The sequence below is a fragment of the Chryseobacterium sp. KLBC 52 genome, from assembly GCF_003347605.1.
Classification (GTDB): Bacteria; Bacteroidota; Bacteroidia; order Flavobacteriales; family Weeksellaceae; genus Chryseobacterium.
This window is the reverse complement of record NZ_QDFZ01000019.1, coordinates 1-57,671: the sequence shown is the minus strand read 5'-3', so window position 1 is coordinate 57,671 and position 57,671 is coordinate 1. Positions and strand designations below refer to the sequence as shown.

Genomic DNA, 57,671 nt, shown 5'->3' with positions numbered 1-57,671 from the left:
ATAAGACATCATTTTCTCTTTGGAACCGAAGTAATAAGAGATCATGGCGACGTTGATATTTGCTTTAGAACAAATATCTCTTACAGAAGTTCCCTCATATCCTTTCTTCGCGATAAGCTCTTCTGCAATATCCAGTATGTGAATCTGTTTTTCTGTAAATTTTTTTTTCATGAAGTGTACTTTGAGTAAAGTTAAGAAATTTTTAACACATTTATAAACGATCGTTTAATAATTTTAAATTAATTCTGAAAATACTTACTTTTGAATATGGAATTTTTTGATTTTCATCATCATAAGAACTATATAAGAAACGGGATTTACAATCTGAACAAAGAAGAAAATCCGCCCGGCATCCCTTATTCTATTGGAATTCATCCGCAGGATATTGATGTTAACAATCTTGAACAGCAATTTTCATGGATGAAAAATATGATGTTTCAAAACTGCTTTGCTATTGGTGAATGCGGCTTGGATTCTCTGGTTTCTGTTGATCAGAAAATTCAGGAAGAAGTTTTTTTAAGACAGATTAAAATAGCAAATGAGGTAAAAAAACCTATGATCATTCATTGTGTGAGAAAATTTTATGAGGTGATTTCATTTAAAAAGAAGGCCGAACAGCCTATGATTATTCATGGTTTTAATAAAAAACGTCAAATTGCTGAAGACCTTCTTGCCAATAATTTTTACCTGAGTTTTGGAAAAGCTGTTTTGTATAATTTATCTTTGCAGGATATTTTGAAAAACACTCCACTCAATAAAATCTTTTTGGAAACTGACAATGAAGACTTTAACATCGAAGAATTGTACCTTAAAGTTTCCGAAATAAAAGAAATGTCTCTGGAGCAACTTAATGAACAAATTTTAGAAAATTTACACAGAATAAAAAATGGATAAATACTGGCTGGAAAGAACTGAACTTTTGATAAAAGAAGATGGATTGGATAAGCTGATCAAAGCCAATGTGCTTGTAGTAGGCTTAGGCGGAGTAGGTTCTTTTGCCGCAGAATTTCTTGCAAGAGCCGGCGTAGGAAATATGACTATTGTAGATGGTGATACGGTAGATATTACGAACATCAACAGACAGCTTCCTGCTTTGCATTCTACTGTTGGAAAACATAAAGTAGAGGTTGTCGCTGAAAGGCTTCTTGATATCAATCCTGAACTTCAATTAATCAAAATAAACGAGTTTCTGAATCCGGAAAGAATGGATGAAGTCCTTGATTCAGGAAAGTTTGACTATGTCCTTGACTGTATCGACAGTGTTACGCCAAAAATCTGTTTAATAAAAGCTGCCAGAAGAAGAAAAATCAAGATTGTAAGTTCAATGGGTGCAGGAGGAAAAATAGATCCGAGTATGGTGATGGTAAGGGATATCAGCAAAACCCACAATTGTTTCCTAGCCAAACAGGTGAGAAAAAGGCTGAAGAAAGAAAAAATCAATAAAGGGATCAGGTGTGTATTCTCCAATGAAATTCAAAAGGAAGAAAGTCTTAAAATGACCGATGGAAGTAACTTCAAAAAGTCTTTCTATGGCACCATTAGTTTTATTCCAGCTATTTTTGGTCTGTACGCTGCTGCTGAAGTAATTAATCATTTAGTGAAAAAGACAAAAGATTAATGCAGAACTTTACTTATCCAAGAGCAGAAAAGCTCAAAAAAAACACAGAGATCAGTTTGCTTTTTGAAAAAGGCAAATGGAGAACGAGTGGAAATCTTAGAATCATTATTCTGAAAGACAAACCCAACCTTCCGATAGAAGCTCCAAGGTTTGGAGTTTCTGTTTCCAAAAGATATTTCAAAAGAGCCGTCCACAGAAATCGCATCAAAAGATTACTGAGAGAATGCTATCGTCTGAATAAAGATCTTTTCAGGCAAGCCTTTGGAGAAAAAACGATGGCGATGCTGTTTTGGGTTTCTCCTGAGATGCCTCCGAAATTTCAGGATGTAGAGGCTCAGTTTATAAAGCTTTGTGAAGCTCAGAAAAAGTAATTTTTTTCCTTAAAATAAAAAGATCTGTGAGGCATTTTCTTAAAGATCTTTTCATTTTCCATAGATCGCAAGATTGTCACAGATAAGTAGATATAAAATATTTTTTACTCCACAACAAATCACGCATTGTAAAGCTCAAAACCTCGTACCCGCATCGCGTATCTGGAGCTTCGAAATCAACAACACTTCAAATATCATATAGTTTTTGTATTTTTAGGGAAAACAATAAATCTGAAAATTAATATGTTAGACAATATTCCCTACTTTTCTTATATAATCAGTGCATTTATTGGTATCGGATTGGCAGCGGCTACAGGCTTCCGGGTATTTCTTCCCATGTTTATGGTAAGTCTTGCGTCTTACTTCAACTGGATTCCTATGAATGAGCATTTTGAATGGCTTGCGGGACTTCCTACGCTTATTACCACGGGAATAGCAACTATTATTGAGATCCTCGCTTATTATATCCCTTTCGTTGATCATTTACTGGATACGGTTTCCATCCCTATGGCAACTGTTGCCGGTTCCCTATTATTTGCCAGTCAGTTTGCTGATCTTGGAACTTTCCCGCAATGGGCTTTGGCATTAATTGCCGGTGGGGGTACAGCAGCTACGATCAGCTCTGGATTTGCAGGAATAAGGGCCGCTTCTACTGCGACTACCGGAGGCCTGGGAAATTCAATGGTTGGAACAACCGAGACAGCAGGGGCAGGTATTATGTCTGTTCTCGCAATGGCTGCACCGGTTATTGCAGCAATATTTACCATCATCACATTAATTGTGGTTATTGTATTTGGGCGAAAAGCCTGGAAAAAATTAAGAAGTAACAAAGGTACTTCTCAGAAATTATAAAATAAAAAAGGTACTGATTTTTGAACAGTACCTTTTTTATTTTTAATTTTTACTTCTGAAGTCCTTAATATCCTGAATTTTGGATTCAAAATATTCTTTTTTCTCCGGACTCTTTTTGATAAGTATTTCAAACGCTTTTATGGCCTTTGTATAAAGTTTCTGTTCAAAATAAAGATTAGCCAATGTCTCTGTCATCAGATGCGAGATATCATCATTCTTTTCTTTTACTACATAGGTACTTTCTTCTTTTAACTGACTGATTCTAGGATTATTTTCAATAAAGGTTTCTATAGCCTTTTCTTTAATTTCTGATTTTTCCTTTTCAACCTCCTCTGTTCTGTCAATCTTAAGCCAGCTCTGCCATGTATTGATAAAACCCGGAACATTGCTGTCTATGGTCGATTGAGTCGTATTTTTCATAGGAACCTCCTGTACTTTTTCCACAGGTTCTTCTTTCTTTTCTTCCTGCTTTTCTTCAACCTTAAGGGTAGAAATATCTGTTCCAAAGAAGGAAACATTCATGACAGGAACATCTTCTTTTATAGTTTCAGTAACAGCCTTTCCTTCTTCAACAGATTCAGAAAGATTTTTTTCAGCTTCAGAAGTTTCTTTCTCCAGCGGCTGAATATCTTCCTGAGCAGCTTCCGCAATAATTTCAGGGGCCTCAACTGAATTTGGCTCTTCAGTGATCACTTCCGGTTCTTTAACAAGAGCTGACTCTACTGCCGGAGATTGTATTTCAGGAGATAATGACTGTTCAGATTTACTGATTAAAGAATCGGGCATATTGGATTCCACACTCATTGGTTTCCATACAGCCTGGACTTCAGGAGCTTTTTCTTCTGTTTTTTCTGCAGCTTCCGCATTAGCTTCTTCTACCGGAGATTGGTCTTCAACAACTTCTTTCTGTACTGGCTCTTCTTTTACTTCTTCAGGTTTATCTTCACTTGTCGACCAGAAATGGAAGCTTTGAGTATCAGCGAAGCTGATTTCATGATCTTCAACGTTTTCGGGTTCTATTTCTTCCTCTTGCGGAACAAGTTTAGTTTCCTTCATTTTTTTCTCAACCTCTTCAATCAGGCGTCTCATTTCCTCCTCGTGCTTATTGACATTCGGTTGGGAAATTTCAGCAGGCTCCGCTATCTCCTCGCTGTTAGTCTGGATTTTAACGTCCGGCATAAACGATTCTGTTCCATGGAAGCTGACTTCCGCATCAGATAATTCTACAGAAGACAACTCTTGATCACCATTTCCATCTTCTTTTTGGATAGAAATCTGATCTTCATTGATGATCGTTTCTGGAGTAAAGCTTTCTCCGGCCTCCTCTTCTGCTTCAGCTTTTATTTCTTCGTGGTGAACAGATTCTTCCCCGGAAACCAATTTTTCTTCATGAGCTGCTTCTGCAGGATCTTCTGCTGTTGCCTCATTATTTATTTCCGGTACTAAAGGTGCTACTTCATGGAAGCTTGTATTTTGTTCTTCTTCAATCTTTTCTTCCTCATTTTCTGAAGAAATCTGATCTTCGTGAATGATAGTTTCCGGTGTAAAGTTCTCTCCGTCATTCTTCTCAGCTTCAACTTGTCCGGATTCTACTTTCTCCTGAACCGGTTCTTCAGCTATAGGCTCAGTCTTCTGGGTTACCAGAGTTCCGGATTCAAGGGTAGATTCAATATCTATGGTCTCGGAATTTTCTTCATCCAGGAAGTTTTCTTCTCCTTCAAATAAAATTCTGTTTCGTTCACCGTTTACATAAATGTGCTTCACATCCTGTAAAGTGGGTAAAATACAGGTATTCTCTTTTTCCTCTGATGGTCTTTCCAAAGAAATCTCTTCTTCTCTTTTGATAGGGAAAGATTTGGCTTTCGGGATTAATTGAGCTGGTTTTTCAATTGTTTTAGAGATTTTTTTCTCTTCAACAACCTCTGATTTGAGCTCTTGTTTGATCTTTCCATTGATCAGCTGATATAAAATCTTTTTATCAGTAGTATATGCTGCTGTAGTAGAAAGCTCTTTCTGATAGTTTTCTTTTTCGTACAGGTGCACACCATACAAGTGAAGTGCCCTGATATTCTGAATATAAGGAAAAGTGTGAATCTCTTCTTTCAAAAGACCAAGGTCTTCTAACTGAATATTTTTCGGATTTTTTATTAATTCTAAAACTCTCGGATTCATCTTACCAATTCGCTACAATGTCGTTAAATATCTTATTAATAATTCTATCTGTTACCAGTTTTACCTGCTGGTCTTCGATCTGACTTAGGGATACATCACTGTTGAAAGCTGCTTCGTCAGAATACGTTCTGTCAAAGCTTGCATCCGGGTGGATTTTATTTTCATAATGTACCTTTACTGTAATCGTAAGTTTATTCTGCGCCTGCTGAATCACTCCACCGGAAGGGTTGGTCTGGGTATTGGAACTGATTGTGGTAGGGGTAATGGAATAGTCTGTAATTTCTCCTTCTATCAGGATATCCGGATTTTCTTTTGTTCCTTTCAAAGTGGTTCTCTGAAGGAATCTGTTTTGTATTGCAGTAGAAAACTGTTGTGATAACGCCGGGTTTACAAGAGGTGCATTATTGGGAAATTCATTTATCTGAACTGTTTTCTCGTCTGTAAGGGACGATCCCGTAAAGCTGTAGCATGAATTTAAAACTCCCAGCAATGCAAAAAGCATTCCCGTGAACAGTAATTGTTTCAAGCTGATATTGTTAATTTTAAAGTTCATTTTTAGATCCGATTTCAATAATTTCATCATACTCAATCTGTTGAATAGCATCTTCATAAGCAAAATAGTTTGCCGTGTATAAGAACGGTAAGGTAAGAAAAATTCCTATCCCGCAGGCAATAATACCAATCTGAGCCAATATACTTACTACCAATGAGAAAAGAAAAATTGACAACAAATTTCCTTTAGTCATTACCTTTGAAATATTCCAGGCTTCTTTTATTTCTTTGATTCCTTTAAGACTGATTAACGGAATGATGTAAAAGCCTTTTAGTACAAAATAATATATAGCTGCTACTATTAAAAATACATAGGGAAACACAAATAATGCAACCATTGGATTAGGTTCATCCCTTCCCGAAATTGAACCTGATATACCCAGGACAGCAAATAAAGGAATGTAAAGCAGTAAAACACCACCAAAAACAATTAACTGCAGCATAAAATAAGGCATGAAGTCTTTAAAATCAAAAATATCTCCGGGACTTGCAGGCTGGTTTCTGTTCAGCCTTTGAAGGTATTTGTATAAATTACCCATTGCTAATAATCCGCAGAATGGAATAATAGACATAATAAAGCATACTAAAAATGCTATAAAAATATTCCCGAAATCTTTCTTTAAAAGTTCGAAACCTTTGTTTATATATTCTCCGAGTTTAAAATTGATCGGCTTAGGTGTTAAATTGACTTTCATTATTTATGTTGTGTTAATCTTCCAGGTTATATTGTTTTATTTTTCTGTATAAAGTTCTTTGTGAAATTCCCAGCTCATCTGCAGCTCTGTTTCTACGTCCTTTATGCTTCTCCAAAGCCTTGATAATCAAATCTTTTTCATTGTTCTGAAGAGAAAGAGATTCTGGCCTGTTTTCCTCAATTTCGATATCTTCAATATCTTCATAGCTGTCCTCAGGTGTCGAAATAATTGTAGGAGTCTGAACTGCCGGCGTATCATTATTATTTTCAAAATATAACATTGATCCGGAATTCACCTGCGGCTGACTATCGGAAGTATAAATCCTGTTGATCAGGTTTTTCTCATGGTTGCTCAGATCTGCTGTTCCTCTGTTCTTGATCAGTTCCGAAGTTAAGGATTTTAAATCATTAATATCATTCCTCATATCGAACAGAATTTTATACATGATTTCCCTTTCACTTCCGAAATCGTTCTGCTTAGGCGTGCTTTGTGTATTGACCACCATTGGAAGATGGGTTTCCATCGGAATATACTCGGCAAGTTTTTCTGCAGTGATATTTCTGTTCCTTTCCACAACGGTCATCTGCTCTACTAAATTTCTTAGCTGGCGGACATTCCCCGGGAAAGAATAACTTTCAATGTAATGAACAGCACTCTGCTCCAGTTCCAGTTCCGGCATTCTGTATTTTTCTGCAAAGTCTATCGCAAATTTTCTGAATAGCAAATGGATATCTCCTTTTCTTTCTCTCAAAGGCGGCATATCAATCTGAACGGTATTCAAACGGTAATACAAATCCTCACGGAATCTTCCATCATGGATGGCTTTCATCATATTAACGTTGGTAGCGGCCACAATTCTCACATTGGTTTTCTGCACCTGCGAAGAACCTACTTTCATAAATTCACCACTTTCCAGCACTCTTAAAAGACGAACCTGAGTCTGCAGAGGAAGTTCTCCCACCTCATCCAAAAAGATGGTTCCGCCGTCTGCTACTTCAAAATATCCTTTTCTTGTCGCTGTAGCTCCTGTAAAAGCTCCTTTTTCGTGTCCGAACAATTCAGAGTCTATAGTTCCTTCCGGAATCGCTCCACAGTTTACGACGATATAAGGCTGATGTTTTCTTCTGGATTCTGAATGAATGATTTTCGGAATAAATTCTTTTCCTACCCCACTTTCTCCAATCACAAGTACAGAGATATCTGTAGGTGCCACCTGGATAGATTTTTCGAGGGCACGATTGAGTGCAGGAAAGTTTCCGATAATTCCGAAACGGTTTTTTATGTTTTGTAGCTCGTTGCTCATAAGTAAATTTTTGATTATTGACTGAATGTTAATCTTCTACAGCGCTTCAATTTCTTTTCTGTAGACTTTGTTAAAGTGATGAGTGTAGACATCTTTCATAGTCTTTCCTTCATCATACGTTTGCAGGGCTAACATTTTTAAATCCAAATAATCTTTGTTTCTGATCTTAGAAACTTTACTTTTAAAGTATATATTCTCGGCAAAGTCGTACTCTTTGCTTTGTTTTTCAAAATTTTCCAGGGCTCTGTCATATCTTCCCAGCTCGAAATAGGTAACTCCCAGCTGATAATGATCGAACATTCCCTTCACATAACCTCTGGTAGCCAAAAGTCTTTCTATAATCCCAGCCGCTTTTTCTTTCTGTCCCAAAGCACTGTAGGACATAGCTCTTACTACGTCCAGATTATAGTCTCCGTCCTGAGATCTTCCTAAGTCTCCGGGCTCATATTTTTTTAATCCTTCTAAATTCTGATTGCTTCCTCTGTAGTCTCTCAGAAACTGAAACTTTGTCCTGCCTCTGTAACCAAGATATATTTGAGAATCTAAAGCAACGGCTTTATCAATTAAAATCTTCCAGGTTACAAAATCTCCTTTTTTAAGAAATGGAATGGCTTTTTCCATGTAACCATGGGAAAAATCGGGACGTAGCTCTAAGGCATTAGCAAAGCCTTCCTGAGATTCTGCAAAACCTTGTAAATCTGAAGCCCAGTTGTATAACCCACACGCTTTTTTACAGTTCTCACCCTCTACTGCATTACAGCTGACCTGCGCAATAGTATTGGTGTAAACGATAAGTAATAAAAAGCTAAGGTAATACCTCTGAAACTTTTCCATTTTTAATTTTATAGGTTAAATACTGATAGTAAACTACTTGTAAACCTTCTATCTCTTTCAGACCTGGGCTTATATACCATAATCTGAACAGTACTGTCTTTCCTTCACAATTTACTAAAAATCTTACGGTAATATACCCGTTGATCTTTTTTTAAGAATATATATTTTCTTTTTTTAAGTTTTTCAGTGATGGTAACTTAATTTTATTCCGCTGTTCTCCCTAAAAGTGTGCCTTGTGTATTGTCATACACAAAAACGTTCACAATGTCACCTATTTTCTGTCCTTCCAGTTTATCAAAGACACATACCGCATTCTGAGAGTTTCTTCCTTTCCATTGATTTTTGTTCTTCTTGGAAATACCTTCAATCAGAATCTGATGCTCTCTTCCTACATAGGATTTCATTCTTTGTTTTGAAAGCTCACCCTGAAGCGCGATAACTTCAGCAAGACGTCTCTGCTTCACATCAGCCGGAATATTGTCTTCCATTTTCTTGTGAGCCGGAGTTCCCGGTCTTTCAGAGTAGGCAAACATATAACCGTAGTCATATTCTACTTCTCTCATCAGGCTTAAAGTATCCTGGTGATCTTCTTCAGATTCATTACAGAATCCAACAATCATATCCTGAGAGAATGCTACTTCCGGAACAATTTCTTTTGCTTTTCTGATCAGATCAAGATATTCTTCGCGGGTATGCTGTCTGTTCATCGCTTCAAGCATATTATTGCTTCCGCTTTGTACAGGAAGGTGAACATATTTACAGATATTGTCATGCTTTGCCATCATTTTGAATACATCCAGACTCATATCCTGCGGATTTGAGGTAGAGAATCGGATTCTCAGTTCCGGAACGGCTTTAGCCACTAAATCAAGAAGCTGAGCAAAATTAATGGCTGTTGCTTTCTGCATTTCAGAAGCTTTGGCAAAGTCTTTTTTGGGTCCACCTCCATACCAAAGGTAGGAGTCTACGTTTTGCCCTAAAAGGGTAATTTCTTTATATCCGTTGTTGGCAAGATCTTTACATTCTTCAATAATAGAGTGTGGATCACGGCTTCTTTCTCTTCCTCTGGTAAAAGGAACCACACAGAATGTACACATATTATCGCAACCTCTGGTAATGGTAACAAATGCGGTAACACCGTTTCCTCCTAAACGAACAGGGTTGATATCTGCATACGTTTCTTCTTTGGAAAGAATTACGTTGATCGCATCTCTTCCATCATCGGTTTCTTTTAAAAGGTTCGGCAAGTCTCTGTAGGCATCCGGACCCACAACAAGATCAACCAATTGTTCTTCTTCTAAGAACTTGGTTTTCAATCTTTCTGCCATACATCCCAGAACTCCTACCGTCATATTCGGTCTTTCTTTTTTCAGATTTTTGAACTGAGAAAGACGCATTCTTACAGTCTGCTCTGCTTTTTCACGGATGGAACAGGTATTTAAAAGAATCAGGTCAGCTTCTTCAACTTTCATTGTTGTATTATAGCCCTGTTCATTAAGAATGGATGCAACAATCTCAGAGTCAGAGAAGTTCATCTGACAACCATAGCTTTCTAAAAAGAGTTTTTTAGAGTTCTCCGGTCTTTCTGCAATAGCAAAAGCTTCGCCCTGTTTTGTTTCGTCTATATATTTTTCCTGCACGATAATCGATTTAAGGTCCGCAATTTTAAATTACGAACGAATAAGTTTGCAAAGATACAAAATATTGTGACAGAATGTCAGGATTATCTTTCAGTAAATGTTATTGAAAACTGTACCGGAAATGAAATCCTTTCCACAATCGGAATATCTTTATAAAAAGCTGGTATCCAGGTCTTTTTCATCCTTGCAAGAGTCCGCATAAAATCAGTATTAAAATTTTGATTGTAAACTTCAGGATAAACTCTGGGATTAATAATATGACCGTCTTTGCTGATATAAAATTCCAGATTTACCTTTCCGTTAAGCTGATAATCTGAAAAAATCGTCATAAAATTATCATGAAATAAAGTATGAAAAGCTTTCGATCCTTCAGGGTATTTGGTATGCGCTACAAATTTATTGGCATCATAACCCGGCTGGTAATTACTCATTACATCTTTTGGATATAAAATAAACTCGGTAATAGCCCCAATTTTCCAGCCTTTGGCTTCAGCAGGCTTCCATTTCTTAAGGTTTTTAAGAAGCTCCCTTGACATATTGTATGCACATTTGTTCCTTGCAATATTAGCCGTATCAGAATCTTTGATGAATTTAACTTCAGCTTTTTCTGTTACAATAATTCTTGGCTGATAAATCTCTTTTTCATCACACTCCTTAAATTTATTATTAACAAGATATTCATGAACATCTTTGTAAAAATTAACCATTCCTCCTTCATAAAAGCTTTGTTTCTCCGGATATTCATCAAGTATCTGCGCTTTATACAGAGAGACAAAAGCCAGAAAAAATAAAAAAAAAGTATTTTTCATTATTGTGTTTATATTATTTAATCAATATCCACGGACATTGAAGAGAAGTTCATTTTAACTTTAATCTGTGAAGCTACAGGCTGTCCGCCACAAGATGCCGGAGTCCAGTTTTTCTTTATTCTTCTTACCACATATTGCATATCATCAAAAAAAACTTCACTGTTCTGTACTTTAGGCATTCCTTTCACATCTACTACTTTTCCTTTAGCATCAAGCACTAAGGTAAATGTAAAATCTCCGGTCAAAGCATAGAAATCTGAATTCAGGTAGGCATACATATATTTGTTGAGAATTTCTTTATAGGCCACGACACCTCCTTCGAAAGCAGCAGGTTTAAAATCATTACATTTTACAGCCACCTGCATAAAAGGTTCTTTGATGTCTATTTTCAGAACATTTTTATTGCTCTCCCTGATGAAAGAATCATCGCGGTCTTCCTGATCCTGCGCCAATGAAAAATTCATTACACATAAGGCTAAAAATAAAAGTACCGTTCTCATAATCTTGTTTACTAATAATAAACAAAGGTAAATATTTAGCTTATTTATAAAAAACAAAACTTCACGCAAAGCATGAAGTTTTATAATTTAAATATTGTGAATTCAAGGCAGGTTTTAAAAATATTGCCCCTTAATCCTATAGCAGACCCTTAATGTGTTTATAATTGCTTTTTACGGTTTCAAAAACCTCATCCATTTTCCCTCCCAGCATCAGCTGTGCCATAGATTTGCTCATTCCCATGATCTGGTCAAATTCAATCTTGGGAGGAAGAGCCAGCGCATTGGGATTGGTGAAAATATTCAGAAGATAAGGCCCGTCATGATCCAGACATTCTTTGATAGCACTTTCTACTTCTTCGGGAAGATGAACGTTTTTTCCCGGATAGCCCATTGCATGTGCTACCATAGCAAAATCCGGATTGATCATATCTGTTTCATTGTCGGGCATTCCGCCAACTTCCATTTCCAGTTTTACCATTCCTAACGTTCTGTTGTTGAAAACAATCAGTTTCACAGGGAGTTTATACTGAAAAATAGTAGCCATATCCCCTAAAAGCATAGACAATCCTCCGTCACCACATAGAGCAATTACCTGTTTCTCAGGATGCGCTAAAGCTGCCCCGATAGCCATTGGCATCGCATTCGCCATTGATCCGTGGTTAAACGATCCCAGCATTTTCCTTTCGCCTGTTCCTGTAATAAATCTTGCTCCCCAAACGCAGCACATTCCGGTATCTACGGTAAAAATAGCATCATGTTTAGCAAGTTTGTCTAAAGTGTGGGCCACATATTCCGGCTGAATAGCATTTTCTTTTCCAGAATCTTTTACATACTCCAACTGGCTTTCTTTCACTTTATCATAAAATGCCAGCTGCTCGTTCAGGAAATGAACATCAGTTTTTTCGTCAAGTAAAGGCAATAATGCTTTAATGGTTTCTTTGACATCTCCGGCAAGTCCTAGCTCGAGTTTTGCTCTTCTTCCTAATCTTTCAGGACTTTCATCAATCTGGACGATTTTATTTTTTACAGGCATGAATTTCTGATAAGGAAAATCCGTTCCCAGGAGAATAACAAGATCAGCTTCATGCATGGCGTGATAGGCTGAAGGAAATCCTAACAGACCTGTAAGTCCCACTTCATTTGGGTTATTGGGCTGAATAGCCATTTTTCCCCTAAATGAATATCCTACAGGTGCTTTTAACAGATTGGACAAAGCAATCACTTCATCGCGTGCTTCAGCGGCACCTATTCCGCAATAGATTGTTACTTTTTTACTGTTATTTATTAATGTTGACAAGCTTTTCAACTCGTCATCCGAAGGTCTTATGACAGGATTGGTTTTAAAAATCTGGGTGGAGGTAGAGCCTTCTTCGGCATCTAATTCTGAAACATCTCCCGGTAGGCCTATCACCGCAACTCCTTTTTTGGAGATCGCATGTTGGATAGCAGTTTGCACAGTTCTCTGCACCTGCTCCGGCCGGGTAATCATTTGATTATAGTAACTACAGTCGTCAAACAGTTTTATTGTATTGGTTTCCTGAAAGTAGTCCATTCCCATTTCGTCACTGGGAATCGTTGAAGCAATTACCAGCATTGGAACATGAGAGCGATGTGCTTCATACACTCCATTGATGAGATGAACATGTCCGGGGCCGCAGCTTCCGGCACATACTGCCAACCCATCAAGCTCAGCCTCCGCAGCGGCAGCATAAGCTCCTACTTCTTCGTGTCTTACATGAATCCATTGAATATTGCTTTTTTTGACCGCAATATTCAGATGGTTAAGACTGTCTCCGGTTACTGCATAAATTCTTTTCACATTGGCATTTTCGAGCATTTCAACAATCTGCTCTGCTATGTTTTTCGCCATAATTAGTCTGTTTTGGTGGTTATTTTTTGGTGAAAATAGTATTTGAGAAGAAGAAAATCTTCCTATCTCTATCAAATTTAGCTAATAAAGTTGAGACTCTATCCCTAACTCGATGTTAAAAAATTGTAATTTAATTTTGAATTCTTTTTCTATTAAAACCTCACGGGTTTTGAAAACCCGTGAGGTTTAATTCCCCTGTAAAACAAAACAGCCACCCAAAAGGCGGCTGTTTATATCGTATGTTTCAGATTTTACATCACTATTTCAATCTGATTTCTCAACAGATCTTCAAATTCATCTCTTTTACGGATCAAATGAGCTTTTCCATCTAAGAATAATACTTCAGCAGGTTTTAATCTTGAGTTGAAGTTTGAACTCATTTCAAAACCGTAAGCTCCTGCATTATGGAAAGCAAGGATATCTCCTTCTCTTACTTCATTCAGCTTTCTGTCCCATGCGAATGTATCGGTTTCACAGATGTTTCCTACTACCGTATAAATTCTTTCTGCTCCTTTGGGATTGGAAAGGTTTTCAATCAGATGGTAAGAGTCGTAGAACATAGGACGGATAAGGTGGTTAAATCCGGAATTCACCCCAACAAAAACAGTGGCCGTCGTCTGCTTGATCACATTAGCTTTTACCAATAAATAGCCGCTTTTTCCAACCAAGAATTTCCCTGGTTCAAACCATAGTTCAAATTTTTTACCAGTAGATTTTGAAAATTCAGAAATTACTTTTTCCACTTTTTTACCTAATGTTCTTACATCAGTTTCTTCTTCACTGTCCTGGTAAGGGATTTTGAAACCGCTTCCCATATCAAGATATTTCAGGTTCGGGAAATGTTCAGAAAGTTCCAGCATAATCTCCAAAGCCTGAAGAAATACATCAGGATCTTTAATTTCGCTTCCAGTATGCATGTGAAGACCTTCAACATTAAGGTTGGTACTCTTCATCACTCTTTCGATGTGACGAACCTGGTGAATGGAAATACCGAATTTACTGTCGATATGCCCTGTTGAAATCTTATAGTTACCGCCAGCAAAAATATGGGGGTTGATTCTTACTAAAATCGGATACGTATTTCCGTATTTATTCCCGAATTGTTCAAGAATAGAAATGTTATCAATGTTAATATGAACTCCAAAAGTCATTGCTTCTTCTATTTCCGCCAGGTCAACACAATTGGGAGTAAACAATATCTTTTCTTTCGAAAATCCTGCCTTCAATCCAAGTTTAACTTCGTTAATAGATACACAATCCAAAGATGCACCCAGGTTCTTGACATACTTAAGAATATTGATATTCGTTAAAGCCTTCGCCGCATAGAAGAACTTCGTATGTTTTAAAAATGAAGAGGTAAGTTTTTCGTATTGAATTTTGATAGACTCAGCATCATAAACGTACACTGGTGTGCCAAACTCATTGGCAATTTTTAATAATTCTTTTGAATTCATAATTTCATTTTAACATAAAAAAAGGCAGATTCTTCAGAAAAGAGCCTGCCACATTGATTATTTTTTATGCAAGACAACTCTTTTAAATATTCCAAACCTTAGAGAACTTTACAGTTCCCTTTTTTCCAGTTTTATTTTGTTTAAAATTTTGCATTGCTTATATTTATTTTTTGCAAAAATACTACTTATTTTTTACTTTTTAAAAATTGATTTTACGAGTATTGCCTTCAAGACAACTTGTAACGTATAGACACTCTTTTACTTCGGCAGCGGTAATGTCTCAAAATCCCCGCGGAGCAGGGCCAATTGCAATTCGTTATTCAGATCTGTGGAAGATAACGGAAGATCAATTTTCAACTTCGCCAGTTTACTCAGTGTCTGAATCTGCGTAAACAACTCATAGAATCCAAACGAAACCACTTTCCCGTTTTCTATGATTAAAAATAACTTTTCTCCTAATTTTCTTCCTGGTCCCAGCCAGAGTTCATTTCTTTTTCTGAATTCAATTTTTTGTTTCAAGACAGCAAAATCCTTAAATTCTTCCTGAGATCCAATAAACTGAACAGCTTTTGTTCCCTGGGTAAATGACCTGAATTTCAAGACCGGTTTCTCGGTTTTATTGAGTTTATTTTTCTCAACCACATATTTATTATTCCTGAAATATAATCCGAAAGGCAAAACTTCTTTCTTTTTAATATTCTTCGAATTCAGGATCAGTTTGGCAATAATATCTGTTCCGGTAAGCTCAAAATTAATCTGTTCAACATCTTTCTGAATCTGTTCCCATTTTTTTGATTTGGAATTGAAAACCTTTTTGGAAAACTTGTTGATATCCTGAACATAATCTGAAAACATAATACGCCCGGCCTCATCCTGAAAGTATACAAAACCTTTATCATTAGGAAGATCCTGAGTCAGTTCTTTGATCTTATTGATATACGTTTTGGCATTAGACTCATCGTGCTGCTTCTGAATAATCTCATTTTCAGTATCCTTTGAAATCAGAAGCTTGAAAAGTTCTAATGTAGCTCTTGCATCACCTTCCGCCCTGTGATGGTTAGTCAATGGAATACCTAATGATTTCACCAGTTTTCCCAAGGAATAACTTACCTCATCAGGAATCAGTTTTTTTGCTAACGGAATTGTATCTAAAGTATTGATTTTAAAATCATAACCAAGCCTTTTGAATGACTGGCGAAGCATCCTGTAATCAAAATCAATATTATGACCTACCAAAGTTGTATTCTGAGTAATTTCTATCACTCTTTTGGCAATTTCATGAAATTTCGGAGCAGTTTTGACCATTTTCGGGGTAATACTGGTCAGTTTCTGTACAAAAGGAGTGATATCGCCTTCAGGGTTTACCAGCGATATAAACTGGTCTATAATTTTCTGACCGTCATATCTGTAAATGGCGATATCTATAATGCATTCATTTCTATAACCTGCACCATTACTTTCTATATCTATAATTGAATACATGAATGTGTGTTAACTGCTGTTTTTCTAGTTTAATATTCAAAACCGGCCTCCTATTCCCCAATAAAATGCGGCTCTATTTTTTACTGTTAAGTAAAGATAACCTGCTAAAATAACAAAAAATATATCAAAACACAGCAGGTTAACTTTCAAAATTATCTTCTTCTGCCTCCCAGACCAAACATTCCAAGAATCGCTTTTGCCCCTTCTCTCATTAATGTAGAGGTAAAAGTACGGCCAGCTTTACTCTGCAATACCTGTTCAAACATTCCCGGTTCTTCTTTTACAGGTTTTGTTTTTTGGGTGGGTGAAGGATTTTGTGCTGCCTGTTCCATCCTGTTGGTAAGCATTTCGTAAGCAGATTCTCTGTCAATGGCCTGCTCATATTTTGCAACAAGTGCTGATCTTGAAGTCAGATCAGAAATTTCCGCGTCATTCAAAACATCCATTCTTGATTCCGGAGAAATCAGGTACGTATGCACTAATGGTGTCGGAATCCCTTTTTCATCAAGAGCCGTAACAAATGCTTCTCCAATTCCCAGATTCTGGATCAGACTGGAAGCATTATAGTATTCTGTCGTAGGATAGTTTTCAACGGCTTTGGTAATTTCTTTTTTATCTTTTGCGGTAAATCCTCTTAAGGCATGCTGTATTTTTAACCCTAATTGGGAAAGAACATTTTCAGGGACATCACCTGGAATCTGTGTAATGAAATAGATCCCTACTCCTTTGGAACGGATCAGCTTTACCATCGTTTCAATTTGTGAAAGAAGGGCTTTGGAAGCTTCATCAAAAATCAGGTGGGCTTCATCAATAAATAATACCAGCTTCGGCTTTCCGCTATCTCCTTCCTCCGGAAATGTCATATAAATTTCAGCAAAAAGCGAAAGCATGAATGTGGAGAAAAGCTGTGGCTTATTCTGGATATCTGCCACTCTTAAAATATTAACCACTCCTTTTCCGTCTCTTGTTTCCAGTAAATCATGAACATCAAAGCTCAGTTCACCGAAAAAGCCTGCTGCTCCCTGTTGTTCCAGGGCCACAATAGATCTTAAGATAGCGCCAAGAGATGCTGGTGCAATAGATCCGTAATTGGCTGCAAGTTCAGCTTTTCCCTGTGCGTTATCCGTCACATATTGAAGTACTTTCTTCAAATCGTTAAGATCAATCAAAGGAAGTCCTTTATCATCACAGTATTTGAAGACAATAGACATGATACTTTGCTGTGTATCATTTAATTCAAGGATCTTGCTTAATAAAACAGGTCCGAATTCTGTAACTGTAGCTCTCAGCTTCACTCCTTTTCCTCCGGAAATACTCATGAGTTCTACCGGAAAACCTTGTGGATTATAAGGAAGCTGTGTTTTGGCATACCTTTCTTCAATAACAGAATTCATCTGGCCCGCTTCTGCAATCCCGGAGAAATCTCCTTTAATATCGAGAACCAAAGAAGGAATCCCTGCATGAGAAAGCTGTTCTGCAAAGACCTGTAATGTTTTTGTTTTACCGGTTCCGGTAGCTCCGGCAATAAGGCCGTGGCGGTTAATCGTTTTCAAGGGAATGGTTACGTTCACTTCTGTGACTACTTCTCCGTCCAGCATTCCTTTTCCTAATATTATATGCTCACCCTTAGGAGTGTATCTAGCGTTAAGTTCTTCAATAAATTGTGTTTTATCTGCCATTTGCTCGCTTTTTTAACTTATAAATATAAAATTTTTTGTAAAATATGTAAAGATATTTTCTGAAGAACTTCTCTCTGCTTCTTTAGAAAATAAATTTGTCCTTCAATAATCAAATTTTAAACCACGATAATTATTTTTTTTTGTGCCAGGAAGGATATAGGAACTAAACATGATATAAAACAGCATTTACCATTATCTTTATGTAAGGCATTCTTTTTGCTGAAAAAAACAACATATACTAAACGTACGTTTAACAAAGTATTGAAAGAAACTATCAATGGAATTTAACATTTCATTTAGAATTGATCTAATACTTCGTATCTTTAACTCATTAAAAAAAGACCCAATGAAAATTGAACAAATATATACGGGCTGTCTGGCTCAGGGTGCCTATTATATTGTATCAGAGAATGAAGCTGTCATTATTGATCCGCTAAGAGAAGTAAAACCTTATCTGGATCGTCTGGAAAAAGACAATGTCACTTTAAAATATATTTTTGAAACTCACTTCCATGCAGATTTTGTATCAGGACATTTGGATTTAAGCAAAAAAACAGGCGCTCCAATTGTTTACGGACCTACTGCTGTTCCGGAATTTGATGCTATTATTGCTGAAGACAATCAGATTTTTGAGATTGGAAAAGTGAAAATAAAGGTCATGCACACTCCCGGACATACGATGGAAAGCAGCACTTACCTTTTAATCGATGAAAATGGTGTTGAAACTGCAATTTTTACAGGTGATACCCTATTTTTAGGAGATGTGGGAAGACCGGATCTTGCACAGAAAGCCACTAACCTTACACAGGAAGATCTTGCAGGAATTCTTTACGACAGTCTTCAGAACAAAATTATGCCGTTGGATGACAGCATCACAGTTTATCCAGCTCACGGAGCCGGATCTGCGTGCGGAAAAAATATGCAGAAGGAAACGGTAGACATTTTAGGAAATCAAAAGAAGACCAACTATGCACTTAATCAACCGGATAAAGAGTCTTTCATCAGAGAAGTTCTGGACGGCTTAACAGCTCCACCGAAATACTTTGGGATGAATGTCGCTTTAAATAAAGGCGGCTATGAAAGTCTGGACGTTGTGATGAACAAAGGATTACAGCCTGTTGAGCCTGAAGATTTCGAAGCACTGGCAGAGGAAACAGGAGCATTAATTTTAGATACAAGAGGAGCTGCGGACTTCCATAAAGGATTTGTTCCGAACTCTATCAATATAGGACTGAAAGGAGATTTTGCCCCATGGGTAGGAACGCTTATTGTAGATGTAAAACATCCTTTATTATTAGTTACTGATGAAGGAACTGAAGAGGAAGTGATCACGCGACTAAGCCGAGTAGGATTTGACAATGTGATTGGATACCTGAAAGGAAGTTTTGAAGCATGGAAAAATGCAGGAAAAGAAACAGATGAGATCAAAAGAATTACTCCTGCCGAATTTGCAGAACAATTCACAGAAGATGCTACCGTAATTGATGTAAGAAAACTTACTGAGTATTCGGCAGAACACATTGATAACGCTTACAATAAGCCATTGGATACGATCAGCGACTGGGCACGTACCATTGATGACTCTGAACACTTCTTCATTCACTGTGCTGGCGGATACAGAAGCATGATTGCAGCAAGCATCCTTAATTCACACGGAATCAGAAACTTTACCGAAATCGAAGGAGGCTTTAACGGAATCAAAAAAACGGAAAAACTTCCAACCACAGATTTTGTATGCCAATCTAAGACCCTGTAAGACATGAAAATTAAGCTTTTCGGATTATTTTTAGCATTGACATTTACGCTAAGTGCCTGCAAGACAAACTCTACAGCAACCGTTTCTAGAGCTAACATCAAAGAAGTGGTTAACAGCTCTGATGTAACATTGGTAGATGTCAGAATTCCAGAGCAATATGCTGCAGGAACAGCAAAGAATGCCATCAACATTCCTTTGGCAGATATTCAAAACAATATAGAAACTCTAAAAGGTAAAAAAGTTGTAGTGTTTTGCAATAAAGGAATCCAGGCAGATCAGGCCATGGAAATTCTGAAGAAAAATGGTGTGGAAGCTTATGATGGGACGAGCTGGAAGAATGTAAAGGCGATCCAGGACGAAACAAACAAAAAAGCAAACTAATAAACGCTAAATTATGTCACAAAAATTTCAGGAAATCATTGATTCCGAAAAACCTGTACTTATCGATTTTTTTGCAACATGGTGTCAGCCTTGTAAAGTACAATCTTCGGTTTTAAATACTGTAAAGGAAAATATTGGCGAAGGAGCCAGAATTATAAAAGTAGATGTAGATCAATATCCTGCACTGGCAGCTCAGTATGGAGTGCGCGGAGTCCCTACACTGGCCATTTTCAAAAAAGGAGAAATGCTGTGGAAGGAAAGCGGTGTTCATGATGTGAATACCCTCACCCAACTTTTACAACAATACGCTTAAAACTGTGATTTTTCACAGTTTTTTTTAATTCCCACAGATTGCACGGATTTTCACAGATGATTATACTTATTTTATTTATATAGAAATTAAAAATCTGTGAAGATCTGCGAAATCAGTGGGAAAATCTAAAATTCAATAGAAAAGGAATCTCTGTCATTCAAAAACTGGAAATGTTTTCTAAAATCGTTCAATTCTTCCATATATAATTCTGCAGATACAAGATTTCCCTGTTTCTGAGAAATTTCTTTTCCATCCCCAAAGAAGCAATGAGAGCTCTCCTGATACAACAGATCATTTCCATCGGTCCCGATTCTGTTTAAACCAAATACAAAAGATAAGTTTTCAATAGCTCTGGCTTTCAACAGATGTTCCCATGCCCCTACCCGTTTCTCGGGCCAGTTGGCAACATATAAAATGGCATCATAATCATCATTATTCCTTGCAAAGACAGGAAAACGAAGATCATAACATATCTGAAGCAGGAAACGTATTCCTTTATATTCAACGATTACTCTTTCCTTTCCTGGTGTGTATACTTTATCTTCTCCGGAAAAAGAAAACAAATGCCTCTTATCATAAAAAGAGATTTCGCCATCCGGCTTTACAAAGAACATTCTGTTGTAAAAATTGCCGTCCTGTTCAACCGGAGCACTTCCGCAAAATGCAGCATTTTTCTCTTTTGAGATTTTTTTCAAAAACTCCAGTGATTCATTATTTCTGTCCGAAACTTCAGAAGCATCCATACAGAAGCCTGTTGAAAACATTTCGGGAAGCAGAAACAGATCTGCCTCCGCATTCAGCAGTTCGCTTTCTATACGAGCAAAATTCCCAGTTTTATTTTTCCAGATGATATCTAAATTAAGCCCTACAACTTTCATCTTTTATTCTTTTAAATTATTTCATATATAAAGTATAAAAATACAGCTTTTACCTTTACGAAAGTAGAATTAAATAGTTGAATAGATGCTTTAGTAACAAAAACAGGATTTATTTCTTAATAATTTATTAAAGTCAACCATTTTTATAATATTGTCGTTCTTTCGGTTTCATTTTTGATAGAAATATTTTTTATTATTATCCTTAAAATTAAAAATTTATGAAGAAATTGTTTTTTATGGTGACGATCTTATTTTTTGGCGCTATGGCTAACGCTCAGGCCTGGACAGGAAAGGGAGATCAGAAAATACAACTGGGGCTGAGTGCCTGGGGATATGGAACCGGGATCACGGGAACTTACGACTATGGTCTCAATAAACTTATTTCAGTAGGAGCCGGGATTAATGGCTACTTTGATAATTATAAAAACAACGATAAGGATAATCGTGTTTTTGTTTTCGGGAGACTAAACTTTCACTTGCAGGAAGCATTAAATCTTCCTTCCAAATGGGATATCTACCCTGGTGTAGACCTTGGAGTTGTAGGGAGAGACTTTGGAGTAGGAGCTCACATCGGAGCCCGCTATTTCTTCACAGAGAAAATTGGAGTCTTTGCAGAGGTCGGTAATAATGGCAGCCTTGGTGTTTCTTTCAATTTATAATCAAATCGTCTTTAAATATGACAAAGCTTCTTGTTTCGGGAAGCTTTTTTATTTGGCATAGTTTTGATAATTGTTACCTTTGCAAATTAAAATCTAAAATTTATTAATGGAAATAGCAATCAAACTTTTTCAGTTCATTCTGAGCATCTCTATACTTGTGCTTCTTCATGAGCTTGGGCACTTTTTACCGGCCATATGGTTTAAGACCAGAGCAGAGAAGTTTTTCCTGTTTTTTGATCCGTACTTCTCCATATTCTCTATGAAGAAAATCAACGGAAAATGGCAGTATAAATTCTTATCAAAGAACTTACCGGATTCTGAAGTAATAGAGGTAAACGGAAAGAAGGAAGAGGTTCCTATCGATATATCAAAACTTCCGGACAACGACTGGAGAAAACACCCTGAACAAACCAAATACGGTATCGGGTGGCTTCCTTTCGGAGGATACGTGAAGATTGCGGGAATGGTGGACGAGAGTATGGATACTGCCCAAATGAAAAAACCGGCAGAACCATGGGAATTCAGATCTAAACCGGCCTGGCAGAGACTGATCATTATGTTGGGAGGAGTTACCGTTAACTTTTTCCTTGCATGGTTAATCTACAGCTGTTTATCATTCTTTAACGGAGAAACGTATACAGATATCACAAAATTCGACAACGGTATTGAAGCTACTTCCGCAGGAAAGAAAATGGGATTCCAGAATGGTGACAAAATCATCAGTGTAGATGGAAAACCAGCGGAAAGACTTGAAAATACTTCAATCAATATTCTTTTAGGAGATCATGTAACGGTAAACAGAAACGGGCAGGAAGTTACTTTCCCGGTGAATGCTGACGGTGTTGCAGATGTTCTTAAGCAGAGAGAAGCAAAATTATATATCACTCCGAGAGTTCCTATGGTTGTTGATTCACTAGCTACTCCTTCTTCTCAGGCATCTGGTCTTGCAAAAGGAGATAAAATTGTTGGGATCAACGGTAAGAAAGCAGCATTCTTTGATGAAGTAAGTGCTCTTTTAAGTGAAAATAAAGGTAAAACAATTTCTGTAGATGTTGAAAGAAACGGTGCTTTACAGACATTACCTGCAGTTTCCGTAGATAAAAACGGAAAACTGGGGATCGCAATTGACACAAAAAGTATTGCAAAAGATATTGTAACGAATAAGAAATATTCTTTCGGTGAGGCTATTCCAAGAGGATTTACCAGAACTATTGAAGCATTAACTACTCAGGTTAAGCAGTTCAAAATTATGTTCAACTCTAAAGTTCAGGGGTATAAAAACGTTGGAGGTCCTATTGCTATTGTAAAGAATATGCCTGTAGATAAAGATGCGGATGGAAGCGTTAAGATCAACTGGGTGGCGTTCTGGAGCTTTACAGCAATGTTCTCCGTATGGTTGGCATTCCTGAACCTTATTCCTATTCCGGGACTTGATGGTGGACACGTTTTATTTACTTTATATGAAATGATTGTAGGGAAACCTGTCCCGCAGAAAGTTTTGGAAAACGCACAGATGATTGGAGTTATCTTCCTGTTAGGATTGATGTTACTGATCTTCGGAAGCGACATCTTCAAAGTATTTATGGGTAAATTATAAAATTTTTTAAATTTTTCTTAAAAATATTTGTAGGGTATAAATATTCGTCCTATATTTGCACCACTTAAAACAAAGGACATTCCTCCTTAGCTCAGTTGGTTAGAGCATCTGACTGTTAATCAGAGGGTCGCTGGTTCGAGCCCAGCAGGAGGAGCAGAAAGACTTACAGAAATGTAAGTCTTTTTTTGTGCCTTAAACTGGATCAATTCTTAACTACACCTAATCCTGCTTTTCTTCAACTTAGATTTAACGCAAAGGCTTTGTATCTGAAAGTTTACTTTTAAGAAAGCAAAGACAGGAATCAACAAAGTTGATTCTTTCGATGCGTACGCATAACCGCTTAGCTTCATCAGCGACATTGTCGGCATCTTAGCTTTCTTAACAATAAGATAAATGAATATAATCTTTGCGTTTTTACCATAATTAAGATTAATACCTAAAAAAGATCGATATTTTAAAATTACCTTCCGTTTTCATGAAATATTGATCTATTTCATTGAATTTTATAAGCATTTAAAGCATTTTACCTGTAACTATTTCGCCAATACTCCGACTATTCTTTTTTAGAGTAATTTATATTGAGAAAATTCTCAGAATACAACTACTTCTCTACAATAACAAAGAATAATAAATTCAATATATCGTATTGTATAAATACCTAATTGTACCATGAAGAAAACTATTATTTCGCTATTCACAGCATTTTCTATTATAGGGATTTCAGCACAGGAAAAGTCTTATTTTTTATCAAGTCCCTCGTTAAGCCCTGATGGAAAGACAGCTTACTTCGCTTTTGATGGTGATATATGGAAAGCAGATTCCAATGGAGGAAATGCTTCAAGAATTACCGCACTGGATGGGGAAGAAATCAATCCCCGCCTTTCTCCGGATGGGAAATGGCTTGCATTCAGTTCTAACCAATATGGCAATTATGATGTGTATGTAATGCCCGCAGGAGGCGGAACCATCAAGCAGCTGACTTTCCATACCGGAAGAGACGAAATGGAAAGCTGGGCATGGGACAGTAAAACGATTTATTTTACTTCTACCAGAAATAATAATTTCGGAAGTTTTAAAACGACAATTGAAGGAAAAACTCCAGAAAAACTTTTCAATAATTACTTTAATTATACCAATGGACTTGTGGAAACTCCTGCAGGAGAATATCTTTTCACAAGCTCATCTGAAAGTGCCCACCAGGTACAACGTAAACGTTATAAAGGAGAAAACAATCCTGACATTCTTGGATATAATCCAAAAAGTAATTCTTTCAAACAATACACGAACTACGAAGGAAAAGACTTCAACCCAAGTGTAGATAAAAATGGTATTATCTATTTTATTTCTGATGAGAACAATGGAGAATACAATCTTTATAAAATCGAAAATGGTAAAAAAACTGCTTTAACGCAATTTGATACTTCTATTAAAAAACCTTTTGTCTCAGCAGACGGATCCAAAGTTATTTTTGAGAAGGATTATCAGCTTTATACTTATGATGTAGCCTCAAAAAAAACTAGCCCGATCAACATCAGTCTGAATACCAATAAAACCCTGGAAAAAGCTCAGAATTTTAATGTGGAAAATAATATTTCCTATTATGATGTATCTCCGGACGGTAAAAAAATGGCGTTCATAAGCCGTGGTATTATATTCGTTTCTGATATTGAAGGAAAGTTTGCCCAGCAGGTTTCTGACGGTAAAGAGCGTGCTATGGAAGTAAAATGGCTGAAAGACAACCGTACTTTACTTTACAACCAGACTTATAACGGCTATCAAAACTGGTTTACGATTCAGGCAGACGGAAAAGGACAGCCAAAGCAATTAACCGAAGATTTACGAAATAACCGCAGCATCACCCTGAACAGCGACCTTTCAAAAGCCGTTTACTTAAGCGGGAGAGATGAAGTAAGATTATTGGATTTAAAAAGTTTCAAATCCACTACCATTGTAAAAGATGAAATCTGGGCATTCCAAAACTCAAGACCTTCTTTCTCGCCAAACAATGAATATGTTTTGTTCTCTGCCAAAAGGAACTTTGAGCTGGATATTTTCATCTATAATATCAAAAAAGCACAGACTTTAAACCTTACCAACACTGGAGTTTCAGAGGAAGATCCTGTATGGTCTTCCAATGGAAAATATATTTATTTTGCCAGCGACAGAACCAATCCGTCTTACCCTTTAGGCATGCAGAAATCTAACATTTACCGCATGGCTCTGGATTGGTTTGATGAGCCTTATAAATCTGAAAAATTTGACAGTCTTTTCATTGAAGAAAAGAAGGAAGCAAAGTCTTCGGATAAAGAGAAGGATAAAGATAAGAAGGACAAAAAAGGAGAAGACAAGAACAAAGAGGACAAAGAGAAAAAAGAAGAAAAAGAACCGGTAATCAAAGAGCTGAAAGTAAATCCTGAAGATACTCTGGACAGAATTGAGCTGGTTACCGACCGATATGGATATCAGGATGATCCGGCCGTTTTCGCTGATGATAAAAAAGAGATTCTATTATTTAATTCTAATCAGGATAACGGAAAAAGACAACTGTACAAAAAGGTGTTTACCGATTTTGAGCCTGCCAAATCTGAAAAAGTGTTTGATAAAGCAGCTTATTATTTAACCAAAAATGAGAAAAACCTATTTGCTCTGATTGAAGGTAATATCTACAAAACAACCGTTGCCGCATTAAAGCCCGAAAAAATCAATATCCAGTATAGTTTCGATAAAGATCTGGCCTCAGAATTTACGCAGATGTATGCTGAAGCATGGACGGGTGTGGAGGAAAACTTCTACGACGAAAAATTCCATGGGATCGACTGGAAAGCTAAAAAGGAACAGTATGCAAAGTACCTTCCATATGTAAATAACAGAAATGATCTGCGGATTTTATTGAATGATCTTCTGGGTGAGCTTAATTCTTCACACACCGGATTTTCTTCTACCGGAAAGGAGGAAACCGTATTTCTGAATTATTTCACTAACGAAACAGGAATTATCTTCAAAAAAGATCAGCCTTATACGGTAGAAAGCATTCTGAGAAAATCTCCTGCTTACCGTTCAGGAGTTGACATCAAACCTGGTGATCAACTGACTACTGTAAACGGAAAGAAGATTGATCTAAACGAAAATATCGAAACGTATTTCACAAGCCCTAAAAAACAGGATGAACTTATTCTTACCTTCAACCGTGATGGTAAAACTGTAACCACCAAAGTACATCCGATTTCTAACGGGGAATTAAAAGGATTACTTTACGATGATTGGATCTATAACAATCATCAGCGTGTAGACAAGCTTAGCAACAACCGTATTGCCTACTCTTGTATGAAAAACATGTCTACGGATGAGCTGGACCGATTCCTTCTGGATATGGTAGAACAGGAGAACAGAAAAGACGCTGTTATTCTTGATTTACGCTACAACACCGGTGGAAACGTTCATGACAAAGTATTGAATTTCCTTTCTCAGAGACCTTATCTGCAATGGAAATACCGTGAAGGAAAAATAACAACACAACCAAATTTTGCACCTTCCGGAAAACCTATTGTTCTTCTGATTAATGAAGCTTCATTAAGTGATGCCGAAATGACAGCAGCCGGGTTCAAAGCTCTAAAGCTGGGTAAAATTATCGGTCAGGATACTTATCGATGGATTATTTTCACTTCAGCAAAAGGGTTGGTAGACGGCTCTTCTTACAGACTTCCTTCATGGGGAACTTACACATTAGACGGACAGAACCTTGAAAAAACAGGTGTAAAACCTGATATTTATGTAAAAAACACCTTTATGGACCGTCTTCAGAACAATGATCCACAACTGGAAAGAGCTGTTCAGGAAATTCTTAAAGATTTAAAGAAATAAAAATTTCAGAACCATAAAAAATAAGAAGACTTACATTGCTGTAGGTCTTTTTTGTTTCTTTTTATAAAACCAGGCCTAAAAATCTATTGCTTACAGCGTAAAATCTATAACATTCTGAATAACCTCTTCCATCACAGAAAAATATTTAAAATTTAATTTATTGAAAAATAAACCAATAGCTTTTTTCGTTCAATATTCAGGAACAAAAACTTGCTTGGTACGGATATTCCTATTATATTTGCACCACTTAAAACAAAGGAAATTCCTCCTTAGCTCAGTTGGTTAGAGCATCTGACTGTTAATCAGAGGGTCGCTGGTTCGAGCCCAGCAGGAGGAGCAAAAAGACTTACAGAAATGTAAGTCTTTTTTTCATTTTATTCGTTCCTCAAAAAAATACCAAAATCACTCTTAAAACGGATCAGTTTCATCTTCTTTTAATCCCCTGATTATTATATTTTAAGCATTAAAACTTCCCGAGTAATTTTTAACCCATACATATATAATTTTCGCTACTTTTGTCGTTTTATAGGATAGAATAAAAATATTTTATTTTTTTACCTATTTTTTAAATAAACTGCATGCTTTTTGTTTATGCTAAATGCCTGAAGAAACGAATGATGTTAAACAATAACTCCCAAAAACACTATCTTTTATTTTTCTTTCTGATTCTCGCCGGTTCCGTATGTGCTCAAAACAAAGCCAGCGGTAAGGTGGTTGACGAAAAGAACAGTAAAGAACTCAATAAAGTTGATATCTTTATCAACGACAGTAAAACACCTTCCCTGACGACAACTTCAGGCAGCTTCATCATTGAGTCTGATAGCATCATCCATCAGTTAAGATTTTCCAGAAAAAATTATACTACAGAAACCTTCGATATCACTCCCGAAAATGCTGACAATATTTTCGTACAGCTTTCGCAGGCTAAAGTGAGCGACATTCAGGAAATTGTTCTTCAAAGCGGAAAAACAAAATACAAAAGCAAGAAAGAAAATCCGGCCTATGCAATTATGCAGAAGGTATGGGCACAAAAAAGAAATAACGGACTGGAAAAATTCGACACCTATTCTTATAAAGAGTATGAAAAAACGCAGTTTGACCTGAACAATCTTGACAGTGCATTCATGAAGAAAAAGATTTTCAACAAACTGGATTTCATTTTCGACTATGCAGATTCCACAGCAAGCGGAAGACTTGGACTTCCTATTTTTCTGAATGAAGCCGTTTACGAAAATTATGGTAAAAACAAACCGGAAAAGGACAGCAAAAGAACATTAGTAGCACAGAAGACTTCAGGTTTTCAGGACAATCAGGTGATTACAGTTTCTGCTAAAAACTTATACCGTGATATCAATATCTACGACAATACTCTGAATTATTTCGATATCGGATTCCAGAGCCCTGTCGGAAGTGATGGTTTCAGTACGTATGATTATAGCCTTATGGACACCATTACGATTCGTGGGGAGAAAGCCTTCCAGATAAGATACCAGCCGAAGAGAAAAGATGTCCTTGCATTTCAGGGAAACCTTTATATTGATACCGATACTTATGCTGTTTTAGGAGCAACATTGAAGTCAACACAGAAGATCAACGTCAACTTTGTCAACAGTGTGTATACTCAGGTAGAATACGACAATCCTGATGACGCTACGTTTCTTCCTAAAAAACTGGTCACCGAATTTGAAATGAGTCCTTTCTCAAAAAAGAAAGGTGCTAAAAGTATCATCGCCAAAAGATCTGTAGATTATTCCGATTATCAGTTCAACAAGCCTCTTGACCCTAAAGTATTCAAACGTACTGAAGAAGAATACGAAGACAAATTCACCAATAAGGATGAGGCATACTGGACTAAAGCGAGACCTGACACTTTATCAAAAGCAGAACAGGGCGTTTATAACATGCTTGATCAGCTTCAGCAGACTCCGAAATTCAACCGAATGGTAAAGCTGTTTGAAACGCTTGGTTCACGTTATTATAATGCCTTCAAAGGGATTGATATTGGTCCTATTTTCTCAATTTACGGAAGAAATGAAGTAGAAGGAGACAGAATAAGATTAGGAGCAAGAACCTATTTCGGATTGAATGATACCTGGAGAGCGCAGTTTTACACAGCATATGGGTTCAAAGATCAACAGTTTAAATATGGCGTAGAAGCAAGATATATGTTCAATAAGCTTAACCGCTTTATGATTGGAGCCGGAACCAGCAGAGATATTGTACAGCTTGGCGGGCAGCTTACATCAGGTGATGGTGTTACGCCGCAATCTTCGTCTACCAGTACCTTTTTCGCAAGAGGAGAAAACATTTCCTTAAGCTCTGTAAATAAAACAAGTTTTTTTGCTGCTATTGAACCCTGGAAGAACTTCCAGATCAGAGTAGATGGAGTAATGCAGAGTATTAAATCAGCTATTCCTGAGAAATTCAATCTGATGTATTATAAAGACGGGCATTTGAGACAAACCGTTAATGACTCGCACGTTACCATCAGTTTAATAGCAAAACCTGGCGCCAAGTTCTCTCAAACCGGTATTGACCGTTACCAGGCCAGAAACTTAGCTCCAACTATTGTTTTAAGATATACACGAGGTATTGAAGGTTTATTCAATGCTGATTTTAATTATGACAAACTCCAGTTTATGCTGTACAAGCCATTTTTAATTGGAAGTATGGGAAAATTAGTGGTTAATTTCGAAGCCGGAAAGAACTTTAATACAGTTCCTTTGGCATTACAGAATATTATTCCGGCCAACCTTTCCTATGGTCTGGTTCCGAATACATTCTCTCAGCTTAACTATTATGAGTTTGTGACGGATGCGTATACCACTCTTCAATTAGAACATCATTTTAACGGTAAGATCCTTTCTTATATCCCTTTGATTAAAAAGCTGAAATTAAGAGAAGTTGCATTTATCAGAGGGGCATATGGAACACTTAGCGATGCTTCCAAAGCAATCAATGTAGAAGGTTTTAAATATTCTGCACCAAGCGAACACATCTATTATGAGTATGGATTCGGGATTGAAAATATAGGAATCGGAAATCTTAGAATTTTCAGAGTAGACTTCAACTGGAGAGGAAATTATCTGGACAGACCGGATATCTCAAAATTCGGTGTTAAAGCAGGATTCCAGGTAGGATTTTAGATAGCACATTAAATAAAACATTTTCGGCGGCTTCTTTGAAGCCGCCGAAAATGTTTTTATTCTAATAGTATCAGGTATTAAAACAAAAGTTTAAAAGCACTCACAGCCTTCTACATCAAGCAGGCAGCGCATTTTCTGTTCCTTTGTAAGTCCGCACCATACACTGCATGATGTAATAGGTTTTGCCGGACACCATACTTCTCCTCCGTTAATAGTTCTCAGCCTGCTTTTGGTTAATTTTCGTAAATTATTCATGATTGTTTAGTTTTATTTGTCGCCTACTCTCTTTGCTTTTCGGCTTCTGCAATATTTTTTTATTGATTACACACAAATATATCAATATTTCACATTAAAGAGATATGATTTAACGTTTTTTAATAATTACAAAAGCTGAACACTATTAAGTGTTCAGCCCTATTGTTACCTTAAAGAAAATACGGTTTATACTTTCTGATATTATTCAAAACATTCTGTACATGGCTGGGAAAGCATGCAATGTGCTTTCTGCCATGGAGACCATCTGCACCATTCATCACACGATTGAAACATGGAAGGACATTCTGCCGCCACACCGCCAGTTATTTCTCTTAAATTCTTTCTCGTTAATTTTCTAACATTTTTCATAGATATTTTGTTTTAATATTGCCTACTCTTTATGCTTTTCGGCTTTCGCAACTGACTCAGAACTGGACCGTTAACAAATATAAAATATTTCACGAATAAATGAATATACTGACAGCTAGTAAATAAAAAAACCTCAGTAAAAACTGAGGTTTTAATTTTTATAAAACGCTTAAATTATGCGTTTGGCTCTACAGATACGAAAGATCTGTTGTTTGCTTTCTTTCTGAAAACTACTTTACCATCTACTAATGCAAACAAAGTGTGATCTTTACCGATTCCCACGTTATCACCTGGGTGGTGCTGAGTACCTCTTTGTCTAACAATAATATTTCCGGCAATAGCTTCTTGTCCTCCGAAAATCTTCACACCTAATCTTTTAGAGTGAGACTCTCTACCGTTCTTGGAACTACCGACTCCTTTCTTGTGTGCCATTTTATTACTGGATTATTTATTAAGTGCTTTAAATTGATCGATATTCTTGATGATAGCAGCATCTACTTCTTCATGAGTAAGAATATTCTTTTCTAATTCAACTTTAACTGCTTTACCTAAAGTAATTAAAGTTTCTCTGTTCTCTTTAGACTGAGACAAGTTGTTTTTCTTTAGGTGGTAGTTCAACTCGTGATCTTCACCAAAGTTAACAGTTGCGTTGTCTGAAAGAACTTCACCTTTCACAGTTTCTTTTTTAGCAGCAGCTTTTTTAGCTCCACCTTCAAAACCAGTAATACCAGTGATTACGATTTGAGTTAAAGATTGTCTGTGACCGTTTTTCACTTTGTAACCTTTTCTTCTTTTCTTTTTGAAAACGATTACTTTATCAGCTTTAACGTGGTCAAGGATCTCTGCTTCTACAGTGATTCCGTTTACAGCTGGGGCGCCTACAGTGATTGCACCGTTTACAGTAAGAAGAACTTTATCGAAAGAAACTTTTCCTCCTTTGTCTCCTTTTAAACGGTTTACAAACAACTTCTGGTCTTGCTCAACTTTGTATTGAAGCCCTGCTATTTCTACAATTGCAAACATTGTTTATAAATTTTTAGTTATTTCGAGGTGCAAATATACATATAAATTTCTAAATAGCTTACAATCAAAGTAATGTTTTTTTAGTTATTATTCTACTCACACTATTTTGAATAATTTTTTTCATTAAAATACTCACAATTAAGAGATAATTTCATAAATTCGCCTTACCAAATTGATATTATATATGAAAAGAAACTTTAATCTCTGCTTTCTAGCAGGTGCCATTGCTGTTACTTCATTAACAGCATGTAGTGATGACCAAATGGACAACAATGTTCAACCTCAGCAAGAAGCACTAAGTGCAAAAATTGATCAGCCTGGGGATCTTGAAAAAATCTGTTCTTATGTAGACAACAACTGGAGTACTAACTCAGTTTTACTGACAGGACTTCAAAACTCCACAGACACCAATTTTATGAATGCGCAAATGACTAAAATTGCAAGCATGTGGGGTAGAAGCAATCCTCTTTTACGATTTGTAAATGACCCTACTAATTTTAATTCTACCTACAACGCCATATCTTATGGTAATGGAAGAATTTATTACGGTTATGCTATCTATTATGATGCAAAATCAAAGGGTGGCGACATTGTAAATGCGATGATCCTTGCTCATGAATACGGACATCAGTTACAGTACATCTTCAACCTTCCTTCGGTATCAGAATCAACCTACAGACCGAATGAGCTTGAAGCAGATGGTTTTGCAGGATATTATCTGAGAAGACCAAACGGATACAACAAAACCAGCTTTGCAGAAATTGCAGCAGCTTATGAATTTGCTCAAAGTATCGGTGACTATCAGACAAACAACGTAAACCATCACGGGACCCCTGCTCAAAGAAGATCTGCAGTCCGTTTAGGATTTCTTTTAGGACAGTATAATTTTAGTGCATCCGATTTCGACTACAATTTCTTCTATTACTATCAGGGAGTTTTAAACGGAACCTATAAGATGGGCAAAAATACAGTAAATCCTGAAATTGACGCATACATGAGTCAATATATAGACGAGCTGAGAAAAATTCAGTCGGGAGAAATCTCTGCAGAAGAATTTAAACATCTCCAATAAACGAGAACATTCATTTTTAGCATATTTAAGAAAGGAGGCGGGCAGTATGTTCCGCCCCTTTTTTTGTTTAAAAAAATCTTTTATGTTTTAAACAATCAATTTGTTTGTATTTTTGAACCTATAAGAAAAGAACTTCCAACCCACCTATAATGAACAGAGATCTCTATATTGATTTCGCCAAAGGACTGGCAACACTTTCCATCATATTTATCCATACCGCTTTCTGGTCCGGACAGTTTTACATTCCGGCAGAAGTAAGAGTTTTATCTCTGGTTTTTGATGTGGCACTCTTTTATGCACTGAGCGGCATCACTTCCGGCGCCAATATAGAAAAAACATTATACCGTCTTCTGAAACTCCAGATTACCTATATGATTTTTGTGACTTTCCTGTTCTTTTTAGATTACTTCTTTAAAGTCTTTGGACTGACTTTCTTTTCCATGGAATGGCTCCAAAGTTTTTATTCAACATTTGGTTCAAAATATTCCGCAACCAGTGTTTCAATATATCCTCAATGGGAAAACCTGGGAAACTGGTATCTTCATCAATACACCAATGCTGATACTTTTCCGGTAGTAATGGGAAGTTTCTGGTATTTAAAAGTCTATTATGTACTTACCGTTTTCGGAGTGCTCATCCTAAGATTTTTCCCAAAACATATCAATTGGTTCATCGGACTCTGCATCATCTTAACCTTATTATTCAACATCTTCCCGGAGTATTATCCAACGGGACAAGTTGGATACGTTGCATTTTATCTCGCTGTATTTTTAATCGGCCACACAATGCGCGGAAAAAAGATTCCTACTAAAGCAATACCTGTATTATACGGACTTGTAGGTGCAGCACTTATATGGATGTTCTGGTACTATGGAGGAGACATCTTCTATAAAATCAATAAAAATAAATTTCCACCAAAAGTTCCTTACATCATCTGGGCATTATTCTCTCTCACAACCTTATTTGTTCTTTACAACCGACTGAAAATCACAAAAGAAAATTTCATCACCTACATCGGGAAAAATGCTATTTTCTTCTATTTTGCACAGGGAATCAGCTCTTCACTCGTTTATTTTCTGGTAGTCCCATTAAAAGAAAATATGCCATGGTGGCTTTTGATGATCATAATTTATGGGATTAATATCATTTTAGCTTTCATTATTTCTGCAGGATTGAAAAAAGTAGATGCTTCAGGGTGGAATATTCTGGAATTCTTAAGAAAAAAGACCGCATCTTAGGACTTTAAAGATCAAATTGAAATAAAGTCACATTTCTTACTTCAATTTGCTTAAATTTACAAAAATTTTACAACATGTTTAAGTTGAAACTCCCTACCGATCCAAGGTGGGCAAATATTGCAGAAGGAAACATTGGAGAAATTTTAACGGATCATGCCTGGTGCGAGCAAAAAGCAGCTACCAATGCTATAGGCCTGATCACGATGCTTCCGGAATATCCTGAGATTGTGACTGAACTTCTTGCCATTGCACAAGAGGAACTGGATCACTTCAATCAGGTACATGAAATCATTAAAAAAAGAGGTTTTACCTTTGGAAGAGCAAGAAAAGATGATTATGTGAATGAACTGGCAAAATTTATTGTACAGGGCAGCAGAGAAGACCTCATCGTAGACAAAATGCTTTTTGCGGCTATGATTGAAGCCAGAAGCTGTGAAAGGTTCAAAGTTCTTACGGAAAACATCAAAGACGAAGAGCTTAAAGTTTTCTACAAAGAACTGATGATTTCTGAAGCCAATCATTATACTACTTTCATCGGATTTGCAAGACAGCTCGGAGATCCTGAAAAAGTAAACAAACGTTGGGAAGAATGGCTGGAATATGAAGCTAATATTATTAAATCCTACGGAAATAAAGAAACCATCCACGGTTAAAATAAGAATAGTAAAGAATACACCTTGAAGAAGCCAAGCTTTGAAAATATCGCCAATATGTTCCTGAAAAACTTTTTCCAGGGACTGGTTATTATTGGTCCTATCGGGCTTACCATCTTTGTAATCTGGTATATTGTAAGTGCGATAGACAATCTTGTTCCGTCTCTTGCCAAGCAGATTCCTGGTCTTGTATTCGTATCTATCATTCTTTTTACTGCTATTTTAGGATATTTGGGAAATAAATTCGTGGTCGGAAGATTCTTTTTCGATACGATGGACAGCTTACTGGAGAAAACTCCAGGGATAAAACACATTTACACTCCTACGAAAGACGTCATGTCTTCATTCGTAGGCGACAAGAAAAAATTCAACGATCCTGTATGGGTAAAAACCAACGAGAACCCGGAAATCTGGAGAATCGGCTTTTTAACTCAAAAAGAAATGTCGGACGTTGACAAGCATAATTACGTTGCGGTATACCTTCCCCACTCGTACGCCATCTCGGGCTGGGTAATTGTTACTGAAGAAAAAAACATCAAACCTGTAGTGGGAATGACAGCAGCTTCTGCCATGAAGTTTGCAGTAAGCGGCGGTGTAGCCGGATTCCATTCTGATGAAAATATATTTAAGGCTCCGGAATAATCCCTTTTTCCGACTTATTTATACATTGATGAATTTTGAAAAATTATTTTCAAGCACATTTTCTTTACAAACAATTTAAAACATAATTTAACTCATGAATTTACCGTACGCGGAACCTTTCCGCATTAAAATGGTGGAAGAAATCTATCAGTCCACCAGAGAAGAAAGAGAGCAATGGCTTAAAGAAGCTAATTATAACCTTTTCAACCTAAGATCTTCACATGTTTATATTGACCTGCTTACCGATTCAGGGACGGGAGCAATGTCCGACAGACAATGGTCTGCTTTGATGACCGGAGACGAAAGCTATGCCGGATCCCGTTCTTTTGAGCAGCTACAGAAAACCGTTGAAAAAATCACAGGATTCAAATATTTATTACCAACACACCAGGGAAGAGCTGCTGAAAACGTCCTTTTCTCAGTATTGGTAAAAGAAGGTGATGTAGTTCCGGGAAACTCGCATTTTGACACAACAAAAGGACATATCGAAATCAGAAAAGCACATGCTATTGATTGTACGATAGACGAAGCTTTTGATATTAATGATCTTCACCCATTCAAAGGAAATATCAACCTTGAAAAACTGGAAGAAGTTTATAAAAGTCATCCAAAAGAAAATATTCCTTTCTGTTTAATTACCATTACCTGCAACTCTTCCGGAGGACAGCCCGTTTCTTTGGAAAACATGAAAGCTGTAAAAGCATTATCTGACCAATACGGAATTCCTGTATTCTTTGATTCAGCAAGATTTGCAGAGAATGCGTACTTCATCAAAAAAAGAGAATCAGGACAGGAAAACAGAAGCATTAAGGAAATCTGTAAAGAAATTTTTTCTTACGGAGACGGAATGACAATGAGTTCCAAAAAAGATGGTTTAGTGAACATCGGAGGATTCATTGCTTTGAATAATGAAGAAGTTTTCAGAAAGGCCTCTAACTTCACCATCATCTATGAAGGATTCATTACTTATGGAGGAATGGCCGGAAGAGATATGGCAGCATTGGCCGTAGGTCTTGATGAAGCTACAGAGTTTGCTTACCTTGAAAGCAGAATTTCTCAGGTTGAATATCTTGGAAATAAACTGATTGAATATGGAATTCCTGTTCAGAAACCTATCGGAGGACACGCTGTATTCATCGATTCTTTGAACTTCCTTCCGAATGTTTCCCGTGAAGAATATCCGGCTCAGACATTAGGGCTGGAAATTTATAAGGAAGCAGGGATCAGAACTGTAGAAATCGGGACTTTACTGGCAGACAGAGATCCTGATACAAGAGAAAACCGTTATCCGAAGTTAGAACTGGTACGTCTGGCAATTCCTAGAAGAACTTACACCAACAACCATATGGATTATATCGCTGCTGCTATCAAAAACGTATACGAAAGACGTCAAGAAATAGCAAAAGGATACAAGATCACGTGGGAACCGGAAATCTTAAGACACTTTACTGTTCAGCTTGAAAAAGCTTAATCATACAACCGGAATTTTTTCCGGTTTTTTTATGCCCAAAAACTCAAAGCTAGTGAAGCTAAAAACAATCTTGTTCTTTACGTTCTCAATACAAACCATCGATTAAACTACTAAAAATCATTAAGATATTGAAAACAAACACCTTTTATAAACAAATATAAATTAGTCATATTTTTTTATCATATAGTATATCTTATGTTTTTCATTTTATTTTTCATGAAATCAAAATTAAATTGATTTATTTTTTGAAATAGTGAAGGTTTTTAATTTTAATTTTGTATTTACCCGAGGGTGATTAAAAAAATACTTAAAAAACCAACCTGAAAAACACTTTATTCCGAAAATGAAGAAAATTGCTGTCGTGGGTGCCGGTATTTCCGGCTTGAGCATGGCGAATTACTTGGAAAAGCACAAGATCGACTACCACATATATGAAAGGAGAAAAAAAGAAGATCTGGCAGGTCACGGTTTTCTCATTCCACAGGAAGGAATGGACTATCTTTATCAGATCATTGATTCTGAGCTTCTTCTCCAACATGGAAATTTCCTGAAAAAATACATTCAATATTCCCACACCGGAAAAATTCTTGCAGAAAAAGAACTGAACAATGTCTTTGCCATTTCAAGACACTCACTGATCAATCTTTTGGCACAAAACATTGCTCCGGAAAAGATAACCTACGAAGAAACCATCATTCCTGATGAGCAGCAGGGCGGAAAACTGAAGCTATCTGATGGAACTGATATTGATGCTGATATCGCTGTTATCTCTGATGGCTCCAGAAGCCGAATCAGAAGGAGTCTATTTAAAAATGAAACCATGAGGACGGTAAGAGAAAGTGAAGTAGTGAATATCATTCAGAACAAAGAAATTGCAGATTCTGTTGAAAATGATTTTATGAAGTTTCACCATGAAGACGGAGGTCTTACTTTCGGGATTCTTAAACTTTCTGACGATACCGTTCTCTGGTATTCCCAGTTTGACAACCAGAAATATATGATCAACGAATGTTCTGTAGAGAACTTAAAGAAATATATGGTTGACGTTTTTAAAAACTGGCATCCTTTAGTCCCGGAAATCATACAGAAATCACACTACAACAATGTACATTTATGGAATGTATATGAACTGGAGGAGTTAAACCCTTTTTACAAAAATAATGTTGTATTCATCGGGGATGCAGCACATCCATTGATTCCATTTACCAGCCAGGGAGTTACCTCTGCTTTGAAAGACTCTTTCTCATTAACGAAATATTTAGTTGAAGAAGAAAATACAGAAACAGCTTTCAATAAATATGAAACGGAAAGAAAGCCGGAAATTGAGTTTCACATCCGTAATGGAAGGACACTGCTTAAGCAGTTTTTACTCCCTCTTCACCAACAGACAAAAAACATTTTACCCATATCTTATAAATAAATATGTTCACCAATAACGATATCAACTTTGAAGCCCTGAAAAGAAAGGCATATAACGGAAGATGGGCTACGCTCGAAGACGGAATCATTCCTCTTACGGCAGCTGACCCTGACTTCAGAACAGCCACCGAAATAGAACAGGGAATTATTGAATACCTGAAAGACGGTTACCTTAGCTACGGCCCGTTTTCCGGACTTCCTGAGTTTAAGAAAAGCGTAGCAGATCATTTTAACCTGGAAAAACATGGAAGTTTCTCACCGGAAAATGTTCTGGCTGTCAACAGTGCTGCTCAGGGAATGTTTCTTATTGCATCTTATGTTCTCAATCCCGGAGATGAAGCCATTATTCTGGATCCTGTTGATTTTCTTTTCAAAAAATCAGTGGAAACAGCAGGTGGAAAAGTAATGCTTTGCCCTGTAGATACTACAACAGGCGAAATTGACTTTGAAAAACTGGTTTCTTTAATCAATCCCAGGACTAAACTTATCAGCATATGCAATCCTCACAATCCGCTCGGAAAAGTTTATTCTAAAGAAGTATTGGAAAAAATAGCAGAAATTGCATCTGCTCATGATCTTTGGGTGATGAGTGATGAAATCTGGAGTGATATTATTTATGATCATAAAGACTTTCATACGTATTCTTCCGTTTCAGAGAAGGCAAAGAGAAAGAGCTTTACCGTGTACGGATTTTCAAAATCATTCGGAATAGCAGGATTGAGAATTGGAGCTGTACTCTGTAATGATCAGGATATCCTTGAAGACTTCACAGAAAAATCCAATTTCAATTCCACCATAGAAGGGGTTTCTACGCTGTCTCAGATTGCCGGAAGTGTAGCACTGGAGAAAGCAAAACCATGGTACAAAGAGTTTTTGAATCACTTGCAGAGCAACAGAGATCTTGCTTTCAGATTATTAGACCGTTCAGAAATTGTAACCCCTAATCTCCCGGAGGCAACTTTTGTATTGTTTCCAAAGATTAAAAACGGAATGACAAGTGACGAATTTGCCCAGCATGTATTAACTCACGGGAAGGTAGCCATTGTTCCAGGATCAGAAAGATGGTTCGGAAAAGGAGCGGAAGGACATATCAGAATTTGCTTTTCTACCTCCCAGGAAATTTTAGAAGAAGGAATTAACAGAATCATTACCAGCTTTTAACATTAAAAATTTTAATTAAATTCAAATAATAGATTATTATTCCGAATTTATCACAAATCGATACGAAATTAAGATATTCATACTAAATATTTTATTTTCGTATTGATTTAAAAATAAATATTGATAATTTTGATTGAATCATCACGTAAAATTATTAATATGAAAATAAAATACATCAGCATTATTTTCCTTGGAATTTCTGCCTTCTCTTATGCCCAGCAGGTAAAAGATACTTTGAAAGAATCAAAAATTGACGAAGTCGCCATTACCGGAAGCCGAAACAAGAAAAGAACAGTGGTAAACACACCCGTTCCTATCGATATCATTGACATTAAACAGGTAAGCCAGTCAACAGGGCAGGTGGAAATCAACCAGCTTTTACAATTTTCTGCACCTTCTTTCAACTCCAATAAACAATCAGGATCCGACGGTGCTGATGCTGTAGATCCCGCTACTTTAAGAGGTCTTGGTCCTGACCAGACCTTACTTTTGCTAAATGGGAAAAGATACCATCAATCTTCACTGATTAACCTTTTCGGAACCAAAGGAAGAGGAAATACGGGATATGACATGAATACCATCCCGATTGGCGCCATAAAAAGAGTGGAAGTTCTCCGTGACGGAGCATCAGCTCAATACGGATCGGATGCTATCGCAGGAGTTATCAATGTTATTTTGAATGACAGAAATAATGGTTTTGAAGGAAATCTATTCACAGGTATGAATCTTTTCAAAAGCCCCGGGAACAATGATGTTGTATCAGATCATAAAGTGGATGGAACCACCTTTGATTTTAATGGAAACTTAGGAACTAAAATCGGATCAAAAGGCGGTTTCGGAAATTTCACCGTAGAGTTTGTGAATAAAGATTATGCTATACGAAATGCAAATCCGGATATTTATACTTCTCCCAGACAGCGTTTCGGAGATGCAAAAGCTCAGAACATTTACTTTTTCGGAAATATTGAAGTCCCGTTATCTGATGGACTGAAGTTTTATTCCCGCCAGGGTTTTTCGCATAGAAATACGAAGGCTTATGCATGGACCAGAACCCCTGATGCAGACGGTAATATTCCGGAAGTTTACCCTACAGGATTTAACCCGATTGAAAATACCAGCATTACAGATTTCACGTTTGACAACGGATTAAAGTTCAAAGTTGCTGACTGGGATGTCGATTTTTATAATGCTTTTGGGAACAACAGATTCACTTATCAGATAGACAATACTATTAATGCTACTTTAGGAGTCAAATCTCCTACAAGCTTTAATGCAGGAGGACATTCTCTGCTGCAGAATACAACCGGGTTTAATGCTGTGAAGCAGTTCAAAGTACTGGAAGGGCTTAACGTTGCTTTCGGATCTGAATTCAGGTATGAAAAATTTGATATCATCAAAGGAGAAGAGGCTTCTTACGCCATGTATGATATCAATGGAAATCTTGTGACTTCAAGCACTCCTCAAAACTTATTGGTTACGAATCCTTCAAGTGGCAATGTAAGGCCAGGCGGTTCACAAGGTTTTCCTGGCTATTCTACAGACACAGGCAAGAGCAGAAACAACTTTGCCGCTTATGTAGATACCGAATTGGATGTTACCAAAAACTGGATGATAAGCATTGCCGGAAGGTTTGAAAATTATAATGATTTCGGAAGTACTCTGAATGGTAAGTTTGCCACAAGATATGCGATCACGCCACAGTTTGCTTTCCGTGGGTCTGTTTCTACGGGATTCAGAGCTCCTTCTCTGGCTCAGAAATACTACAGTCAGCAGTTTACCAATTTTCAGGGCGGTCAATTGGTCACTATTCAACTGGCCTCTAATGACAGCAAAATTGCAAGCAGTCTGGGAATTCCTCAGCTGAAACAGGAAACCTCTGTGAATGGAAGTGCCGGATTTACTTTCAATACCGGAAAGTTCACAGCCACCGTAGATGGTTATTACATTCGTGTTAAAGACAGAATCGTTCTTACCGGATATTTTGCACAAGCAGACTTACCGGCAGATGTTCAGGCAGAAAATCCATTTATCGATCAGGTACAGTTCTTTTCCAATGCCATTGATACCAAAACAAAAGGAGTTGATGTGATCTTAAGCTATACTGAAAATATCGGTTCAGGAAAACTGATCGCTACCCTAGCCGGAAACTATAATGATATGGAAATCACAAAAGTAAATACTTCAGAACAGCTGGCAGGCAAAGAAGATATTTACCTGAGCGCAAGAGAAAAAGCATTTATTCTTGCTTCTGCTCCGAAGACAAAAGTGAATTTAAACCTTAATTACAGACTCAACAAATTCAATGTAAACCTGCAGATGGTAAGGTTTGATAAAGTAACCCTGATTGGCTATGATGACTCGGAACAGGTTTATAATCCAAAAGTAACCACAGATCTTTCTTTCGGCTATGAATTCTGCAAGAATCTGAATCTGACTTTAGGAAGTAAAAACCTGTTCAACAGATATCCTACTTTACAGACCACACATGTATCCGACGGAAATACAGAAGCCGGAGGTATTTTTGATCCTGTACAGATGGGTTTTGCCGGAAGACAGGTTTTCGCCAGACTTAACTTTAAGTTTTAAGAGAATAAAAAGAAACTGTATCAAAATGTCATTCTGGAATCTTATGTTATTGGTTTATAAATGAGATTCTTCCTTTGTCACAATGACAAAGGCGAAATTATTAACCTTTGATACAGTTTTTTTCTATTTTTTTGAAATTTTATAAAGCTTACCACTATCTGTTACCGCATACAGATTCCCATCCATCCCGTTTAATACATCGCGGAAACGCTCTTTCTGATCTGCAAGAAGACGTTCTTCTCCTACCACTTTATTATCTTTCATGACAATTCTGTTAATGTGTTCACCACTCAGGCATCCGATCATGAGATTTCCTTTCCATTCCTCAATATTCCCTGTATAGAAAGTAATTCCACTTGGTGAGATCACAGGATCCCAATAATAGACAGGCTGTTCGGTTCCTTCTTTTTGGGTGATGCCCTGTCCTACCTTATCTCCTGAATATTCAATACCATAGGTTACATCTCCCCAGCCGTAATTTTTTCCCGGTTGAATCAGATTGATTTCATCACCCCCTCTTGGCCCCATTTCCACATCCCAAAGATTACCGTTAGGATCTATCGCCATTCCCTGGGGATTTCGGATCCCGTAAGCATATATTTCCGGTTTATAGCCGGATTTTCCAATAAAAGGATTTCCCGGAGCAGGTTTACCATCTTTGGTAATCTTCAAAATTTTTCCAAGATAATTATCTGTTTTCTGCGCATATACGCGGGTAACCTTATCTGACCTTTCTCCTGTACTGACAAATAAATTTCCGTCCTTATCAAATGCCAGACGGCTTCCGTAGTGCTTATCACCGTCATAGGAAGGTTCAGCACGGAAAATAACTTTTGCTTCTGAAATATTTTTAAGATCAGCAGACAGCTTTCCCTTCGCTACAGATGTTAAATTCCCTTTTCCAAAAGGCTCAGAAAAACTGAAGTAAATAATACTATTGGTTTTAAAATCAGGATCCAGAGCAACATCCAGCATTCCGCCCTGTCCTTTTGAATCTACTTTTGGAAAGCCTTCAATTTTTGATACTTGTTTTCCATCTGTTGAAACCACATTCATATACCCTTTCTTATCTGTGATGAGAAATTTTCCGTCAGGTAAATTGATAATTCCCCAGGGTCTTCCAAGGTCTTTATTCAATATTTCTATGGCATAGGGTGTTGTTGTTTTTACAGCCTTGATTCTTGTCTGCCCTTTAAATGCCGGCTTATAGTCAGAATTGGGATTTTCCGTTTCCACACTTCCATCATTCCCTGTCTTCTGAGCATTGGCATGATTCTCTTTGCAAGAAGATAAAAAAAGAAAAAGACTTACTACAGGAATATAAAATTGATTGATTTTCATAGTATTATGATTAGGTGATTGTAGGCTATGAATGGAAAAATAATGCCACAAAAGATGATATGGCCTAATAATTTCTTTCGTATTTTTGTTGTATACATCTTTTCTATGGATTTTAAGCTTCAATCAGAATATAAACCTACCGGAGATCAGCCCCAAGCTATTGAAAAACTTACTGAAGGAATAGAGATCGGTGAGAAATATCAAACGCTTCTTGGGGTAACAGGTTCCGGAAAAACCTTTACTGTTGCGAATGTTATACAAAAAGTACAACGTCCCACTCTGGTACTGGCACACAACAAAACGCTTGCTGCCCAGCTCTTCATGGAGTTTAAAGAGTTTTTTCCCGAAAACGCAGTGGAATACTTTGTCAGCTACTATGATTACTACCAACCCGAGGCTTATATTGCTACAACGGGAACTTATATTGAAAAAGACCTGAGCATCAATGAAGAAGTTGAAAAATTACGTCTTTCTGCAACTGCCAGCCTTCTTTCGGGAAGAAGAGACGTTTTGATTGTGGCTTCTGTTTCATGTATTTACGGTATCGGGAATCCTACGGAATTTCATAAATCTTTGATTTCTATCGCCATTGGTGAGAAAGTGACTAGAACTGCACTTCTCCATTCATTAGTTAACGCACTATACGCGAGAACGCTGAATGAATTCCAGAGAGGAACATTCCGTGTGAAAGGAGATGTTATTGATGTTTTCCCTGCATATACTGATAATGCGATCAGAATTCAGTTTTTTGGAGATGAAATTGAGAAAATTCAAAGTTTTGATCCGGTAACAGGAAATGTAGAGGATAATTTTGATCAGATACAGATTTACCCTGCCAATCTTTTTGTAACATCGAAGGAGACCTTAAATGGTGCCATTAAAGACATCCAGGATGACATGGTAAAACAGGTGGATTTCTTTAGCTCAGTCGGAAAACCATTAGAAGCCAAACGACTTCAGGAAAGAACAGAACTGGATCTTGAAATGATTAAAGAACTGGGTTATTGCTCAGGGATTGAGAACTACTCAAGGTATCTGGATGGTCGTCTTCCGGGAACAAGACCTTTCTGCCTTATTGATTATTTCCCTAAAGATTTTTTAATGGTTATTGATGAAAGTCACGTAACCGTTCCACAAGTTCATGCCATGTACGGCGGAGATCGAAGCAGAAAAGAAGCACTGGTGGAGTACGGTTTCAGACTTCCTGCAGCAATGGACAACAGACCCTTAAAGTTTGAAGAGTTTGAAGCCATTCAGAATCAGGTTATTTATGTTTCTGCGACACCTGCAGATTATGAACTGGAAAAAACCGGAGGGGCTTATATTGAACAAATCATCCGTCCTACCGGGCTTCTTGACCCGATCATTGAAGTAAGACCTTCACTGAACCAGATCGATGATCTGATGGAAGAAATCCAGAAAAGAGCCGATGTTGATGAAAGGGTACTGGTAACTACTTTAACCAAGAAAATGGCAGAGGAACTTACAAAATACTTTACCAAGTTCGGAATCAGAACAAGGTATATTCACTCGGATGTTGAAACATTGGAACGTATTCAGATTATGCAGGATCTTCGTTTAGGACTTTTTGATGTATTGATTGGGGTTAACTTATTGAGAGAAGGATTGGATTTACCTGAAGTTTCATTAGTTGCTATTCTGGATGCTGATAAAGAAGGAATGCTGAGAAGCAGAAGATCAATGATCCAAACTGTAGGACGTGCCGCAAGGAACGTGAACGGAAAAGCAATCATGTACGCTGACAAGATCACGAAATCCATGCAGGCTACTTTGGATGAAACTGAATACCGCCGCGCTAAACAAATGCAGTACAATGATGAGCATGGTCTGAAGCCAACAGCTTTAAATAAAAAGATTTCTGAAAATCTTGTGGGAAGGAGCAAAGACTTCCCTGATGAAAAATATACCCAAAAAGAAATTCTTCAGAAAGTTGCCGAGACAAAAGCAACTTATGCCACTGAGGATATTGAGAAAATGATTGCTCAGAAACAGAAAGAAATGGAAGCTGCAGCAAAAAATCTTGACTTTATTAAAGCTGCCAAGTTGAGAGATGAAATTTCAGCTTTGAAAGCTTAAAAGGATTAATGATAGAATAATTTCGGCGGCATCTTCGATGCCGCCGAAATTATATAAAAATGGTCTATTTAATTTTTATAATCCATTCCTTACTGCTGCTCTGATGGGAGTCAAAAGATCCATAAGTCCGTTTAATTTGATCTCATAAACTGTTGAAAGCTGCATTCCCAGTTTTCCTTTTGGCATTCCGTTTTTATTAAACCATTCCAGATAGCTGATCGGAAGATCCACCAGAACCGTTCCTTCATATTTACCGAAAGGCATTTTCAAGACACAGATTTCTTTTAAAATCTCAGGATTAATTCCTTCCACGTTTTTATATAATTAAATTAATTTTTCTTTAATATCATCCTGGCCGGGCAGCTCAAGGTCCGGGGGAGTATCTTCATCCGAAAATTCGTTTCTGTATACCTGAACCAGTAGAAGGGTCAGTGAGATCAGAATGGGTCCGAAAATCAGTCCCATGAAACCAAACAGATTCATTCCCATGATGATTCCGAATACGGTATTCAATGGATGAATATCTTCAAGTTTCTTTAAAAGGGTAAACCTAAGGAGGTTATCAGTAAGTCCTACCACCACAAGACAGTAGATGGCCAAACCAATTCCTTGTCCGGTATTACCTTCCGCAATCATAAATATACACACCGGAACATAGATAATAGCGGTTCCTACGACAGGAATTACAGATGCCGCAGCCGTTAGTGCGAAAAGCAATGCTGCTCCCGGTGCTCCAAAAATCAGATAGCCGATAAGCGCAACAATCCCCTGCCCTACAGCCACAACCGGAATTCCTATGGCATTGGCCATAATTAATTTTCTCATTTTATCGCCGATCAGAGAGATGTTTGCTCTCTTCAGCGGGGCCGAAGAAGTAAGAATCTTTTCAAAAAGTCTCGGTCTCTCCAGCATAAAATAGAGAATAAAATACATAGACATTACTACGGTAAGGGTATTGAATGTCCCACTGACTGCAGAAGTAGAAAATTTTCCTACATTATCTTTCAGCTTGGCCATATTTTCTTTGCTCAGAATATCAAACCCTGTTTTTGAGAAAATATAAGAATGTATTTTGTCCAGGAAAACATTGAATTTAGCCATGTAAGCCTGGGCATTTCCCAGTTTATCAATAATGAGATCGGCAATAAAATAAATCGGAAGAATAAGAACGATAAGACTTGCAAACATCAATGCAAAGGCTGCCAGTGACGGTTTCCATTTTTTCTCTTCCTGCAGATAAAAATTATACTTCCTGCAGACTACATAAATGGTAATTGCTCCCAAAACAGAGGGAATAAACAATGCGAGATTAAAACAGATCAATCCGGTCAATACCAGAATGATGGCCAGTAACGACATCTGCTTTATCGCAACACTGCTTATTTGTTTGTCCTTATTCATCATGTATTTTATATTTTATTTGCTGTACATAATCTGTCTTGGTTTTCCTAAGAAAGCACAATAGGTAGAGTACATTACGACCATAATAAACGGAGCCGTTAAGATGATACCGATTCCACAAAGAATAATTCCTGCAGCAGAAATCAGACCTCCTAAAAGTCCGGTTAATAAAAAAGTTCCATAGTTTTCTTTAGCAATATTAAACGACTTTGATAAAGCTTCTGTAGCTGAAGCATTTTCAAATAACAGAATCGGATATCCTATTAAAAGGAAAGGATATACAAAAATGATAGGCAAAACGCACAATGCCAGGGCAATTGAGGAAATGATCCAGGCAAGAAGACTATAAATCAAAATGTTTACAAAATTCTGGCGGTATCCGATAAAAAGATCAGAAAACTCAATCGGGCTTTTGGTATTGTATTTATTGACCATATAGATCAATCCTACATACAAAGGAGATAATAAAAGGCCGAAAAGGCTGGACGCTCCCATATATAAAGGAAGTCCCGGAGCACTCCAATAATTAAAATCTCCTCCTGATTTCATTTCTTCCACCATGGAAGCAGAGTCAAACCCGGTAAGCATTTGAATAACAGAACCTCCGATCAGGTAGATGATCATAGCTACAATTCCGTAACCGAAAACGCCTTTGTACATTTCAAAAGCATGAGAAATAATTGATCCAGTTTCTCTGTTGGGTACAGAGCCCTGCTGATCAAATTCGTTAAATTCAGACATAGTTTAAATATTTAATGATTTTACCAAATTTACTTTTTTTTAGTAAAAAATCCCATTAAACACGAATGAATTTTAACTTTTCTCAGAAAAGACTGTTTTATACAATGAATAAATCATCGCATTCCAAAAAGGAAAAGTGAAAAGCCCGCCTATCAAAAACAAGGCAAAACCTAAGTACTTAAATAGAAAAGCAACGATCACACACACCATGATTTCAACAAAATACATTTTAAGAGCTTTAAAATTCAGGGAAATAGCTTCAAAAATTCTTTTATTGGTAAAGAACATCAATGGAGCTACAAAGATGGTTACAGCAACCCAGATTATAGCCAATACAACAGTAGGAACGGTAAACCTGTAAATAAAGAACCAGAAAAGAAAATATCCCACATACTTAAAAAAGTTAAGCCCGTTGTACCCTGCAAAAAGATCTCCTATCACAATATTCTCTTTAAGATCCATCTTACGGAAGATCTGGAACATTCCAAGATTTAAAGGATACAGAAATGCCGTCGTTGCCCAGATTGCTAATGTAAACATCTGATAATTTTCGGTAGCTGTTATTTCCTCCATTTTTTTCAGATAAACCTGAGTGCCCTGCATAAAGGCTTCCTGCAATTCTTTATTATAAGAAAAAATATCATACTTCTCTCCGAAAAGCATCACTCCGGTAAGCAATATTCCAAAAAAGACGATGGAAAACATCAACTGAAAAACGAGTGTCTTATTCCAATAAAAAAATGCCTGCTTCAATATAAAATCTATTCCCGGTTTCTGAGGATATTTATTCTGCATCATAAAAAAAATTTCTGCAAAAGTAAACATCAATAAGTACTTTTGCAGAATGTTTTCAGTGAATCATCAAAAATTTATGGAAATGGACGAACTTTCTCTTCAGAAGGTTCCCTATTTTTTCGTCATCGACTTTCTTTCGGAGAATGTTGAAATCTATCAGGAGCATGAAATTGAAAAAGAAGGCTTAATTATTGATTTTCAAGAGTTTTCAAACACCAAAGAGTCCCATAAACTGGACAAAAAAGTAGTCTGGAAATCCTTTCCTGAAACATTGGAGAGTTTTCAGATTGGTTTCGATAAGGTTCAAAAAAACATTCGCCTGGGAAACTCTTACTTAGTAAATTATACTAGAAAAACGAAGATAGAGACCAATTTAACCTTAGAAGAAATTTTTTACCACTCAAATGCAAAGTACAAAGTTTTTTATAAAGATTTTTTTGTATTTTTTTCTCCTGAAACTTTTGTAAAGATCATTAACGGAAAAATTTTCACCTATCCTATGAAAGGAACAATTGACGCATCTATTGAAAATGCAGCAGAAATTCTGAAGAATGACAGAAAGGAGAAGGCAGAACATTACACCGTAGTAGATCTTCTCCGGAATGATCTGAGTATGGTCGCTGATGAAGTAAAGGTGGACCAGTTCCAGCATATTGACTTTATCAAAACCCAGCAAAAGGATTTATATGCAATGAGTTCTGAAATTTCAGGAATGATAAAACCTGAATATGAGAGAAAAGTAGGAAGCATTATGAAGAAACTTCTTCCTGCGGGATCTATTTTAGGAGCTCCCAAGCCTAAAACACTGGAAATAATTCTGGATGCGGAAGGATATGACAGAGGATATTACACGGGAATTTGCGGCTGGTTTGACGGCCAGAATGTAGACAGCTGTGTGATGATACGCTTTATTGAAAAAGAAGGAGAACAATTATACTTCAAAAGCGGAGGCGGTATAACGCACATGAGTAAACTAGAAGACGAGTATCAGGAAATGAAAAATAAAATCTATGTCCCAATTCATTGAAAGCATTAAAGTAGAAGATCAGGAGGTTTTTCTATTGGATCTACATCAGAAACGTGTCAATCAAACATTTTCCCACTTCGGGAAGGAAGACTCTATAGATCTGGCCAAAATCTATAAAAATCTGCAGCATGATGAGGATGGTCTTTTCAAGCTGAGAATTGCCTATGATCTTGATAAAAGAATCAGGACACAGATGATTCCCTACGCTATTCCTGAAATACAGGATTTTCAGCTGGTAGAAAACAACAGCTTTGATTATTCATTCAAATTTGAAGATCGTAAGGAACTGGATAAAATGAAAATGAAATCCAAGGCAGAAGAAATCATCATTGTTAAAAACAACCATATCACCGATACTTCTTTCTCTAACCTTTTATTTTTAAAAGGAAAAGATTGGTTTACACCTTCTACTTATCTGCTGAACGGAGTACAAAGACAGCATCTTTTAAAGCAAAAAAAGATCAAAGAAACGGAGATTACTTTACAGAACATAAAGCAATTCACCCATTTCCAGATCATTAATGCGTTGAATGATTTTGATGATATGTTTATCTATCCTATCGACAGAATTATCAATCTGCCGGGGAATGAAGAATATCTTGATCTTTAAATCTATTTCATAAACTCAAAATACGACTTCAGTACATCTGCACTATTCTTCCCGTGAGTATTTACTTCCAGGATTTTTGGCTGTGCATCAGGTTTGAAGAAATTCTCAAGAACCCTGTCCAGCGTAAGTTCATCCTCTACTCTGATATAGGAGAATCCAAAATGTTTCGCCAGAGATTCTGCATTTTTACGGTGTTTTGTCGCAATAAATTCGTCCAGAGTATTCGGATTGGCATTTCCAGGTCCGGGAATGATTTTAAAGATATTTCCTTCACCATTATTGAAGATCATAATTCTTACAAATGGTGGAATATATTGGTTCCAAAGACCATTGATATCATAGAAGAAACTCAGGTCTCCTGTGATCAATAAAGTTGGGTTCTCATTTTTGATGGCAAATCCCATTGCTGTAGAAGTAGATCCATCAATACCACTTGTTCCTCGGTTACAATACATTTTTCTCTTTCCGAAATCAAACAGCTGGGCATATCTGATCCCAGATGAATTACTGAAATGAATATTATAATTTTCAGGAATCGTCTGTGATGCTTTATTGAAGAAATAAAAATCTGAAAAATCAATTGTATTTATAAACTGCTCGTGTTTAGCATCTTTTTTATCCCTTAAAACATCCCAAAGATTAAAATAAGGTCTTGGTTCCAGATTGATAAACTTCAGTAATTTTGAGAAGAAAACCTCAGGTTTTACCTCTATCTTTTCTGTCAGTGAGAAATAAGTATCAGGCTGCCATACTTCATCCAGATGCCAGTGCTGTTTCGGGCGTGCACTTCTCAGGAATTGTTTTACCTTTTTGGAAACCACATTCTGTCCTACTGTAATCAACAGATCAGGAGCATATGTTTTATAATCCTCTTCCGTAAAATTGAAAATATAGCGGTCTATATGTTTGAAGAACTTCTCATGGTGTAAATTTGAATTGGCTTCACTCAATACCACCACAGAATGGTTTTTCACCAACTGAGTCAGCTGGTTTTCCAGTTCCGGACTGTAATCTCTTGTTCCCACCAACAGCATAATTCTTTGTGAAGTATGCCATTCCGCAATCAGATTGGACGGAATTTCATACTCTTTATGTTTAATCGTTTTCTCCACAGTTGGAAAAGTAGGAAGCTCAGACACCAGCTCATATAAAGGTTCTTCCAAAGGAATATTAATATGTACCGGACCCTGTTTTTCAAAACAAAGTTCAATCGCTTTTTTAATGATATCAAAATTAATATCTTCTGCATTCTCCTTGCTGTCTTCCAAAAGCTGAAAATCACCATAGGAATGCTGATGAAAAACATCCTTCTGCCTTATCGTCTGTCCATCGAATATATCCACGAAATCAGTCGGCCGGTCTGCCGTCAGTACCAAAAGAGGTACATTCTGATAGAAAGCTTCGGTAATCGCCGGATAATAATTAACGACGGCTGATCCGCTCGTACAGGTAATCGCGGCAGGCTTTTTCTCACTTTTTGCCATTCCCATTGCCACGAAAGCAGCACTTCTTTCGTCTACAATGCTGTAGCAGTTGAAACTATCTACCTCTGAAAAATGGATGGCCAAAGGAGCATTTCTTGACCCCGGAGAAATTACGATATCTGCAATTCCGTACTGCTGAAGAAGATGTGCAAGTATTTGGATACTTCTCTTAGAAGAATATTTTTTCATACAGCAAATTTAACTTATAAATAATGATTTTAAAATCATTTAAATTAAAAAAAATGTAATTTTGCTGTTCGTAAATTTCTAAAAATGGATAAAATACCTAGTGTAGACCTGCGTGATTTCCTTTCGGGCAACCCGGAACGCAAACAGAAATTTGTAAATGAAATCGGAAAAGCTTATGAAGAAATTGGTTTTGTAGCCTTAAAAGGCCACTTTCTTGATGACAACCTGGTAGAAGATTTGTATGGAGAGGTGAAAAACTTTTTTGAACAGCCAGTGGAAACGAAACAAAAGTATGAGATTCCAGGAATTGGTGGCCAGAGAGGTTATGTAGGATTCGGTAAAGAAACTGCTAAAGGTTTCAAAAAAGGAGACTTAAAAGAATTTTGGCATTTTGGACAGTATCTGTCTGATGACTCAAAATACAGAACTGAGTATCCGGACAACGTAATCGTTGATGAACTTCCAAAATTCAACGAAGTTGGTAAAGAAGCATTTCAAATGCTTGAGAAAACAGGACAGTATGTGTTAAGAGCCTTAGCATTACACCTTGGTTTGGATGAATTTTATTTTGATGACAAAATCGCAGAAGGAAATTCTATTTTAAGACCTATTCACTACCCGCCAATTACTGAAGAGCCAGATGATGCGGTAAGAGCAGCAGCTCACGGAGACATCAACCTTATCACTCTTTTAATGGGAGCACAGGGGAAAGGTCTTCAGGTTCAAAATCACAACGGAGAATGGATTGATGCCATTGCAGAACCGGATGAACTGATGATCAATGTTGGAGATATGCTTTCAAGACATACCAACAACAAATTGAAATCTACCATTCACAGAGTGGTAAACCCACCAAGAGAAATGTGGAGTACTTCAAGATATTCAATTCCTTTCTTTATGCATCCTATAAGTGCAATGTCTTTAAATGCACTTGAAAATTGTGTAGATGAAAATAATCCAAAATTATACGAAGATACGACTGCAGGAGAATTCCTGCATGAAAGATTGATCGAACTGGGATTGATTAAAAAATAAAAAAGAAACGGCTGCCTCAAATAGAGACAGCCGTTTTTACTATATTACATTCCAGTTAAACAGGAAACGCGTGTACATAACATTGTGCAGCTATTCATTCTGTAACAACCATTATTTTGATTATTCAATTCCTGACAAGGATCATCAGGAGAATCCCTCAGATCGTAACACTTATCAACTCCTCCTGAAATACTTTTCAATTCCTTTCTCTCAATTTTCTTTAAATTTTTCATAGTTATAGTTTTAGTTTTTCCAACTCTATAAGCTTTTCGGATAACGCTAACTAAAAAATAGTATTTATTTCATTAACAATCAAACATTTAAATAAAAGTCATTGATCATATAGCTCTCAAAGCCGTTTGTTATATTAATTTTTTATTTTTAATGTAATAAACATTATTAATTAAAAATATTTTAACTATTTTTACTTTACTTACAAATTTTCAATTAAAACCATATGAAAAATCTAAAAAAACTAAAAAAAGACCAATTAAAAAACATTTCAGGAGGTGCTACCCTTCCCGAAACAGATTTCTGCATGTATTATTGCAATGGAACTATTGTTTGTGCAACCTGCAGTAATGATTTCAAATGCCCGGACACGAACAGTGAGATGTAAGATTAAAATCAAAATGTAACCCATAAGAACCGTTTCTTTAGAGAAGCGGTTTTTTTATTTCATTCAGGTTAAAATAACATAGATTCCGGAGCTTAAAGACTTGTGACAAACATATGGCAAGTTTTGTATATTATAAGCCATTTATGGGCCTAAAATAAAAGCCTGTGAATACTCCTTTTCCGGGTTATATAATAAGAGTGTTACAAAATTCCGAGTTTCGGGTTTCGGGTTATGAATGCGAAGTATCATTTCAGACTTTTTCAATTCCTATGGAATGGATGATGCTTCAATAGTTTTTCATCCTTTGTGTCATTCTATATCTCTAGGAATAAAACTTTATGTGGTTTGGTTTAAAGGATGTAAGATGACAGGACAGGATAATGTCTAAGTTTTTTAACAGCTAGTATTAGCATTGTCATGCTGAGCGGAGTCGAAGCATTTTAATTAAGAAGAACTCTGTTTAGACTCCTACGGAGTGACAGCCTGGGTAGAATATAGAATAGTATTGAAGGTAAAGACCAATTTGTGGGTAAAAAATAGAAAACATAGACCTGGAAGCAGGAAGTTTGAAGCTTGAGGAAGGAAGATGAGACAGAGAAGATAACAGAGATTAGTCATCTTAACTGATTACCTATTGCTCATTACTCATTACTCATTACTCATTACTCATTACTCATTACTCATTACTCATTACTCATGAATTGAGCTGGGTATAAAACAAAAAAACCTTTATCGTAAAGATAAAGGTTTTTTAAAAATAAAATAAAAACTGGCGGCGGCCTACTCTCCCGCGTTAGCAGTACCATCGGCGCTGGTGGGCTTAACTTCTGTGTTCGGAATGGGAACAGGTGAGCCCCACCGCTAAAACCACCCTAAAGGTTGTATATAGCAGCTGGCTATTTGCTGTTGGCTTTTGGCTGTTTTTGCCAATTGCTAACTGCTAGTTGCCAATTGCGTTTTTAAGCGATAAAAACTTTCACAAAGACAAAACCTTCACTGCGCATAAAGCACTTGGTTTATATTAGTAACCATAGACTATAAATCTACGGGTAATTAGTACTACTTGGCTATGACATTACTGTCTTTACACCTATAGCCTATCAACGTCGTCATCTACAACGACCCTTAAAAGATGTCTCATCTTGAGGCGAGTTTCGCACTTATATGCTTTCAGTGCTTATCTCTTCCAAACGTAGCTACTCAGCGGTGCACCTGGCGGTACAACTGATACACCAGAGGTTTGTTCAATTCGGTCCTCTCGTACTAGAATCAAGCCCTCTCAAACATCTAACGCCCGCAATAGATAGAGACCGAACTGTCTCACGACGTTCTGAACCCAGCTCGCGTGCCACTTTAATGGGCGAACAGCCCAACCCTTGGGACCTTCTCCAGCCCCAGGATGTGACGAGCCGACATCGAGGTGCCGAACCTCCCCGTCGATGTGAGCTCTTGGGGGAGACTAGCCTGTTATCCCCGGAGTACCTTTTATCCTATGAGCGATGGCCCTTCCATACGGAACCACCGGATCACTATGTCCTGCTTTCGCACCTGATCGACTTGTAGGTCTCACAGTCAAGCACCCTTATGCCATTACACTCTACGCACGGTTACCAAGCGTGCTGAGGGTACCTTTGAAAGCCTCCGTTACTCTTTTGGAGGCGACCACCCCAGTCAAACTACCCACCACGCAATGTCCTTCTGAAAGAAGTTAGGCTCCAAGTAAGTAAAGGGTGGTATTTCAACGGCGGCTCCACAAACACTAGCGTGCCTGCTTCAAAGCCTCCCACCTATCCTACACATTACTTACTCAAAGTCAATACGAAGTTATAGTAAAGGTTCACAGGGTCTTTTCGTCCCATTGCGGGTAATCGGCATCTTCACCGATACTACAATTTCACCGAGCTCGTGGCTGAGACAGTGCCCAGATCGTTACACCATTCGTGCAGGTCGGAACTTACCCGACAAGGAATTTCGCTACCTTAGGACCGTTATAGTTACGGCCGCCGTTTACTGGGGCTTCAGTTAATGCCTTCGCTTACGCTAAGCACCTTCCTTAACCTTCCAGCACCGGGCAGGTGTCAGACCCTATACAGCATCTTTCGATTTAGCAGAGTCCTGTGTTTTTGATAAACAGTCGCCTGGGCCTCTTCACTGCGGCCAACATTGCTGTTGGCGTCTCTTCTTCCGAAGTTACGAGACTATTTTGCCTAGTTCCTTAGCCACGACTCACTCGAGCACCTTAGGATTCTCTCCTCGACCACCTGTGTCGGTTTTGGTACGGGTTGCTTCACTTCGGCTTTTCTTGGATCAGATTACACTACAGCAGCTTCGCCCGAAGGCTAGGCCTTGACTATTCCGTCAGTCTCCAGCAGCTACATCCAACCGTCCCCTTTATTCGTGAGCAAGTATGGGAATATTAACCCATTGTCCATCCACTACCCCTTTCGGGTTCGCGTTAGGTCCCGACTAACCCTCAGCTGATTAGCATGGCTGAGGAAGCCTTGGTCTTTCGGTGAGCAGGTTTCTCGCCTGCTTTATCGTTACTTATGCCTACATTTTCTTTTCTATCCGCTCCACAATACCTCACAGTACTGCTTCGGCGCAAATAGAATGCTCTCCTACCAGATATATCTAAAATATAAATCCATAGCTTCGGTAATATGTTTATGCCCGATTATTATCCATGCCGGACCGCTCGACTAGTGAGCTGTTACGCACTCTTTAAATGAATGGCTGCTTCCAAGCCAACATCCTAGCTGTCAATGCAGTCCAACCGCGTTGCTTCAACTTAACATATATTTTGGGACCTTAGCTGTTGGTCTGGGTTCTTTCCCTCTCGGACATGGACCTTAGCACCCATGCCCTCACTGCCGTAGAACATTTATTAGCATTCGGAGTTTGTCAGGAATTGGTAGGCGATGAAACCCCCGCATCCAATCAGTAGCTCTACCTCTAATAAACTTATATACGACGCTGCACCTAAATGCATTTCGGAGAGTACGAGCTATCTCCCAGTTTGATTGGCCTTTCACCCCTACCCACAGGTCATCCGAAGACTTTTCAACGTCAACCGGTTCGGTCCTCCACTCTGTGTTACCAGAGCTTCAACCTGCCCATGGGTAGATCACAAGGTTTCGCGTCTAATCCTACTAACTATCCGCCCTATTCAGACTCGCTTTCGCTCCGGCTCCGGTACTTAATACCTTAACCTCGCTAGTAAAATTAACTCGTAGGCTCATTATGCAAAAGGCACGCCGTCACAGCATTACGCTGCTCCGACCGCTTGTAGGCGTACGGTTTCAGGTTCTATTTCACCCTTCTATTCGAAGTGCTTTTCACCTTTCCTTCACAGTACTTGTTCACTATCGGTCTTTCAGGAGTATTTAGCCTTGGAGGATGGTCCCCCCATATTCAGACAGGATTTCACGTGTCCCGCCCTACTCATTTATCATCTTAATATGCCTTTCGAGTACAGGATTATCACCTTCTACGATTGTTCTTTCCAGAACATTCCTCTAAACATAAAAAGACTTTTGGGCTAATCCGCTTTCGCTCGCCACTACTTACGGAATCTCTTCGATTTCTTTTCCTCCGGGTACTTAGATGTTTCAGTTCTCCGGGTTTGCTCCTCTTACGAGGTGACATGTCTTCAACATGCCGGGTTGCCCCATTCGGATATCTGCGGATCAATTCGTGTGTGCCAATCCCCGCAGCTTTTCGCAGCTTACCACGTCCTTCGTCGCCTCTGAAAGCCTAGGCATCCGCCATACGCCCTTAACGATTTCTTTCCTATTGGTTACTCAAGCGCTTTATGCGCTCGGTTTTCTCTTTGTGATGTCTTTACCGTTAATGTCAATGATCTTAATTTCTTTTTTTCCGACTAATGAACAGATGTTGTTTTTGGCTCCATCCGTAACTTTTAAATCAGTCTTCCAAAACTGTGGAGAATAAGGGAGTCGAACCCTTGACCTCCTGCGTGCAAGGCAGGCGCTCTAGCCAGCTGAGCTAATTCCCCCTCTAG

The 57,671-nt window shown here is 37.5% G+C and carries 49 protein-coding genes, 3 tRNA genes and 2 rRNA genes (1 of these 54 running past the window's edge); 26 read left to right on the top strand and 28 right to left on the bottom strand.

Features of this window, described 5'->3' with window-relative positions:
* On the bottom strand, positions 1–171 hold the 5' portion of the coding sequence (locus DDF69_RS18495) for a TetR/AcrR family transcriptional regulator (protein WP_114822073.1). The gene continues 459 nt to the left of window position 1, outside the view; only the first 171 of its 630 coding nucleotides appear in the window; it begins with the start codon at positions 169–171; its stop codon lies off the left edge, out of view.
* Positions 172–267: 96 nt separating this feature from the next.
* On the opposite strand from DDF69_RS18495, the gene DDF69_RS18490 reads away from it, so the two are divergent.
* The 4 genes from DDF69_RS18490 (at position 268) to DDF69_RS18475 (ending at position 2,841) form a co-directional block, all read left to right on the top strand.
* A complete protein-coding gene (locus DDF69_RS18490) occupies positions 268–894 on the top strand; it encodes a TatD family hydrolase (protein WP_114822072.1) in 627 nt (208 codons plus the stop codon).
* A complete protein-coding gene (locus DDF69_RS18485) occupies positions 887–1,618 on the top strand; it encodes a ThiF family adenylyltransferase (protein WP_114822071.1) in 732 nt (243 codons plus the stop codon). Before DDF69_RS18490 ends, DDF69_RS18485 begins: the two co-directional genes overlap by 8 nt.
* Positions 1,618–1,989: a ribonuclease P protein component gene (gene rnpA / locus DDF69_RS18480; protein WP_114822070.1), complete on the top strand. Its 372-nt coding sequence runs from the start codon at positions 1,618–1,620 to the stop codon at positions 1,987–1,989. Before DDF69_RS18485 ends, rnpA begins: the two co-directional genes overlap by 1 nt.
* A 243-nt stretch (positions 1,990–2,232) precedes the next feature.
* The gene (locus DDF69_RS18475) at positions 2,233–2,841 is read left to right on the top strand and encodes a DUF4126 domain-containing protein (protein ID WP_114822069.1); all 609 of its coding nucleotides are present in this window, start codon (positions 2,233–2,235) and stop codon (positions 2,839–2,841) included.
* A gap of 42 nt (positions 2,842–2,883) precedes the next feature.
* Here DDF69_RS18475 and DDF69_RS18470 read toward each other — a convergent pair whose 3' ends face one another.
* The 12 genes from DDF69_RS18470 to DDF69_RS18415 all read right to left on the bottom strand — a co-directional run bounded on the left by DDF69_RS18470 (position 2,884) and on the right by DDF69_RS18415 (position 17,831).
* The gene (locus DDF69_RS18470; protein ID WP_114822068.1) at positions 2,884–5,013 is read right to left on the bottom strand and encodes a hypothetical protein; all 2,130 of its coding nucleotides are present in this window, start codon (positions 5,011–5,013) and stop codon (positions 2,884–2,886) included.
* Position 5,014: 1 nt separating this feature from the next.
* A complete protein-coding gene (locus tag DDF69_RS18465; RefSeq protein WP_114822121.1) occupies positions 5,015–5,566 on the bottom strand; it encodes an LptE family protein in 552 nt (183 codons plus the stop codon).
* Positions 5,556–6,260, bottom strand: coding sequence for a hypothetical protein (locus tag DDF69_RS18460; RefSeq protein ID WP_114822067.1), 705 nt, complete (start codon positions 6,258–6,260; stop codon positions 5,556–5,558). The genes DDF69_RS18465 and DDF69_RS18460 overlap by 11 nt, the downstream gene beginning before the upstream one ends.
* A gap of 13 nt (positions 6,261–6,273) precedes the next feature.
* The gene (locus tag DDF69_RS18455) at positions 6,274–7,563 is read right to left on the bottom strand and encodes a sigma-54 interaction domain-containing protein (RefSeq protein ID WP_114822066.1); all 1,290 of its coding nucleotides are present in this window, start codon (positions 7,561–7,563) and stop codon (positions 6,274–6,276) included.
* Positions 7,564–7,599: 36 nt separating this feature from the next.
* On the bottom strand, positions 7,600–8,397 hold the full coding sequence (locus DDF69_RS18450; RefSeq protein WP_114822065.1) for a tetratricopeptide repeat protein: 798 nt from the start codon (positions 8,395–8,397) through the stop codon (positions 7,600–7,602).
* A gap of 203 nt (positions 8,398–8,600) precedes the next feature.
* Positions 8,601–10,037, bottom strand: a complete 1,437-nt coding sequence (gene miaB / locus DDF69_RS18445; RefSeq protein ID WP_114822064.1) for a tRNA (N6-isopentenyl adenosine(37)-C2)-methylthiotransferase MiaB — start codon at positions 10,035–10,037, stop codon at positions 8,601–8,603.
* An 83-nt stretch (positions 10,038–10,120) separates the two neighbouring features.
* Positions 10,121–10,846, bottom strand: a complete 726-nt coding sequence (locus DDF69_RS18440) for an energy transducer TonB (protein ID WP_114822063.1) — start codon at positions 10,844–10,846, stop codon at positions 10,121–10,123.
* A gap of 17 nt (positions 10,847–10,863) precedes the next feature.
* A complete protein-coding gene (locus DDF69_RS18435) occupies positions 10,864–11,346 on the bottom strand; it encodes a hypothetical protein (RefSeq protein ID WP_228412043.1) in 483 nt (160 codons plus the stop codon).
* A gap of 136 nt (positions 11,347–11,482) precedes the next feature.
* Complete coding sequence (locus tag DDF69_RS18430; RefSeq protein WP_114822062.1) at positions 11,483–13,216, bottom strand: thiamine pyrophosphate-dependent enzyme; 1,734 nt, start codon at positions 13,214–13,216, stop codon at positions 11,483–11,485.
* A 251-nt stretch (positions 13,217–13,467) separates the two neighbouring features.
* Positions 13,468–14,670 carry a diaminopimelate decarboxylase gene (gene lysA, locus DDF69_RS18425; RefSeq protein WP_185144368.1) on the bottom strand — a complete coding sequence of 401 codons (1,203 nt, stop codon included), beginning with the start codon at positions 14,668–14,670 and terminating at the stop codon, positions 13,468–13,470.
* 258 nt (positions 14,671–14,928) lie between these two features.
* The gene (locus DDF69_RS18420; RefSeq protein WP_114822060.1) at positions 14,929–16,152 is read right to left on the bottom strand and encodes a PolC-type DNA polymerase III; all 1,224 of its coding nucleotides are present in this window, start codon (positions 16,150–16,152) and stop codon (positions 14,929–14,931) included.
* 152 nt (positions 16,153–16,304) lie between these two features.
* Positions 16,305–17,831 carry a helicase HerA-like domain-containing protein gene (locus tag DDF69_RS18415; protein WP_114822059.1) on the bottom strand — a complete coding sequence of 509 codons (1,527 nt, stop codon included), beginning with the start codon at positions 17,829–17,831 and terminating at the stop codon, positions 16,305–16,307.
* A 346-nt stretch (positions 17,832–18,177) separates the two neighbouring features.
* On the opposite strand from DDF69_RS18415, the gene DDF69_RS18410 reads away from it, so the two are divergent.
* From DDF69_RS18410 to DDF69_RS18400, 3 genes are read left to right on the top strand one after another with little or no spacing between them, the layout of a single operon-like run.
* Positions 18,178–19,587, top strand: coding sequence for an MBL fold metallo-hydrolase (locus DDF69_RS18410; RefSeq protein WP_114822058.1), 1,410 nt, complete (start codon positions 18,178–18,180; stop codon positions 19,585–19,587).
* A gap of 3 nt (positions 19,588–19,590) precedes the next feature.
* Positions 19,591–19,968 (top strand): rhodanese-like domain-containing protein, encoded by a 378-nt coding sequence (locus DDF69_RS18405; protein ID WP_114822057.1) that lies wholly within the window; start codon positions 19,591–19,593, stop codon positions 19,966–19,968.
* Positions 19,969–19,981: 13 nt separating this feature from the next.
* On the top strand, positions 19,982–20,281 hold the full coding sequence (locus tag DDF69_RS18400) for a thioredoxin family protein (RefSeq protein WP_114822056.1): 300 nt from the start codon (positions 19,982–19,984) through the stop codon (positions 20,279–20,281).
* 125 nt (positions 20,282–20,406) lie between these two features.
* On the opposite strand, the gene DDF69_RS18395 is transcribed toward DDF69_RS18400, so the two are convergent.
* Positions 20,407–21,159, bottom strand: a complete 753-nt coding sequence (locus tag DDF69_RS18395) for a nitrilase-related carbon-nitrogen hydrolase (protein ID WP_114822055.1) — start codon at positions 21,157–21,159, stop codon at positions 20,407–20,409.
* A 218-nt stretch (positions 21,160–21,377) separates the two neighbouring features.
* Between DDF69_RS18395 and DDF69_RS18390 the strand changes: the two genes are divergently transcribed.
* The 6 genes from DDF69_RS18390 to DDF69_RS18365 all read left to right on the top strand — a co-directional run bounded on the left by DDF69_RS18390 (position 21,378) and on the right by DDF69_RS18365 (position 30,422).
* Entirely contained in the window at positions 21,378–21,818 is a 441-nt protein-coding gene (locus DDF69_RS18390; RefSeq protein ID WP_114822054.1) for a DUF6646 family protein, read from the top strand.
* A 106-nt stretch (positions 21,819–21,924) separates the two neighbouring features.
* Entirely contained in the window at positions 21,925–23,415 is a 1,491-nt protein-coding gene (rseP, locus tag DDF69_RS18385; RefSeq protein ID WP_114822053.1) for an RIP metalloprotease RseP, read from the top strand.
* Positions 23,416–23,495: 80 nt separating this feature from the next.
* Positions 23,496–23,569, top strand: a tRNA-Asn gene (locus DDF69_RS18380).
* Positions 23,570–24,084: 515 nt separating this feature from the next.
* Complete coding sequence (locus DDF69_RS18375; RefSeq protein WP_114822052.1) at positions 24,085–27,276, top strand: S41 family peptidase; 3,192 nt, start codon at positions 24,085–24,087, stop codon at positions 27,274–27,276.
* Positions 27,277–27,539: 263 nt separating this feature from the next.
* Positions 27,540–27,613, top strand: a tRNA-Asn gene (locus tag DDF69_RS18370).
* 277 nt (positions 27,614–27,890) lie between these two features.
* On the top strand, positions 27,891–30,422 hold the full coding sequence (locus DDF69_RS18365; protein WP_228412042.1) for a DUF5686 family protein: 2,532 nt from the start codon (positions 27,891–27,893) through the stop codon (positions 30,420–30,422).
* A gap of 90 nt (positions 30,423–30,512) precedes the next feature.
* Here the strand turns inward: DDF69_RS18365 and DDF69_RS22140 are convergent, their stop codons facing one another.
* The 4 genes from DDF69_RS22140 to rplU form a co-directional block, all read right to left on the bottom strand.
* On the bottom strand, positions 30,513–30,677 hold the full coding sequence (locus DDF69_RS22140) for a hypothetical protein (RefSeq protein WP_162800964.1): 165 nt from the start codon (positions 30,675–30,677) through the stop codon (positions 30,513–30,515).
* Between the two features lie 201 nt (positions 30,678–30,878).
* Positions 30,879–31,046, bottom strand: coding sequence for a bacteriocin-like protein (locus tag DDF69_RS22135; protein WP_162800963.1), 168 nt, complete (start codon positions 31,044–31,046; stop codon positions 30,879–30,881).
* A 174-nt stretch (positions 31,047–31,220) separates the two neighbouring features.
* Complete coding sequence (rpmA, locus tag DDF69_RS18360; RefSeq protein WP_002984034.1) at positions 31,221–31,478, bottom strand: 50S ribosomal protein L27; 258 nt, start codon at positions 31,476–31,478, stop codon at positions 31,221–31,223.
* 12 nt (positions 31,479–31,490) lie between these two features.
* Positions 31,491–32,069 carry a 50S ribosomal protein L21 gene (gene rplU, locus DDF69_RS18355; protein ID WP_076597840.1) on the bottom strand — a complete coding sequence of 193 codons (579 nt, stop codon included), beginning with the start codon at positions 32,067–32,069 and terminating at the stop codon, positions 31,491–31,493.
* Positions 32,070–32,253: 184 nt separating this feature from the next.
* Here rplU and DDF69_RS18350 point away from each other — a divergent pair, with 184 nt between their 5' ends.
* The 8 genes from DDF69_RS18350 (at position 32,254) to DDF69_RS18315 (ending at position 42,311) form a co-directional block, all read left to right on the top strand.
* Positions 32,254–33,141, top strand: coding sequence for a metalloprotease (locus tag DDF69_RS18350; protein ID WP_114822051.1), 888 nt, complete (start codon positions 32,254–32,256; stop codon positions 33,139–33,141).
* A 149-nt stretch (positions 33,142–33,290) separates the two neighbouring features.
* On the top strand, positions 33,291–34,379 hold the full coding sequence (locus tag DDF69_RS18345) for an acyltransferase family protein (RefSeq protein ID WP_114822050.1): 1,089 nt from the start codon (positions 33,291–33,293) through the stop codon (positions 34,377–34,379).
* A 74-nt stretch (positions 34,380–34,453) separates the two neighbouring features.
* The gene (locus tag DDF69_RS18340) at positions 34,454–35,032 is read left to right on the top strand and encodes a tRNA-(ms[2]io[6]A)-hydroxylase (protein WP_062676098.1); all 579 of its coding nucleotides are present in this window, start codon (positions 34,454–34,456) and stop codon (positions 35,030–35,032) included.
* Between the two features lie 24 nt (positions 35,033–35,056).
* A complete protein-coding gene (locus tag DDF69_RS18335) occupies positions 35,057–35,674 on the top strand; it encodes a DUF502 domain-containing protein (RefSeq protein ID WP_114822049.1) in 618 nt (205 codons plus the stop codon).
* Positions 35,675–35,768: 94 nt separating this feature from the next.
* Positions 35,769–37,145 carry a tryptophanase gene (locus DDF69_RS18330; RefSeq protein WP_114822048.1) on the top strand — a complete coding sequence of 459 codons (1,377 nt, stop codon included), beginning with the start codon at positions 35,769–35,771 and terminating at the stop codon, positions 37,143–37,145.
* Between the two features lie 343 nt (positions 37,146–37,488).
* On the top strand, positions 37,489–38,565 hold the full coding sequence (locus DDF69_RS18325) for an FAD-dependent monooxygenase (RefSeq protein WP_114822047.1): 1,077 nt from the start codon (positions 37,489–37,491) through the stop codon (positions 38,563–38,565).
* Positions 38,566–38,567: 2 nt separating this feature from the next.
* Entirely contained in the window at positions 38,568–39,725 is a 1,158-nt protein-coding gene (locus DDF69_RS18320; protein ID WP_114822046.1) for a pyridoxal phosphate-dependent aminotransferase, read from the top strand.
* Between the two features lie 159 nt (positions 39,726–39,884).
* A complete protein-coding gene (locus DDF69_RS18315; protein ID WP_114822045.1) occupies positions 39,885–42,311 on the top strand; it encodes a TonB-dependent receptor plug domain-containing protein in 2,427 nt (808 codons plus the stop codon).
* Between the two features lie 123 nt (positions 42,312–42,434).
* Here DDF69_RS18315 and DDF69_RS18310 read toward each other — a convergent pair whose 3' ends face one another.
* Complete coding sequence (locus DDF69_RS18310; RefSeq protein ID WP_114822044.1) at positions 42,435–43,652, bottom strand: PQQ-dependent sugar dehydrogenase; 1,218 nt, start codon at positions 43,650–43,652, stop codon at positions 42,435–42,437.
* A 105-nt stretch (positions 43,653–43,757) separates the two neighbouring features.
* On the opposite strand from DDF69_RS18310, the gene uvrB reads away from it, so the two are divergent.
* A complete protein-coding gene (gene uvrB / locus DDF69_RS18305) occupies positions 43,758–45,749 on the top strand; it encodes an excinuclease ABC subunit UvrB (protein ID WP_114822119.1) in 1,992 nt (663 codons plus the stop codon).
* Positions 45,750–45,824: 75 nt separating this feature from the next.
* Here uvrB and DDF69_RS18300 read toward each other — a convergent pair whose 3' ends face one another.
* The 4 genes from DDF69_RS18300 to DDF69_RS18285 all read right to left on the bottom strand — a co-directional run bounded on the left by DDF69_RS18300 (position 45,825) and on the right by DDF69_RS18285 (position 48,689).
* The gene (locus DDF69_RS18300; RefSeq protein WP_114822118.1) at positions 45,825–46,052 is read right to left on the bottom strand and encodes a DUF3820 family protein; all 228 of its coding nucleotides are present in this window, start codon (positions 46,050–46,052) and stop codon (positions 45,825–45,827) included.
* A 21-nt stretch (positions 46,053–46,073) separates the two neighbouring features.
* Positions 46,074–47,153, bottom strand: coding sequence for an AI-2E family transporter (locus tag DDF69_RS18295; protein WP_114822043.1), 1,080 nt, complete (start codon positions 47,151–47,153; stop codon positions 46,074–46,076).
* A 12-nt stretch (positions 47,154–47,165) separates the two neighbouring features.
* Entirely contained in the window at positions 47,166–47,891 is a 726-nt protein-coding gene (locus DDF69_RS18290) for a beta-carotene 15,15'-monooxygenase (protein WP_114822042.1), read from the bottom strand.
* Between the two features lie 72 nt (positions 47,892–47,963).
* Positions 47,964–48,689 carry a hypothetical protein gene (locus DDF69_RS18285; protein WP_114822117.1) on the bottom strand — a complete coding sequence of 242 codons (726 nt, stop codon included), beginning with the start codon at positions 48,687–48,689 and terminating at the stop codon, positions 47,964–47,966.
* Positions 48,690–48,735: 46 nt separating this feature from the next.
* Here DDF69_RS18285 and DDF69_RS18280 point away from each other — a divergent pair, with 46 nt between their 5' ends.
* Entirely contained in the window at positions 48,736–49,713 is a 978-nt protein-coding gene (locus DDF69_RS18280) for an aminodeoxychorismate synthase component I (protein ID WP_114822041.1), read from the top strand.
* The gene (locus tag DDF69_RS18275) at positions 49,697–50,323 is read left to right on the top strand and encodes an aminotransferase class IV (protein ID WP_114822040.1); all 627 of its coding nucleotides are present in this window, start codon (positions 49,697–49,699) and stop codon (positions 50,321–50,323) included. The genes DDF69_RS18280 and DDF69_RS18275 overlap by 17 nt, the downstream gene beginning before the upstream one ends.
* A gap of 2 nt (positions 50,324–50,325) precedes the next feature.
* Here the strand turns inward: DDF69_RS18275 and menD are convergent, their stop codons facing one another.
* A complete protein-coding gene (menD, locus tag DDF69_RS18270; RefSeq protein WP_114822039.1) occupies positions 50,326–51,996 on the bottom strand; it encodes a 2-succinyl-5-enolpyruvyl-6-hydroxy-3-cyclohexene-1-carboxylic-acid synthase in 1,671 nt (556 codons plus the stop codon).
* Positions 51,997–52,080: 84 nt separating this feature from the next.
* Between menD and DDF69_RS18265 the strand changes: the two genes are divergently transcribed.
* A complete protein-coding gene (locus DDF69_RS18265; RefSeq protein ID WP_114822038.1) occupies positions 52,081–53,031 on the top strand; it encodes an isopenicillin N synthase family dioxygenase in 951 nt (316 codons plus the stop codon).
* Positions 53,032–53,075: 44 nt separating this feature from the next.
* Here DDF69_RS18265 and DDF69_RS22540 read toward each other — a convergent pair whose 3' ends face one another.
* Positions 53,076–53,264 carry a bacteriocin-like protein gene (locus DDF69_RS22540; protein ID WP_410494295.1) on the bottom strand — a complete coding sequence of 63 codons (189 nt, stop codon included), beginning with the start codon at positions 53,262–53,264 and terminating at the stop codon, positions 53,076–53,078.
* 224 nt (positions 53,265–53,488) lie between these two features.
* On the opposite strand from DDF69_RS22540, the gene DDF69_RS22215 reads away from it, so the two are divergent.
* Entirely contained in the window at positions 53,489–53,650 is a 162-nt protein-coding gene (locus DDF69_RS22215; RefSeq protein ID WP_185144366.1) for a bacteriocin-like protein, read from the top strand.
* A gap of 767 nt (positions 53,651–54,417) precedes the next feature.
* Here the strand turns inward: DDF69_RS22215 and rrf are convergent.
* The 3 genes from rrf to DDF69_RS18250 all read right to left on the bottom strand — a co-directional run bounded on the left by rrf (position 54,418) and on the right by DDF69_RS18250 (position 57,665).
* Positions 54,418–54,525: ribosomal RNA gene (gene rrf, locus DDF69_RS18260) — 5S ribosomal RNA — on the bottom strand.
* Between the two features lie 158 nt (positions 54,526–54,683).
* Positions 54,684–57,438, bottom strand: a 23S ribosomal RNA gene (locus tag DDF69_RS18255).
* 153 nt (positions 57,439–57,591) lie between these two features.
* A tRNA-Ala gene (locus tag DDF69_RS18250) sits at positions 57,592–57,665 on the bottom strand.
* Positions 57,666–57,671 lie beyond the last annotated feature (6 nt).

Coding starts and splice junctions, on each gene's coding strand:
- DDF69_RS18490 (WP_114822072.1), top strand. CDS start 268: ATGGAATTTTTTGATTTTCATCATCATAAGAACTATATAAGAAACGGG.
- DDF69_RS18485 (WP_114822071.1), top strand. CDS start 887: ATGGATAAATACTGGCTGGAAAGAACTGAACTTTTGATAAAAGAAGAT.
- rnpA (WP_114822070.1), top strand. CDS start 1,618: ATGCAGAACTTTACTTATCCAAGAGCAGAAAAGCTCAAAAAAAACACA.
- DDF69_RS18475 (WP_114822069.1), top strand. CDS start 2,233: ATGTTAGACAATATTCCCTACTTTTCTTATATAATCAGTGCATTTATT.
- DDF69_RS18470 (WP_114822068.1), bottom strand. CDS start 5,013: ATGAATCCGAGAGTTTTAGAATTAATAAAAAATCCGAAAAATATTCAG.
- DDF69_RS18465 (WP_114822121.1), bottom strand. CDS start 5,566: ATGAACTTTAAAATTAACAATATCAGCTTGAAACAATTACTGTTCACG.
- DDF69_RS18460 (WP_114822067.1), bottom strand. CDS start 6,260: ATGAAAGTCAATTTAACACCTAAGCCGATCAATTTTAAACTCGGAGAA.
- DDF69_RS18455 (WP_114822066.1), bottom strand. CDS start 7,563: ATGAGCAACGAGCTACAAAACATAAAAAACCGTTTCGGAATTATCGGA.
- DDF69_RS18450 (WP_114822065.1), bottom strand. CDS start 8,397: ATGGAAAAGTTTCAGAGGTATTACCTTAGCTTTTTATTACTTATCGTT.
- DDF69_RS18440 (WP_114822063.1), bottom strand. CDS start 10,846: ATGAAAAATACTTTTTTTTTATTTTTTCTGGCTTTTGTCTCTCTGTAT.
- DDF69_RS18435 (WP_228412043.1), bottom strand. CDS start 11,346: ATGAGAACGGTACTTTTATTTTTAGCCTTATGTGTAATGAATTTTTCA.
- DDF69_RS18430 (WP_114822062.1), bottom strand. CDS start 13,216: ATGGCGAAAAACATAGCAGAGCAGATTGTTGAAATGCTCGAAAATGCC.
- lysA (WP_185144368.1), bottom strand. CDS start 14,670: ATGAATTCAAAAGAATTATTAAAAATTGCCAATGAGTTTGGCACACCA.
- DDF69_RS18420 (WP_114822060.1), bottom strand. CDS start 16,152: ATGTATTCAATTATAGATATAGAAAGTAATGGTGCAGGTTATAGAAAT.
- DDF69_RS18415 (WP_114822059.1), bottom strand. CDS start 17,831: ATGGCAGATAAAACACAATTTATTGAAGAACTTAACGCTAGATACACT.
- DDF69_RS18410 (WP_114822058.1), top strand. CDS start 18,178: ATGAAAATTGAACAAATATATACGGGCTGTCTGGCTCAGGGTGCCTAT.
- DDF69_RS18405 (WP_114822057.1), top strand. CDS start 19,591: ATGAAAATTAAGCTTTTCGGATTATTTTTAGCATTGACATTTACGCTA.
- DDF69_RS18400 (WP_114822056.1), top strand. CDS start 19,982: ATGTCACAAAAATTTCAGGAAATCATTGATTCCGAAAAACCTGTACTT.
- DDF69_RS18395 (WP_114822055.1), bottom strand. CDS start 21,159: ATGAAAGTTGTAGGGCTTAATTTAGATATCATCTGGAAAAATAAAACT.
- DDF69_RS18390 (WP_114822054.1), top strand. CDS start 21,378: ATGAAGAAATTGTTTTTTATGGTGACGATCTTATTTTTTGGCGCTATG.
- rseP (WP_114822053.1), top strand. CDS start 21,925: ATGGAAATAGCAATCAAACTTTTTCAGTTCATTCTGAGCATCTCTATA.
- DDF69_RS18375 (WP_114822052.1), top strand. CDS start 24,085: ATGAAGAAAACTATTATTTCGCTATTCACAGCATTTTCTATTATAGGG.
- DDF69_RS18365 (WP_228412042.1), top strand. CDS start 27,891: ATGATGTTAAACAATAACTCCCAAAAACACTATCTTTTATTTTTCTTT.
- DDF69_RS22140 (WP_162800964.1), bottom strand. CDS start 30,677: ATGAATAATTTACGAAAATTAACCAAAAGCAGGCTGAGAACTATTAAC.
- DDF69_RS22135 (WP_162800963.1), bottom strand. CDS start 31,046: ATGAAAAATGTTAGAAAATTAACGAGAAAGAATTTAAGAGAAATAACT.
- rpmA (WP_002984034.1), bottom strand. CDS start 31,478: ATGGCACACAAGAAAGGAGTCGGTAGTTCCAAGAACGGTAGAGAGTCT.
- rplU (WP_076597840.1), bottom strand. CDS start 32,069: ATGTTTGCAATTGTAGAAATAGCAGGGCTTCAATACAAAGTTGAGCAA.
- DDF69_RS18350 (WP_114822051.1), top strand. CDS start 32,254: ATGAAAAGAAACTTTAATCTCTGCTTTCTAGCAGGTGCCATTGCTGTT.
- DDF69_RS18345 (WP_114822050.1), top strand. CDS start 33,291: ATGAACAGAGATCTCTATATTGATTTCGCCAAAGGACTGGCAACACTT.
- DDF69_RS18340 (WP_062676098.1), top strand. CDS start 34,454: ATGTTTAAGTTGAAACTCCCTACCGATCCAAGGTGGGCAAATATTGCA.
- DDF69_RS18330 (WP_114822048.1), top strand. CDS start 35,769: ATGAATTTACCGTACGCGGAACCTTTCCGCATTAAAATGGTGGAAGAA.
- DDF69_RS18325 (WP_114822047.1), top strand. CDS start 37,489: ATGAAGAAAATTGCTGTCGTGGGTGCCGGTATTTCCGGCTTGAGCATG.
- DDF69_RS18320 (WP_114822046.1), top strand. CDS start 38,568: ATGTTCACCAATAACGATATCAACTTTGAAGCCCTGAAAAGAAAGGCA.
- DDF69_RS18315 (WP_114822045.1), top strand. CDS start 39,885: ATGAAAATAAAATACATCAGCATTATTTTCCTTGGAATTTCTGCCTTC.
- DDF69_RS18310 (WP_114822044.1), bottom strand. CDS start 43,652: ATGAAAATCAATCAATTTTATATTCCTGTAGTAAGTCTTTTTCTTTTT.
- uvrB (WP_114822119.1), top strand. CDS start 43,758: ATGGATTTTAAGCTTCAATCAGAATATAAACCTACCGGAGATCAGCCC.
- DDF69_RS18295 (WP_114822043.1), bottom strand. CDS start 47,153: ATGATGAATAAGGACAAACAAATAAGCAGTGTTGCGATAAAGCAGATG.
- DDF69_RS18290 (WP_114822042.1), bottom strand. CDS start 47,891: ATGTCTGAATTTAACGAATTTGATCAGCAGGGCTCTGTACCCAACAGA.
- DDF69_RS18285 (WP_114822117.1), bottom strand. CDS start 48,689: ATGATGCAGAATAAATATCCTCAGAAACCGGGAATAGATTTTATATTG.
- DDF69_RS18280 (WP_114822041.1), top strand. CDS start 48,736: ATGTTTTCAGTGAATCATCAAAAATTTATGGAAATGGACGAACTTTCT.
- DDF69_RS18275 (WP_114822040.1), top strand. CDS start 49,697: ATGTCCCAATTCATTGAAAGCATTAAAGTAGAAGATCAGGAGGTTTTT.
- menD (WP_114822039.1), bottom strand. CDS start 51,996: ATGAAAAAATATTCTTCTAAGAGAAGTATCCAAATACTTGCACATCTT.
- DDF69_RS18265 (WP_114822038.1), top strand. CDS start 52,081: ATGGATAAAATACCTAGTGTAGACCTGCGTGATTTCCTTTCGGGCAAC.
- DDF69_RS22540 (WP_410494295.1), bottom strand. CDS start 53,264: ATGAAAAATTTAAAGAAAATTGAGAGAAAGGAATTGAAAAGTATTTCA.
- DDF69_RS22215 (WP_185144366.1), top strand. CDS start 53,489: ATGAAAAATCTAAAAAAACTAAAAAAAGACCAATTAAAAAACATTTCA.